40 protein-coding genes and 3 tRNA genes (1 of these 43 running past the window's edge) are annotated in these 45375 nt (G+C 61.3%); 15 read left to right on the top strand and 28 right to left on the bottom strand.

Annotated elements, in window-relative coordinates; translation table 11 throughout:
* Positions 1 to 271: 271 nt before the first annotated feature.
* From DA373_RS06045 to DA373_RS06035, 3 genes are all read right to left on the bottom strand, one after another.
* Positions 272 to 979 (bottom strand): glycerophosphoryl diester phosphodiesterase, encoded by a 708-nt coding sequence (locus DA373_RS06045; RefSeq protein WP_198650247.1) that lies wholly within the window; start codon positions 977 to 979, stop codon positions 272 to 274.
* A 1-nt stretch (position 980) separates the two neighbouring features.
* Positions 981 to 1313 carry a DMT family transporter gene (locus DA373_RS06040; protein WP_107851430.1) on the bottom strand — a complete coding sequence of 111 codons (333 nt, stop codon included), beginning with the start codon at positions 1311 to 1313 and terminating at the stop codon, positions 981 to 983.
* A gap of 74 nt (positions 1314 to 1387) precedes the next feature.
* On the bottom strand, positions 1388 to 2290 hold the full coding sequence (locus DA373_RS06035) for a ChaN family lipoprotein (protein WP_107851429.1): 903 nt from the start codon (positions 2288 to 2290) through the stop codon (positions 1388 to 1390).
* Positions 2291 to 2375: 85 nt separating this feature from the next.
* Here DA373_RS06035 and DA373_RS06030 point away from each other — a divergent pair, with 85 nt between their 5' ends.
* Together DA373_RS06030 and DA373_RS06025 are read left to right on the top strand one after the other, a co-directional pair.
* Entirely contained in the window at positions 2376 to 3521 is a 1146-nt protein-coding gene (locus tag DA373_RS06030) for a 3-phenylpropionate MFS transporter (protein ID WP_107851428.1), read from the top strand.
* Positions 3518 to 6991: a hybrid sensor histidine kinase/response regulator gene (locus tag DA373_RS06025; RefSeq protein WP_107851427.1), complete on the top strand. Its 3474-nt coding sequence runs from the start codon at positions 3518 to 3520 to the stop codon at positions 6989 to 6991. The genes DA373_RS06030 and DA373_RS06025 overlap by 4 nt, the downstream gene beginning before the upstream one ends.
* A 165-nt stretch (positions 6992 to 7156) precedes the next feature.
* On the opposite strand, the gene DA373_RS06020 is transcribed toward DA373_RS06025, so the two are convergent.
* A complete protein-coding gene (locus tag DA373_RS06020) occupies positions 7157 to 7795 on the bottom strand; it encodes a response regulator transcription factor (protein WP_107851426.1) in 639 nt (212 codons plus the stop codon).
* A 130-nt stretch (positions 7796 to 7925) separates the two neighbouring features.
* On the opposite strand from DA373_RS06020, the gene DA373_RS06015 reads away from it, so the two are divergent.
* The 4 genes from DA373_RS06015 (at position 7926) to DA373_RS06000 (ending at position 11472) form a co-directional block, all read left to right on the top strand.
* On the top strand, positions 7926 to 9239 hold the full coding sequence (locus DA373_RS06015; RefSeq protein ID WP_107851425.1) for an MFS transporter: 1314 nt from the start codon (positions 7926 to 7928) through the stop codon (positions 9237 to 9239).
* A gap of 11 nt (positions 9240 to 9250) precedes the next feature.
* On the top strand, positions 9251 to 9955 hold the full coding sequence (locus tag DA373_RS06010) for a DUF3108 domain-containing protein (protein WP_107851424.1): 705 nt from the start codon (positions 9251 to 9253) through the stop codon (positions 9953 to 9955).
* A gap of 18 nt (positions 9956 to 9973) precedes the next feature.
* A complete protein-coding gene (locus DA373_RS06005; protein ID WP_107851423.1) occupies positions 9974 to 10600 on the top strand; it encodes an energy-coupling factor ABC transporter permease in 627 nt (208 codons plus the stop codon).
* Positions 10601 to 10743: 143 nt separating this feature from the next.
* Entirely contained in the window at positions 10744 to 11472 is a 729-nt protein-coding gene (locus DA373_RS06000; RefSeq protein ID WP_107851422.1) for a DsbA family protein, read from the top strand.
* A 243-nt stretch (positions 11473 to 11715) separates the two neighbouring features.
* Here DA373_RS06000 and ycaO read toward each other — a convergent pair whose 3' ends face one another.
* The 3 genes from ycaO to DA373_RS05985 form a co-directional block, all read right to left on the bottom strand.
* Positions 11716 to 13473 (bottom strand): 30S ribosomal protein S12 methylthiotransferase accessory factor YcaO, encoded by a 1758-nt coding sequence (ycaO, locus tag DA373_RS05995; protein WP_198650246.1) that lies wholly within the window; start codon positions 13471 to 13473, stop codon positions 11716 to 11718.
* Positions 13474 to 13740: 267 nt separating this feature from the next.
* On the bottom strand, positions 13741 to 14844 hold the full coding sequence (asd, locus tag DA373_RS05990) for an aspartate-semialdehyde dehydrogenase (RefSeq protein WP_107851437.1): 1104 nt from the start codon (positions 14842 to 14844) through the stop codon (positions 13741 to 13743).
* A 124-nt stretch (positions 14845 to 14968) separates the two neighbouring features.
* Positions 14969 to 15880, bottom strand: coding sequence for a lysine exporter LysO family protein (locus tag DA373_RS05985; RefSeq protein WP_107851420.1), 912 nt, complete (start codon positions 15878 to 15880; stop codon positions 14969 to 14971).
* Positions 15881 to 16274: 394 nt separating this feature from the next.
* Between DA373_RS05985 and DA373_RS05980 the strand changes: the two genes are divergently transcribed.
* From DA373_RS05980 to DA373_RS05965, 4 genes are all read left to right on the top strand, one after another.
* A complete protein-coding gene (locus DA373_RS05980; RefSeq protein ID WP_107851419.1) occupies positions 16275 to 17045 on the top strand; it encodes an ABC transporter ATP-binding protein in 771 nt (256 codons plus the stop codon).
* 30 nt (positions 17046 to 17075) lie between these two features.
* The gene (locus tag DA373_RS05975; RefSeq protein ID WP_107851418.1) at positions 17076 to 17852 is read left to right on the top strand and encodes an ABC transporter substrate-binding protein; all 777 of its coding nucleotides are present in this window, start codon (positions 17076 to 17078) and stop codon (positions 17850 to 17852) included.
* 311 nt (positions 17853 to 18163) lie between these two features.
* Complete coding sequence (locus tag DA373_RS05970; protein WP_107851417.1) at positions 18164 to 18904, top strand: ABC transporter permease; 741 nt, start codon at positions 18164 to 18166, stop codon at positions 18902 to 18904.
* A 3-nt stretch (positions 18905 to 18907) separates the two neighbouring features.
* Positions 18908 to 19600 (top strand): ABC transporter permease, encoded by a 693-nt coding sequence (locus tag DA373_RS05965; protein ID WP_107851416.1) that lies wholly within the window; start codon positions 18908 to 18910, stop codon positions 19598 to 19600.
* Positions 19601 to 19730: 130 nt separating this feature from the next.
* On the opposite strand, the gene xthA is transcribed toward DA373_RS05965, so the two are convergent.
* Both xthA and DA373_RS05955 read right to left on the bottom strand, forming a co-directional pair.
* The gene (gene xthA, locus DA373_RS05960) at positions 19731 to 20540 is read right to left on the bottom strand and encodes an exodeoxyribonuclease III (protein ID WP_107851415.1); all 810 of its coding nucleotides are present in this window, start codon (positions 20538 to 20540) and stop codon (positions 19731 to 19733) included.
* 47 nt (positions 20541 to 20587) lie between these two features.
* Positions 20588 to 21358 (bottom strand): SDR family oxidoreductase, encoded by a 771-nt coding sequence (locus DA373_RS05955; protein WP_107851414.1) that lies wholly within the window; start codon positions 21356 to 21358, stop codon positions 20588 to 20590.
* 195 nt (positions 21359 to 21553) lie between these two features.
* Between DA373_RS05955 and DA373_RS05950 the strand changes: the two genes are divergently transcribed.
* Together DA373_RS05950 and DA373_RS05945 are read left to right on the top strand one after the other, a co-directional pair.
* A complete protein-coding gene (locus DA373_RS05950) occupies positions 21554 to 22582 on the top strand; it encodes an efflux RND transporter periplasmic adaptor subunit (RefSeq protein ID WP_107851413.1) in 1029 nt (342 codons plus the stop codon).
* Positions 22569 to 25658: an efflux RND transporter permease subunit gene (locus DA373_RS05945; protein WP_107851412.1), complete on the top strand. Its 3090-nt coding sequence runs from the start codon at positions 22569 to 22571 to the stop codon at positions 25656 to 25658. Before DA373_RS05950 ends, DA373_RS05945 begins: the two co-directional genes overlap by 14 nt.
* Before the next feature lie 158 nt (positions 25659 to 25816).
* Here DA373_RS05945 and DA373_RS05940 read toward each other — a convergent pair whose 3' ends face one another.
* From DA373_RS05940 to DA373_RS05885, 12 genes are all read right to left on the bottom strand, one after another.
* Positions 25817 to 26290 carry a hypothetical protein gene (locus DA373_RS05940; protein WP_107851411.1) on the bottom strand — a complete coding sequence of 158 codons (474 nt, stop codon included), beginning with the start codon at positions 26288 to 26290 and terminating at the stop codon, positions 25817 to 25819.
* Between the two features lie 117 nt (positions 26291 to 26407).
* Positions 26408 to 26492, bottom strand: a tRNA-Tyr gene (locus DA373_RS05935).
* A 54-nt stretch (positions 26493 to 26546) separates the two neighbouring features.
* A tRNA-Tyr gene (locus DA373_RS05930) sits at positions 26547 to 26631 on the bottom strand.
* A gap of 124 nt (positions 26632 to 26755) precedes the next feature.
* A complete protein-coding gene (locus DA373_RS05925; RefSeq protein WP_107851410.1) occupies positions 26756 to 27841 on the bottom strand; it encodes a ketoacyl-ACP synthase III in 1086 nt (361 codons plus the stop codon).
* Positions 27842 to 27907: 66 nt separating this feature from the next.
* Positions 27908 to 28285 (bottom strand): thiol-disulfide oxidoreductase DCC family protein, encoded by a 378-nt coding sequence (locus DA373_RS05920; RefSeq protein ID WP_107851409.1) that lies wholly within the window; start codon positions 28283 to 28285, stop codon positions 27908 to 27910.
* Positions 28286 to 28337: 52 nt separating this feature from the next.
* A complete protein-coding gene (locus DA373_RS05915) occupies positions 28338 to 29813 on the bottom strand; it encodes a carboxypeptidase M32 (RefSeq protein ID WP_107851408.1) in 1476 nt (491 codons plus the stop codon).
* 23 nt (positions 29814 to 29836) lie between these two features.
* Positions 29837 to 30430: a DNA endonuclease SmrA gene (gene smrA / locus DA373_RS05910; protein ID WP_107851407.1), complete on the bottom strand. Its 594-nt coding sequence runs from the start codon at positions 30428 to 30430 to the stop codon at positions 29837 to 29839.
* 113 nt (positions 30431 to 30543) lie between these two features.
* Positions 30544 to 30693 (bottom strand): DUF3149 domain-containing protein, encoded by a 150-nt coding sequence (locus DA373_RS05905; RefSeq protein ID WP_107851406.1) that lies wholly within the window; start codon positions 30691 to 30693, stop codon positions 30544 to 30546.
* 70 nt (positions 30694 to 30763) lie between these two features.
* The gene (locus tag DA373_RS05900; RefSeq protein WP_107851405.1) at positions 30764 to 31615 is read right to left on the bottom strand and encodes a TraB/GumN family protein; all 852 of its coding nucleotides are present in this window, start codon (positions 31613 to 31615) and stop codon (positions 30764 to 30766) included.
* 54 nt (positions 31616 to 31669) lie between these two features.
* On the bottom strand, positions 31670 to 32500 hold the full coding sequence (locus tag DA373_RS05895; RefSeq protein WP_107851404.1) for an SDR family oxidoreductase: 831 nt from the start codon (positions 32498 to 32500) through the stop codon (positions 31670 to 31672).
* 63 nt (positions 32501 to 32563) lie between these two features.
* Positions 32564 to 32638: transfer RNA gene (locus tag DA373_RS05890), tRNA-Arg, on the bottom strand.
* Positions 32639 to 32716: 78 nt separating this feature from the next.
* Positions 32717 to 35017, bottom strand: a complete 2301-nt coding sequence (locus DA373_RS05885; RefSeq protein WP_198650245.1) for an arginine/lysine/ornithine decarboxylase — start codon at positions 35015 to 35017, stop codon at positions 32717 to 32719.
* A 160-nt stretch (positions 35018 to 35177) separates the two neighbouring features.
* Between DA373_RS05885 and DA373_RS05880 the strand changes: the two genes are divergently transcribed.
* Positions 35178 to 35777, top strand: coding sequence for a transglycosylase SLT domain-containing protein (locus tag DA373_RS05880; protein WP_107851402.1), 600 nt, complete (start codon positions 35178 to 35180; stop codon positions 35775 to 35777).
* Positions 35778 to 35905: 128 nt separating this feature from the next.
* On the opposite strand, the gene DA373_RS05875 is transcribed toward DA373_RS05880, so the two are convergent.
* From DA373_RS05875 to cysK, 6 genes are all read right to left on the bottom strand, one after another.
* The gene (locus tag DA373_RS05875; protein ID WP_107851401.1) at positions 35906 to 37261 is read right to left on the bottom strand and encodes a D-serine ammonia-lyase; all 1356 of its coding nucleotides are present in this window, start codon (positions 37259 to 37261) and stop codon (positions 35906 to 35908) included.
* A 103-nt stretch (positions 37262 to 37364) separates the two neighbouring features.
* On the bottom strand, positions 37365 to 38699 hold the full coding sequence (locus DA373_RS05870; protein WP_107851400.1) for an alanine/glycine:cation symporter family protein: 1335 nt from the start codon (positions 38697 to 38699) through the stop codon (positions 37365 to 37367).
* Positions 38700 to 38806: 107 nt separating this feature from the next.
* Positions 38807 to 40798: a tRNA(Met) cytidine acetyltransferase TmcA gene (locus tag DA373_RS05865; protein WP_107851399.1), complete on the bottom strand. Its 1992-nt coding sequence runs from the start codon at positions 40796 to 40798 to the stop codon at positions 38807 to 38809.
* Entirely contained in the window at positions 40791 to 41069 is a 279-nt protein-coding gene (locus DA373_RS05860) for an HlyU family transcriptional regulator (RefSeq protein WP_107851398.1), read from the bottom strand. Before DA373_RS05860 ends, DA373_RS05865 begins: the two co-directional genes overlap by 8 nt.
* A 4-nt stretch (positions 41070 to 41073) precedes the next feature.
* On the bottom strand, positions 41074 to 41583 hold the full coding sequence (crr, locus tag DA373_RS05855; RefSeq protein WP_107851397.1) for a PTS glucose transporter subunit IIA: 510 nt from the start codon (positions 41581 to 41583) through the stop codon (positions 41074 to 41076).
* A 128-nt stretch (positions 41584 to 41711) separates the two neighbouring features.
* The gene (gene cysK, locus DA373_RS05850; protein ID WP_107851396.1) at positions 41712 to 42680 is read right to left on the bottom strand and encodes a cysteine synthase A; all 969 of its coding nucleotides are present in this window, start codon (positions 42678 to 42680) and stop codon (positions 41712 to 41714) included.
* A gap of 298 nt (positions 42681 to 42978) precedes the next feature.
* Between cysK and DA373_RS05845 the strand changes: the two genes are divergently transcribed.
* Positions 42979 to 44475 (top strand): L,D-transpeptidase family protein, encoded by a 1497-nt coding sequence (locus DA373_RS05845; protein WP_107851395.1) that lies wholly within the window; start codon positions 42979 to 42981, stop codon positions 44473 to 44475.
* A 143-nt stretch (positions 44476 to 44618) separates the two neighbouring features.
* Entirely contained in the window at positions 44619 to 45164 is a 546-nt protein-coding gene (locus DA373_RS05840; protein WP_107851394.1) for a DUF882 domain-containing protein, read from the top strand.
* Here DA373_RS05840 and cysZ read toward each other — a convergent pair.
* Positions 45131 to 45375, bottom strand: the end of a protein-coding gene (gene cysZ, locus DA373_RS05835) for a sulfate transporter CysZ (RefSeq protein ID WP_107851393.1). Its footprint extends 517 nt past the window's final position; 245 of the gene's 762 nt are visible here — the last part of the coding sequence; the start codon falls outside the window, past its right edge; it ends in the stop codon at positions 45131 to 45133. The genes DA373_RS05840 and cysZ overlap by 34 nt on opposite strands.

The following is a 45375-nucleotide window of genomic DNA, read 5'->3' as shown; positions in this document are numbered from 1 at the left end:
TGCCATTAGATCATAGTGATAGGGCATTTGAGAAGAACGTTAGGTGGAAAAGGTTGGCCGTAGCGCACTACGGCCAACCTTTTATTTGCAAGTTATGTCAAGAAAAACTTGTGACCAAGAGACAGGCTGGCAGTTTGTAGCGGGTAGGTCGGGACGAGTCCCAACATTCCGGCAGGCGGCGAAAATATTGTGAATTCGCTACGCTTATCGCCAACCTGGCCTGTTCCCTGTTCCCTGTTCCCTGTTCCCTGTTCCCTGTTCCCTGTTCCCCTTACTGTTTATACCCTCGCGGATCATCGGTAAAAATCATATCCACGCCCCAGTCTGCCAGGGTGTGCATGCGGGCCACCTCGTTCACGGTATAGCAGTGCAGCAAAAAACCGGCGGCTTTGATTGCTTTAGCCTGAGACTGAGTCAGATATTTATGGTTGCAGTGCAGGGCGATGCAGCCGAGTTGCAGCAACCGGGTGTGCCAGTCGTGAGGCAGGCGCTCCACCAGTAGGCCGCGGGCAATGGCGGGCGTCAGTTGCTGCATGTGGGCCAGGCAGGCCGGCTTGAAGCTGGACAATAACAGGCTTTCTGGCGGCAGAGGTGTGATCACCTCGCTTACCCGCCGGCACAGCCGGCCGGCATTATCGCCGGGGTGGATTTTCAGCTCGATATTTACGCATATGCCAAGCGCGGCGGCGAGCCCCAGATATTCCGCCAGCCGGGGAATGGGCTCGCCGGCAAACTCGGGGCCAAACCAGCCGCCGGCATCCAGCCGGGCCAGTTCCGGCCATTCCAGCTCCCGCACCCGGCCCCGGCCATTGCTGCAGCGGTTGACGGTTTTGTCGTGGATCACCACCACTTCGTCGTCGCGGCTGAGCTGCACATCTATCTCTACCCATGTCAGCCCGAGTGCGTGGGCGGCGCGCAGCCCGGCATGAGTGTTTTCCGGGGCCAGGGCGGCCACGCCACGGTGTCCGCAAAGCTTCATCTTAATGTCCGCCGCTGTTGGACCATAACTGAATGATAGCGACGCCGGCGATGATCAGCCCCATGCCGAGCAGGGCCGGAAGATCCGGGATCTGGCGGTAGAACACTATCGCCAGCAAGGTCACCAGCACGATGCCGGCGCCGGACCAGATGGCATAGGCCACGCCCACAGGAACGGTTTTTACCACCAGCCCCAGCAGCCAGAAGGCCAGACCGTAGCCCGTGACCACCAGCAGAGAGGGCGCCGGGCGGGTAAAACCGGCCGAGGCCTTGAGTGCCGAGGTGGCGACCACTTCGGCGGCAATGGCCAGGATCAGCAGCAGGTACGCGTTCATTCATTTGACTCGTTACGGTTGAAACAGAAAAACATCACTGTGCCCGAAAGCGACGCCGGACGAAAGCACGGCTTTCAGCACTCCGGTTCGCTCATCTCTATGGCGGGCAAGGGCTCGTCGTGCAGCCGGGCATCGGGCAGGGCCTGCACATTCAGTCTCCACAAGGGTGACGGGGGCGTGTCCTCACCGGGCAGCACCGGGTAAATCAGGGTGATGTTCAGTTTCGGATTGCGCAAGGCCAGACGCTGGGCCGTACCCAGACCCTCGGCAATATGAAAGCGGCCCACGGTGAGCATTACCCGGTGGCTCGGATGTTGTTGCAGATAACGTTCAATGCTTTCGGCCATGGTATCGTCCCAGCTGGTCTGGGCGGCAAACTGGTTTTCGGTGGGGGCCTGACCGTGAAAGCGGGTGGCCATAAAGCGGGCCTTGTAGGCGTCGTTATTCAGGGTCAGCCGCTCGGCCACCCAGGCACGGTGGCTGGCGGGCAGCCGGGTCAGGTAGTCCGGCCCCTGGCTGCCCACACAGCGCACGATGCGCCGGGGAGCGTTGGCGGCAATCACTTCAATGCCGGCGGTTTTGGCCAGCTCCACCAGAGGGCGGTAGTCGCTGCGGTAACGGGGCCAGGCACCGGCCCGCTTGATAAAGGCATCCTCACCGAGCTTTCCCGCCAGATAGTCGTCAACGGCCTGCTGTTTGTCCCGGCTGAACTGCTCCATGGCCAGGGCCAGCGGCCGGGGTTGTGTCAGCAGGGCGGCCAGCAGTCCGGCCTGAAAATGGTGCACGCCGACATGACCGTGCAGCTCGCCCACCATGATCACATCGGCGTTTTCCAGTTGTGCCGAAGCCTGGAGTGGCGTCAGTGTCTGGCCACTGTCGTTCTGCAGGGTAAAGTCATACAGGGTGGCGGGCGGGTCGGCCCGGGCCTGGCAGCCGGCCAGCATCGTCGCGAACAACAACAGTAAAATCAGGCGCATGCTTCACCTTTGACGCAAATGGATAACAGCAATTCATCGCTAAAGTGATTATGATAACCGGCATCATCCTTAAACCGTAATGAACATGACGCCCGCACGCTGGCTTTCATTGTTTTTTGCCGTCTATTTTTTCGGCTTTGGCACCTTTTTGCCGTTCTGGTCGCTGTGGCTTCAGGGCGCCGGCGCCGAGGCGGAATTTATCGGCCTGTTGCTGGGACTGGGCATGGCGGCCCGTTGTGTCGGCAATCTGGGCATTATGAGCCGGGTGCGGAGCGCCGGGCACCTGTTGCCGGCCATCCGCTGGCTCGGGCTGCTCAGCCTGCTGGTGTTCGGCGCCTTTTACGGCTGGCAGACCAGCCTGGGCCTGCTGGTGCTGACCCTGCTGGCCAATCTGGTTTATTCCTCGCTGATCCCGGCGGGAGAGGCCCTGGCCAGCCGTTATATCGTGCAGGTGCAGCTGGATTACGGCAGGGCGCGGCTGTGGGGCTCGGCGGCCTTTATTGTGGCCAGTCTGCTGGTGGGGCAGCTGAGTGCCCGGCTGGGCAGCCAGTGGATTCTGCACACCATGGTCTTGTCGCTGGTGTTGTTGCTGCTGTTGTCCCTGCTTCCGGTGGTACCGGGCCCGGCGGAGCCGGCAGCAGGACAGCGGGGAGATTCGGTGTGGCAGGCGCTGTGCCGGCCCGGCATGGGCCGCTTTTTGCTGGTCACTTCGCTGTTGCAGGGCAGCCACGCCTTTTATTACGGTTTCAGCTCTCTTTACTGGCAGCAGCAGGGCTATGATGCCGGCACCATCGGTTATCTGTGGGGGCTGGGAGTGCTGGCGGAGATCCTGGTGTTTATGTTTTACAAGCGATGGCTGGGGCACCTGACGGCCAGGCCCTTGCTGATGGCCGGCATGATCTGCGCTCTGTGCCGCTGGCTGTTGCTCGGCGCCACCACAGAGCCGGGCTGGCTGATACTGGCCCAGGTGCTGCACGCCGGCAGTTTCGGGTTTACTCATCTGGGCGCGGTGCGTTATATCAGCAGTGAGCTGGACGGCCGGGCGGTGTTTGGTGGCCAGGCCCTGTATGCGGCGGTGTCGTCCGGCCTGGCCCCGGGCCTGTTGCTGATGGCATCGGGGCTGCTTTACCCTTGGCTGCAGGGGCAAACCTTCTGGCTGATGGCGCTGGCGGTGCTGCCGGTGGCCTGGCTGCTGACCAGCCCTCTGCAGCGGCAGCAGGTCAGCGCATGATGCAGGGCTGGACCGTTATCAATATTGCCCTGGTTTATCTGGGCATTTTGTTCCTGCTGGCCTGGCTGGGGGATCGTCCGCGCATGGGCCATCTGGTGCGCCGGCTGCGCCCTCTGCTGTACAGCCTGTCGCTGGCGGTGTACTGCACCTCCTGGAGCTTTTTTGGCACGGTAGGGCAGGCCAGCACCGACGGCTGGACCTTTTTCACCATTTACCTCGGCCCCATTATCATGTTCACCCTGGGTGGGCGCTTTATTGCCCGGCTGATCGAGGTGGCCAAACGCGAGCACATTACCTCCATTGCCGACTTTATTGCCGCCCGTTACGGCAAGTCCCAGCGGCTGGCGGTGTTTATTACCCTGATCGCCATTGTCGGCGTCCTGCCCTATATCGCACTGCAGCTCAAGGCCATTGTGATGGGGCTGAACCTGATGGCGCCGGAGGTGGTGGCCGGCGCCGGCCGGGATGCGGGGGAAGTGGCGCTGATGGTGACCCTGCTGTTCACCCTGTTTATTCTGCTGTTCGGCACCCGTCATATCGACGCCACCGAGCATCAGCGCGGGGTGATCCTGGCCATTGCCGCCGAGTCGGTGGTCAAGCTGGTGGCCTTTATTGTGGTGGGGGGCTTTGCGCTCTGGCTGGTGCTGGCCTTTCCCAACCAGCAGCGGGTGATGATCACCGAAGACTTTATTGCTTCTCTGAGTGTGGTCAGCGGCGGCCATCTGCTCGATATCGGTGTGTATACCCTGCTGTCGATGAGTGCCATTATCTGTCTGCCGCGCCAGTTTCATGTGGCCGTGGTGGAGCATCACAGTCCGGCGGATTTGCGCTGGGCCCGGCGCATTTTTCCGGTATATCTGCTGCTGTTCGGGCTGCTGGTGCTGCCGCTGGCGCTGGCGGGCCAGCAGTGGCTGTCGGCGGACACTTCTCCCGATACCTATGTGATCAGCCTGCCCCTGAATCTGGGTCACCCCAATCTGGCCATGCTGGCCTTTATCGGCGGGGCCTCGGCCGCCACCGGCATGATGATTATCTCCACCATCGCGCTGGCGATCATGATCAGCAACGATCTGGTGCTGCCCATGATATTGCGCCGGCGCCAGCTGCAGGGGGTCGGTTTTGAAGACGTGGCCCAGCTGCTGCTCAATGTGCGCCGTACCGCCATTGTGGTGATCATGGCGTCTGCCTGGCTGGTGTTTTTATGGCTGGGGGACATCAGCACCCTGTCGCGTATCGGCTACCTCAGCTTTGCCGCCATCGCCCAGTTTGCACCGCCCCTGGTGCTGGGGCTGCTGTGGCGTGGTGGCAACCGGCGCGGTGCCTACTGGGGGCTGAGCCTGGGCATGCTGATGTGGCTGCTTAACCTGATGGCGGAAACCGGGCTCTTTGCCGGGGACGCCAGCACCAACGTGGTGCTCTGGCTGCTGACGCCACCGGCCCTGGGCTGGCTGGCCGAGATGAGCCCGGTGACCTGGGGCATTCTGCTCAGCCTGGGGTGCAACCTGGCGGGTTACCTGCTGGGCTCCTGGCTGTCGGTGCCCTCGGTCAGTGAGCGCTTTCAGGCCGCGGCCTTTGTGGGCCGCCAGCACAAGGACGACGGCGACGTGTACCGGGCCAAGGTGACGGTACGGGAGCTGGAGCAGCTGGCGGCGCGCTTTGTGGGCGAGCCCAGAGTGCGGCGGGCCTTTGCCCGCTATGCCAGTGAACAGGGCACCCTGGAAGGCAGCATGCAGGCGCCGGCCAGCCTGATCCGCCATACCGAGCGGGTGCTGGCGGGGGTGTTTGGTACCTCGTCGGCGCGGCTGGTGCTGGCGTCGGCGGTGCAGGGGCGCTCCATGGAGCTGGACGAGCTGGCCACCATAGTGGACGAAGCCGGCGATGTGTTCCGTTTTAACCGGGGCCTGCTGCAGGGCGCCATCGAGCACATCAGCCTGGGGATTTCGGTGGTGGACAAGGAGCTGCGGCTGGTGGCCTGGAACCGGCGCTATCTGGAGCTGTTCCACTATCCTCCCGGGCTGATCCGCGTGGGCCGGCCCATTGCCGACATTATTCGTCACAATGCCGGGCAGGGCCTGTGTGGCCCCGGCAACGTCGAGCAGCATGTGACCCGCAGAGTGGCCTATATGAAGGCGGGCAGCCGCCATGTGTCGTCCCGCACCCGCCCCGACGGCCGGGTGATCGAAATGCAGGGCAATCCCATGCCCGGCGGCGGCTTTGTGATGACCTTCAACGATATCACCACCTTTCGCCAGGCCGAGCAGGTGCTGAAGGACGCCAATGTCATGCTGGAACAGCGGGTGGCGGAGCGTACGCACGAGCTGTCGGCGGTGAACGAACAGCTGCTGGCGGCCAACCGTCAGGCGGAGCTGGCCAATGCTTCAAAAAGCCGGTTTCTGGCGGCGGTCAGCCACGATCTGATGCAGCCGCTGAACGCCGCCAGGCTGTTCGCCTCGTCCTGGCTGGAAACCTCCGGCGATGACGAAAGCCGGCGGCTGGCCGGGCATATCGACCGCTCGCTGACGGCGGCAGAAGAGCTGATCGGGGATCTGCTCGACATGTCCCGGCTGGAGTCGGGAAAACTCACCGCCAGGCCACAGGATTTTGCCATCAAGGAGCTGTTCGATACCCTGAAGGCCGAGTTCAGCGTACTGGCCGAACAGCAGGGCGGTGAGTTTAGCGTGGTCAGCAGCCGGCTGGGAGTGCACAGCGATCCCCGCCTGTTGCGGCGCATATTGCAGAATTTTCTCACCAATGCCCTGCGCTACAGCCCAGGTGGCCATATTGTGCTGGGTCTGCGCCGTGCCGGTGAAGGCGTGCGTATTGAGGTGTGGGACAACGGCCCCGGTATTCCCGCCGACAAGCTGGATGTGATTTTTGACGAGTTCACCCGGCTGGAGCCGGGGCAGCGCCACCAGCAGGGGCTGGGACTGGGGCTGGCCATCGCTCAGGGACTGGCGGGCATTCTGGAACACCGGCTGGGCGTGCGTTCGGTCGAGGGCCGGGGCTCTGTGTTCAGCGTGACCCTGCCGCGTTCGCGTCAGTTGCCGGGGATGATGGTGCCGGCTCCCGCGGCGGTGGCCGGGGGAGGCAACCGGCTGGCGGGCCTCAGAATACTCTGTATCGATAATGAAGCCGATATTCTGACCGCCATGGACAGCCTGCTGGGTTGCTGGGGCTGCAAGGTGCGGCTTGCCGGCAGCGGCGACGAAGCCAGAAGCCTGTGCCGGGAGGGGTTTGAACCCCAGGTGATACTGTCGGACTACCATCTGGACGATGATGAAACCGGGGTGTCGGTGATCAATATGCTGCGGCTGGAGTTTGGCCATATGCCGGCGGTGGTGATCAGCGCCGATCGCCAGCCCGAACTGCAGCAGCTGCTGCAGCTGCTGGATCTCGGTTACCTCAGCAAGCCGGTCAAGCCGCTCAAGTTAAGGGCGCTGCTGCAGCATCTGGTGAAAAGCGGGGAATAGGGCGGGATTAGGGACTGGGGAATAGGGATTGGTATGTAGCTGCCGCTTTAGCTGGCAGAGCCTGTGCAACAGGCTTTGAATGTCTCGTTGTCTGCGAGCTTGCGCCGGCTAAAGCGGCGCCTACATGACGCCGATCCCCAAGTCCCGAGTTCCCATTCCCGCCGTTCAGAACTCCCCGCCTTCCAGCTGCGACAGGGCGATCACCGCCTGGGTACGGTTTTTCACTCCCAGCTTGCGGAAAATGGCGGTGACATGGGCCTTGATGGTGGCTTCCGACACCTCCAGCTCATAGGCAATCTGCTTGTTGAGCTTGCCTTCCGACAGCATGGTGAGCACCTTGAACTGCTGGGGGGTCAGGCTCGACAACCGCTCGGCCATGTCGTCTTCGGGCGCATCGTCCAGGCTGATGTCTTCCGGAAACCAGCCATCCCCTTCCAGCACGGTATTGAGGGCGCTGACCAGGGTAGCCATGGGCGCCGACTTGGGAATAAAGCCTACTGCGCCCAGGCGCATGGCCTGCTGCACCACCGCCGGCTCTTCACTGGCGGACACTACCACCACCGGCAGCGCCGGGTACAGGGCGCGCAGCCGGGTCAGGCCGGAAAAGCCGCTGGCGCCGGGCATTTTCAGATCCAGCAACAGCAGGTCGACTTCGTCCGTTTCCGACAACAGTTGCATCAAATTGTCGATACTGTCTACTTCCTGCAAACGGGCACCTTGCACCGCCAGCTGAACGGCCTGATGCAGGGCATTGCGAAACAGGGGGTGGTCATCGGCAATAATAATGCTGTAAGCCGCGTCCATGGTGCGATCCTTGTGTCGGGGAAAGTATTCAATGGAAACTGATTCCATGATTAATTGTATGATAGGGGTTTGCAGCACGGCTGAGAACTCTCCGGCCCCATTTTCGTGATCCAACAAAACGAGCTGAAGGATGTTTGGCAATGAATCCCAGAAAAGGCATGGCCTGATGGCGGGCCTGCTGAACCACGACGAAGACGCCCGCGTCTGCAAGGACATTCCCGATGAGGCCTGCCGGCAGGTGGCCGGCAACCGGCGCTGGCTTATTCTGGCACAACTGGCCACGGCGCTGGCCGAATTGATGGTGAATGCCAAAACCGTATTGCCCTGGCTGCTTCAGGCGGTGGGGGCTCCGGTGTGGCTGATTGGCTGGCTGGTGCCGATACGGGAAAGCGGCTCCATGTTACCCCAGTTGTTTCTGGGCGCCCGGGTGCGGCAAATGCCGCTGCGCAAGGGCGCCTGGCTGTGGGGGGCCGGATTGCAGGCCATTTGTCTGGTGCTGATGGCACTGGCGGCATTGCTTGGCTCGGGCTGGTTCGCCGGCGTGTTGCTGCTGATATTGCTGGCGCTGATGAGCCTGTCCCGCGGGCTGTGCTCCATTGCCGCCAAGGACGTGCTCGGCAAGACCATTCCCAAAAACGAGCGGGGCAGGGTAACCGGCACCGGCGCCAGTCTGGCGGGCGGAGTGGGCCTGCTGTTTGGCCTGTTGCTGAGCGTGCTGGGCGACCTGCCGCTGTGGGGCTATGTGTGTATTCTGCTGGCGGCGGCGCTGGTGTGGATGCTGGGCATGCTCTGTTACCGGCACATTCAGGAATATCCCGGCGCCACCGAGGGGGGAGTGAATGGCTGGCGCCATGCCCTTGACAGCCTGAAGCTGGTGCGGAGCGATGCCGCCTTTAGGCGCTTTCTGCTGGTGCGGACCCTGCTGATGTCCACCGCCCTGGTAACGCCATACTATGTGTTGCTTGCCCGGGAATATAATGGCGGCCTGCAGGTGCTGGGTGGTCTGGTGATCGCTCAGGGGCTGGCGCAGTTTGCCAGCAGCTGGGTCTGGGGCCGGCTGGCGGATGTGTCGTCCCGGCGCGTGATGCAGCTGGCCGGTGTGATTGCCGCCCTGCTGGGGCTGGTGGTATGGCTGCATCTGGGCATGGGGGGCACGGCGCCGGCGGGCTATTTTGCCGTGGTGATTTTTATTCTCAGTCTGGCCCACGCCGGTGTTCGGGTAGGACGCAAGACGTTTCTGGTGGATCTGGCCGGGGGGGACAAGCGCACCGACTATGTGGCGGTGAGCAATACCCTGATGGGAATTCTGTTGCTGGTGGCGGGAGCGCTGAGCATGCTGCTGGCGCTGTTGTCGGGGCTGGCGGTGATCTTGGTGTTTTCTGTGCTGACCCTTCTTGGTGTATGGTTGGCACAGGGCCTGCCTGACGCTCAGGCCAACTCATAAGAGGAACAAACATGTTGCAAAAATGCCTGCTGGCGCTTGCCGGCCTGATGATGGCAACGTCTGCCGCTGCGCGGGATATCGAGCAGCTGCGCGCCGAGTTTTCGGTCATACTCAACGGCGATCCCACCCGGGGGGTGAATACCCTGACCATTGACCGCAACCGGGATCGGTATCATGTGCATTTCTCCCTGCGGCACTGGTTGCTGGATGTGGATCAAAAGGCCAGTTTTGCCTGGCAGGACTGCACCGCCCGTCCCGACACCTTCAGTTACAAGGCCAAGACCCTGGGGATCACCCGGGAAGAGCGGCTGGTGTTTGATCAGGGCACCGACATGGTGCTGTATCAGGACAAGGACGGCGACAAGCTGCTGTCGGCGGAAGGTGGGGTGTTTGATCCGGTCAGCTTCTTTTTTGAGGCCCGCTGTGACCTGATGGCCGGCAAGCAGGGTTTTGACTACAGGGTGATCCGCGATGGTGAAATCAAGGACACCCCGTTCAAGGTGGTGGGAACCGAGGCGCTGCGTACCGGTATCGGTACCCTGGATACCCTGATCGTGGAGCGGGACCGGGGCGACAGCAAGCGCAAGACCCGCTTCTGGGTGGCGCCGGAGCTCGACTACCTGCTGGTGCAGATAAGCCACGAGGAAAACCGTCAGCTGGCGGTAACCGCCACCCTCAGCAAAATGACGTATCAACTGGCTCAGGTCAGTCACTAGGGCGCCGGGAATAGTGTCATGATGTGGATTCTGGGCGCTCTGGTGGTGACGCTGGCGGCCTGGCGACTGGACTGGCGTGCCCTGCTGGCAGACAAGCGCCGCCAGCACCTGTGTTTTGGCGCAGCCATGGCGCTGGTGCCGCTGTGGATGCTGCAGGCGGGCATTCGCGACGGCCTGGAGGTGCATTTTATCGGCCTGACCACCCTGGCGCTGATGCTGGGCTGGCGCATGAGCCAGCTGATGGCGCTGCTGCCACTGTTGCTGGTTACCGCCTTTGGCATTGAAACCTGGCCGGACTTTGCGGTGAATCTGGTGCTGGGGGTGATCCTGCCCATTGCGGTCAGCTATTTTGTGTTTCTGCTGACATACAGCTACCTGTACCGGCACCTGTTTGTGTATATCTTCGTGGCCGGTTTTTTCAATGCGGCCCTGACCATGGCCGTCAAGAGCCTGGCCATGGCCGGCTATATGGTGTGGGCAGGTGAGTACAGCTGGCAGGTGGTGCAGAACGATTATCTCAGCATATTGCCGTTGCTGTTGTTCCCCGAGGCGCTGCTCAATGGCATGGCCATCACCCTGCTGGTGGTGTTCCGGCCCCAGTGGGTGTGCACCTTTTATGACAGGGATTACCTGATCAACAAATAACGGGGAGCTTCTGGTGGCCTGCCGTTTCCGGTGGGTGTGTCTTTTTTATGACAGGGACTATCTGCTCAACAAGTAACATGGCTTCTGGTGACCGGTGGGCTCTGGTAGGCTGTGCTGACTCATTGCGTACAAGCGAGAACAACATGAAACATCGTGCACTGAAAATTCTGGTTCCCATGCTGGCCATGGGGCTGGCGGCCCCGGCCATGGCCGAGATGAGCCGGGAAGAGTTCCAGCAACGGGTGCGGGAAGCCCTGATGGCCGAGCCGGAGATGCTGCGGGACGCCATTGTCAAGCTGGAAGAAAACGATCGCCTGGCCCAGCAGGCAGAGTTTGCCAAACAGCTCAAGGAGCAGTCGGCCCAGCTGTTTGACAACAAGACCGACGGCATTATGGGCAACCCCAATGGCAAGATTGAGATGGTGTATTTCACCGACTACAACTGCCCTTACTGCCACCGGCTGAATCAGACGCTGGTCAAGATCATCAAGGACGAGCCCGAGCTCAAGATAATAGTGAAGGACATTGGCATTCTGGGCCCGGACTCGGTGCAGGCGGCACGGCTGGCGCTGGCAGCGGCCCAGGATGCCCCCAAACAGTATGAAGAGCTGCACCAGGCACTGATGAGCCAGAAGCGGGTGCAGGCGGCAGCCCTGGCCACCATTGCCGGCAAGGCCGGGCTTGATGCCAGGGAGCTGCAGGCCAGGGCCGACAGCAACGAAATTGCCGACAAGCTGAACCAGAACCTGACCCTGTTCCGGGCCCTGGGCCTTAACGGCACCCCGGCGCTGGTGTTCCCCGACGGCACCCTGGTACCCGGCGCCATCGACGAAGCGGGTCTGAAGGATATTCTGAAAAAGCAGAAATCCTGATTAAGAGCAGGGATTAGGGAATGGGGATTGGGGACTGGAACCGTCTCCCATTTGTCAGATAGCAAAAGACCCGGGCCAAGGCCCGGGTCTTTGTTTTACTGAAGCGAGAGCTTAGGGTTGCCGCTTCGCGTCAATATGCGGGCAGGCTGCCCGCGCTCCAAGGGTGGCACGATTCGGTGGAGTGCAGGCTGCCAGCCTGCATTAGCACCGAAGGTGCTCCAGAGTGGGCAGCCTTAATTCCGCTTACTTCCAGCTGGCGGCGCGCTTGGCTTTTTGCAGCTTTTCGTAGGTGGCCAGCAGCGCCTGATGAGCGGCGAAGTCCTGCAGGCTTTCGTCGGCGGCGGTCAGGCCGTTGAAGCGGGCGCTGCCGTCAATCTGGGCCCAGGCCTCGGCCACCGTTTCCTCGCCAAACATGCGGTCAAAGGCGGCGCGGTACCGGGCCGGCTCGCGATCGTCGGACAGATGCAGCTCCAGCGAGGCCTTCAGGCAGCGGTAATAACGGGCACGTGCTTCGGTAAACACCGAGGCATTAAAGCTCAGGGTCCAGTCGGCGTAGTCGAGGGCGGTTTCCAGCTCGCCGGCGGCCAGGGCCAGCATGCACTTGAGCTCGCCCACCCGCAGGGTATGCCAGGCTGTGCCCTTGTTGGGCGCGATGCCGATCAGCTCGCGTACCCGGGTAAAGTCGTCCAGACCTTCCTCTTCCAGCCGGTCGTACAGGACCATCAGCTGCTCGCCGTCGGCGTCGCTGCCCGGCAGGCTCAGCAGGGTGGCGCGCAGGCCGGCGCCCATGTTGTTGTTGGCCAGCTCCAGATCTTCCACCGGGTAGATGTCGGACATGCCGGGCACCAGAATGCGGCAGGCATACACGCCCAGGTGTTCGTAGTCGGCGATGTACACCGGCTGCTCCAGCTCGTTGAAGATGGCCATCAGGTGGTTGAACTCTTCTTCCGAGCTGCCGCTGAAGTCCCAGTCGGCAAAGTCGTAATCGGCTTGATCCTGGAACAGATCCCAGCTGATCAGACCGGAAGAGTCGATAAAGTGGGTTTCCAGGTTGTGGTGGTCGGCCACTTCGTCGTCGTCAAAGGACGGCGGCACAAATACGTCCAGATCCTTCAGGCTGCGGCCCTGCAGCAGCTCGGTCACGGTGCGCTCCAGCGCCACCGCAAAGCGGGGGTGGGCGCCGAAGGAAGCGAAACAGGTGCTGTTGGCCGGGTTGAACAACACCACGCAGATCACCGGGTAACGGCCGCCGAGCGACGCATCATAGACAAAGATCGGGAAGCCTTCCGCTTCCAGGGCGGCGATGGACTCCTGAATATGCGGATAGCGGGCCATCACCTCGTCGGGAATCGCCGGCAGGCTGATGCGCTCACTGATGATGCGGTTCTTGATGGAGCGCTCAAACACCTCCGACAAGCCCTGAGTGCGGGCCTCGGTTTTGGTGTTGCCGGCGCTCATGCCGTTGGACACATACAGGTTGCCAACGATATTCATGGGAATATAAACGGTTTCATTGTCACCCTGGCGCTCAAAGGGCAGGGCGCAGATGCCGCGCTCTTCGTTGCCGGACTGCAGATCGATGAGCATGCCGGCGGTCAGCGCCTGCTCGGGATCGTAAAAACCGCGCGTATAGTCATCCAGCAGGCCGGCGGGCAGGCGGTTGTCGGCGGGAATGGGGAACCACTTTTCATTGGGGTAATGCACAAAATCGCCCTCGGCGATATCGCGGCCCAGATAGAAGTCGGCAAAGAAATAGTTGGTGGCCAGACGCTCAAAATATTCGCCCAGGGCCGAGGCCAGTGCCGCTTTTTTGGTGGCGCCCTTGCCGTTGGTAAAGCACAGCGGGCAGTCCTTGTCGCGAATATGCACCGACCACACATGAGGCACCGGATTCAGCCAGGATGCTTCCTCAATATTGAAGCCCAGGGCCTTCAGTTTGTCCTGAAAACGGCTGATGGAGTCTTCTAGGGCGGCGTCCTTGCTGGGAATAAAGGTTTTCATGAGTACCTCGGGCATGATCGGCAAAAAAGGGGGCCGATCCTAACCCGGGGCGATAATTTGAACAAGTACAAAGGCGAGGCCGGGAAGCCGTTGTAGGCGCCACTTTAGTTGGCGCAAACTCTCAGAGGGCCATGCATTCAAAGCCTGTTTCACAGGCTCTGCCGGCTAAAGCGGCAGCTACCAGACACCGTTGCTTCGCTCTGGGGTGAATTGCCACCAACAAAAACGCCCGCACGGGGCGGGCGTTATCAGTGCGGTAGCCGATGCTTACGGCAGCAGGTGCAGCATGCGGCGCAGGGGCTCGGCGGCGCCCCACAGCAGCTGGTCGCCCACGGTAAAGGCAGACAGGTACTCGGGGCCCATGTTCAGCTTGCGCAGGCGGCCTACCGGTACGCTCAGGGTGCCGGTGACGGCGGCCGGGGTCAGCTCGTCCATGGACTGCTGGCGATCGTTGGGAATCACCTTCACCCAGTCGTTGTGACTGGCCAGCAGCTTTTCGATCTCGGGAATGGAGATGTCTTTCTTCAGCTTGATGGTGAAAGACTGGCTGTGGCAGCGCAGGGCGCCGATGCGCACGCACAGGCCGTCTACCGGAATGGCGGCGGCGGTCTGCAGGATCTTGTTGGTCTCTGCCTGACCCTTCCATTCTTCACGGCTCTGGCCGTTTTCCAGCTGGGAGTCGATCCAGGGGATCAGGCTGCCGGCCAGGGGTACACCGAAGTTGTCTACCGGCAGGTCGCCGCTGCGGGTTTTCTCGGTAACCTTGCGCTCCAGCTCCAGAATGGCAGAAGAGGGATCGGCCAGCTCGTCGGCCACTTCGTCACGCAGCATGCCCATCTGGGTGACCAGCTCGCGCATATGGCGGGCACCGCCACCGGAGGCGGCCTGATAGGTGGACACCGCCACCCACTCCACCAGATCCTGTTCAAACAGACCACCCAGGGCCATCAGCATCAGGCTCACGGTACAGTTGCCGCCCACAAAGGTTTTGGTGCCCTTGGCCAGGGCGTCCTGGATCTGCTTGCCGTTTACCGGATCCAGCACGATCAGGGCCTCGTCGTCCATGCGCAGGGCAGAGGCGGCGTCAATCCAGTAACCGTTCCAGCCGGCGGCGCGCAGCCTGGGATAAACTTCCTTGGTGTAGTCGCCGCCCTGGCAGGTCAGTACCACGTCCAGTGCCTTCAGCGCTTCGATGTCAAAGGCGTCCTGCAGGGTGCCGGCGTCTTTACCGAAGTCGGGGGCAGGCTGACCGGCCTGGGAGGTGGTGAAGAAGACAGGATCGATACGGGCGAAATCACCTTCTTCCACCATGCGGCTCATCAGAACGGAGCCGACCATACCGCGCCAGCCGACCAGACCTACTTTTTTCATCATTCAGTGTCCTTTCTTTGAAAGAGAATCAAAACCTGCTATCCACCATACTGATTGCGCGCAAAGGTGCAAGGGGAAAGCATAACATGCTGGTTGTTTTTTGAGCCTTGTCATCGCTCCGGGATCAGCCGGCGGTAAATGACAGAAAACCAAGGATCAGCACAGGGCCCGCCAGGCTCAGTACAAAGCCCGAGACAATGGCCACCGGCACGATGGCCACGCCACCGGAGCGCTGCAGCACCGGCAGGGTAAAGTCCATGGAGGTGGCGCCGCCATAGCCGATGGCGCAGGACGGATGCCGGCGCATCAGCGCCGGTATGATCAGAATGGCGATCAGCTCCCGGGCCAGATCGTTGAGAAAGGCGGCGCTGCCCATTACCGGGCCGAGGGCGTCGCCAATCAGAATGCCCGACAGCGAATACCAGCCGTTGCCCGAGGCAAAGGCCAGCCCCTGGGTCAGCGGCAGGTCCAGCAGCCAGGCGCCGGCCAGGCCCCCCAGCCAGGAGCTGACCACCACCATCAGGGCAATGGCCAGGCCCCAGCGGTTGAGCAAAATCTGGCGCAGTTTCATGCCGGAGTTGCGCAGCTGAATGCCGATAAGCAGCAACAGCAGCATCAGCGCCCACTCGCTCAGGGTCTCTACCGCGAACCATTCGGGATCAAGAAACTGACCCAGCCCCAGGCCGCCCAGAATCACCAGACACAGCTTGACCGAGTCCAGCAGCAACGCCCATTTACTGATGACGGGGGCGCCGCGTTCTCCTTCCACCCGGCCCCGGCGCAGATCCAGCAGCCAGAGTCCGGCCAGGTTGCAGGCCGTGATGCAGGCCAGAAAAACACCGCAGAGAGTAAAAATAGTGCCCAGGTGAGTACTAAGATTATCCACAAAGGCCAGGCTGATGCCCATCAGGAACAGGATCAGGTACACCATGCGCGCCACCGCCAGGTTGATAAAGTGCACCAGCGACTGGGAGCGACAGGGAACGCAATAGCCGAGGGCCAGGGGCAGTAATACGATGAGCATGCCGGAGTACATGAGAATAATCTTCCAATTGATTTGTCAGCGCAATTTTTGACCATAATTGTCAATTGGAACAGCATACGTGAGCAATTCGTTAAAAAAAAGCCGGCGGACCGGCTTTTATCAGTAACGGCTTGATTTGCTATGCAGTTCATTCGGCCGGGGGCATTTAACCACCGGCTGTTGTGCAGAACAGGGTGACATTTTATTCTGGTTTGGTGCATAATTTTATACTGTTCAGTGGTTTTTTTTAGTATAAAAAACCGACAAGGCTGGAGATTTATGGCTGATCGTGTTGTTATTGAGCGATTCAAGTGATAACTTTTGCCGCAAAGGTTAACGGCTTGTTAACCGGAACAGGCAATCAGGACAGGGTCCGCAGAGCGGCCCGCAACAAAAGGTCTAACGGATGAGCAAACCCGCCCTCGAAGTCACGGGCCTGCACAAGCGCTATGGCTCGCTGGAAGTACTTAAAGGCATTGATCTCACCGCCGACAAGGGAGACGTGATCTCCATTATCGGCTCGTCCGGCTCCGGCAAATCCACCTTTCTGCGCTGCATCAACCTGCTGGAAACCCCGTCCGCGGGCGAAGTCAGGCTTCATGGCGAGCTGATAGAAATGCGCACCAACAACCGCGCCGGCGAACGCGAACCGGCGAACATGCGCCAGGTGGAGCGCATTCGCTCGCGTCTGGCGATGGTGTTCCAGAGCTTTAATCTCTGGTCGCACATGACCATTCTGCAGAACATCATCGAAGTGCCGGTGCATGTATTGGGCGTTCCCAAAAAGGAAGCCATCGAAAAGGGTGAGGCCCTGCTCAAGCGGGTAGGCCTCTATGAGCGCCGGGACTATTACCCGGGCCATCTGTCCGGCGGTCAGCAGCAACGTGCCGCCATTGCCCGGGCACTGGCGGTGGAGCCGGAGGTGATGCTGTTTGACGAGCCCACCTCGGCGCTGGATCCGGAACTGGTGGGGGAAGTACTGGGCGTGATGCGCAGCCTGGCGGAAGAAGGCCGTACCATGCTGGTGGTGACCCACGAAATGAGCTTTGCCCGGGATGTATCGAACAAGCTGATGTTTCTGCATCAGGGCGTGGTGGAAGAGCAGGGCAATCCCAAAGAGGTGTTTGCCAACCCTTCCTCCGAGCGGTTCCGGCAATTTATTTCTTCGGTTTACTGAATCAAGGTGAATAACACAAGGAGCAAGTCCATGAAAAAAGTATGGGTTGCGGGCGCCATCATGGCGGCCCTGGCGGCGGGCGCCGTGCAGGCAAAGGAATGGAAAACCGTGCGGTTCGGCATTGAAGGCGCCTATCCGCCGTTTTCCTGGACCGATGAAAACGGCGAGCTGCAGGGCTTTGACGTGGACATGGCCAATGCCCTGTGTGAGCAGATGCAGGTGAAATGCCAGCTGGTGGCGCAGGACTGGGACGGCATTATTCCCGCCCTGCTGGCGCGCAAGTATGACGCCATTATTGCCGCCATGTCGATTACCGAAGAGCGCAAGCGCACCGTCGACTTTACCGGCAAATATGCCCTGGTGCCCAACAAGTTTGTGGCGCCGAAAGGCGCCGAGTTTGAGCTCAGCAAGGAAGGCCTGGCGGGCAAGAAGGTGGGGGTGCAGATCGCCACCACCCACGACAAATATCTTACCGACAACTTTGGCGACGACGTTAACCTGGTGCGCTACGGCAACGCCGATGAGGCTTATCTGGATCTCAAGGCCGGCCGGGTGGACTATGTCTTCCTCGACGCCACCGCCATTGAGGAAGGTCTGCTCAACAAGGAAGGCGGTGATGCCTTTGAATTTGTGGGCCCCTCGGTGACCGATGAACGCTGGTTCGGCGAAGGCTTTGGCATTGCGGTGCGCAAGCAGGACAAGGATCTGAAGGAAAAGCTGAATCAGGCCATTCTGGATTTGCGTGAAAACGGCAAGTACCAGGAAGTAAACAGCAAGTACTTCGATTACGACGTTTACGGCGAGTAATCGGCGCTGGCTGGCTGTGCACTCCTGTACCGGCCAAAAACCAGATTCGAGCGCAGGCTCGCCGCAGGTAAATGCCACTCAATGTGTCAACCCGCTGCGAACATACTTAATGTTCGGTCGGGCCGAAACATTTCGTCACGGCGAGCAAGCTCGCCCCACTGGGGGCTCCGCTGCGCTTCTGACCGCCATGGATGGCGGGAATGCCGAACATGCAGGAGCAATTTTCGGCCCTGGCGCAGAGGTCCTGCTTATCGAACCCTGGTTTTTGCCCTCCTACGGTGTGGAGCTGGCCGGCATAACAGGAAGTGGTTATGTTCGATTTAAAAGGTTATGAAGGCGCCCTGCTGGAAGGCGCCTGGGTCACCCTGCAGGTGGCCTTGTTGTCACTGCTGCTGGCGGTGACCCTGGGGTTGCTGGGGGCGCTGGCCAAGCTGTCGCCGGTGCGTCCGGCGCGCTGGCTGGCGACCTTCTACACCACAGTGATTCGGGGAATTCCCGATCTGGTGCTGATGATGCTGATCTTCTTCGGCGGTCAGGTGCTGCTGAATAATTCCCTTTACGGTCTGAATGAAACCCTTAACGAGTGGATTGGCGGTGGCGATCCCAATCACGAGTGGACCAGCTATCTGCCCGACTACATAGAGATTAGTCCCTATATTGCCGGCATTGTCACCATCGGCTTTATTTTTGGCGCCTATATGGCGGAAACCTTTCGCGGCGCCATTCTGTCGGTGGACAAGGGCGAGCTGGAAGCGGCCCGGGCCTATGGTATGCCTCCCTGGCTGGTGTTTCGCCGGGTGCTGTTTCCGCAGATGATGCGTCATGCCCTGCCGGGCCTGGGCAACAACTGGCTGGTGCTGCTCAAGACCACGGCGCTGGTGTCGATCATCGGCCTCGATGACATGGTGCGCAAGGCCTCGCTGGCGGCGGGCGCCACTCAGCTGCCCTTTACCTTTTACATGGCGGTGGCGCTGATCTTTCTGCTATTCACTACCCTGTCCACCTCCATGCTGCGCTGGGCCGAGCGCCATTACGCCATTCCGGGAAGGTAAGCCATGGACTTTTCAATCATTCTCAACGAGTGGCCGGTGTACTGGCAGGGCCTTTATACCACCGTCTGGCTGGTATTTCTGGCGCTGGTGCTGGGGCTGCTGATCGCGGTGCCCATGGGCATTATGCGCAACAGTGGCAACTGGCTGCTGAAGGGGCCGGCCTGGGCCTATATTTACTTCTTTCGCGGCACGCCGCTGCTGGTGCAGCTGTTTCTGATCTATTACGGCGCCGGTCAGTGGCAGTGGCTGAAGGACTCGGCGGCCTGGGAGTGGTTCAGCCAGGCCTGGTTCTGCGCCGTGCTGGCCTTTACCCTGAACACCAGTGCCTACACCGCCGAGATTATTCGCGGCGCCATCAATGCCATGCCCAAAGGGGAAATAGAAGCCGCCTATGCCTTTGGCATGAGCCGGCTGACCACCCTGCGGCGCATTATTCTGCCCAACTCCTTTCGCCGGGCGCTGCCTGCCTACAGCAACGAGGTGATCTTTATGCTGCACGGTTCGGCGGTGGCGGGGGTGATCACCATAGTGGACCTCACCGGGGCGGCCCGTATCGTCAACTCCCGCTACTACTCCCCCTTTGAGGCGTTTCTGGCGGCGGGCCTGATTTATATGTGCCTGACCTTCCTGCTGGTCTGGGGCTTTCGCCGGCTGGAAAACCGCTGGTTCCGGCACCTGCGGCCGCGCAAGGCCTGACCCGGGGAATGGGGAATGGGGAATAGGGAGCAGGGAATGGTAGGCCCGAATTTATTCGGGCAAGCCATACATACCGTAACGCTATTGCCCCAATAAATTGGGGCCTACAGCCCCGAGCTTAAAGACGCTCTTAATCCTTGAAACTGGCCCAGATGGGGGCGTGATCCGAGGGCTTTTCGATGCCGCGCAACTCATAGTCGATGCCGGTGTCGGTTAACTGCTCCAGCAAGGGCTGAGTGGCCAGGATCAGATCGATGCGCAGGCCGCGGTTGTCGTTAAAACCCTTGCTGCGGTAGTCGAACCAGGAATAGGTCTCGGCGTTGTCCGGGTTCTGCTTGCGCCAGGTATCACTCAGGCCCCAGCTCAGCAGCCGCTCCATCCATTCCCGCTCTTCCGGCAGAAACGAGCACTTGCCGTCCCGCAGCCAGCGTTTGCGGTTGGGCTCGCCGATACCGATGTCCGAATCGGTGTGGGAAATATTCATGTCTCCGATCACCACCAGCGCCTCGTCGGGCTGGTGATGCTCATTCAGGTAATGCTGCAGATCCTGATAAAAGCGCTCCTTGGCCGGAAACTTGGTTTCATGCTTGCGGTTTTCCCCCTGGGGAAAATAGCCGTTCAGTACGGTCAAGGGGCTGCCGTCGGGGCGGATAAAGCGGCCGATGATCATGCGCCGCTGGGCCTCTTCATCGTCGGTGGGAAAACCCTTCACAATGGCCTGGGCCGGCTCCTTGCTCAGCAGGGCCACGCCGTAATGGGCCTTCTGGCCGTGAAAATAGACGTGGTAGCCCATGGTCTGCACCGCTTCCAGCGGAAAGGCCTCGTCGTGCACCTTGGTTTCCTGCAGGCCGATAATGTCGGGGTTGTGCTTGTCGATCAGTGCCCGCAGCTGGTGCAGGCGGGCGCGCAGGCCGTTGATATTGAAGGAAATGACTTTCATAGCGGGATGAGGTTGAAAAATTTGGCCTCATGCTAGCAGAAAGCGCTTCAATCGGCAGCCGGGTTGTCGGAGAGAGCGTCCCGGTAGATCATGCGTTTGCTCATGCCGCCATCCACAATAAACTCCTGGCCGGTAATAAAGGCGCTCTCACTTGAGAGCAGAAAGCGCGCCATGGCCGCCACGTCTTCCGCTTTACCCACCCGGCCGGCCGGGTGCTGGGCATGATCTTCCGGCCCCGGTGCCGGGGAGTCACCCGGTTGCAGGGCAGAGACATCAATCCAGCCCGGACTGATAATATTGACCCTCACCCGTGGCCCCAGGCTCACTGCCAGAGCGTGAGTCAGCGCCACCAGCCCCCCCTTGGACGCGGCGTAGGCTTCGCTGTCGGCTTCCGACTGGTGTGCCCGGGTGGAGCCGATATTGACGATGGCGCCGCCGGCTTTCAGCAGGGGAGACAAATGTTTGCAGATCAGCATGGGACCGGTGAGGTTGACCGCCAGCACCCGTTGCCAGTGGCTTAAGGACAGTTTGTCGATGGACTCGTGAAATGGCTGGCTGATGGCGGCATTGTTGATAATGCCGTTCAGCCGGCCGCACTGCCGCTCCACCAGCCGGGCCAGGCTCAGCACCGAAGGCTCGTCGGTCACATCCAGGTGCACCAGTTGCAGGCCCGGGATATTGGCATCGTCCAGCCGGGCCAGTGCTTCCTTGTCGATATCCACTCCCAGCACCTGATAGTCGTGCTCGAGAAAATAACGGGTCATGGCCAGACCCAGGCCCCGGGCCGCCCCGGTAATCACGATAGTGCCATTCTTCATGCCGACTCCCCGCATGCCTTATTGTCTCAATAAGCGTAGCGGGATTTTGCTTCATCGCTGCCGGTCTGATGGGGTTGCCACATTTTGTAACAATTTTGCCGGACACAGACATAGTCTGGCGTTATCAAACAGGTACACTGATGGCAGCCTCATCAAACAGGTACACTGATGGCAGCCTCAGCCAAGGAAAAGTGCATGAAAAACAAATATTCCCCGCTGGTTCTGCTGGCCTGTCTGTTGCTGCCCGAATCTGGCCATGCCCAGGCTCAGGTCAGGCAGGGCCCGGTGGTCCGTGCGGTGACGGTTACCGAGCAACAACTGCCGGCCACCCTGCAGCTGGTGGGCACCCTCAAGGCCAACCAGCGGGTGGCCATTGCTCCTCAGATCAGCGCCCGGGTCACGCAAGTGCACTTTGTGCCGGGCCAGCAGGTGGAAAAAGGGCAGTTGCTGCTCAGTCTGGATGACAGGGCGGCCCTGGCCGCCGTGAACGAGGCCAGGGCCGCCCTGCGGGATGCCAGGCGCATTCTGGCTAATTTTCAGGCTCTGTTTAAGCGCAAGGCCGTTACCCAGACCGAGCTGGAAGGCCAGCAGGCGGCGGTGGCCATGGCCGAGGCCAGACTGCAGGCGGCACAGGTTCAGGCGGACTACCTCAGGCTGACGGCGCCCTTTGCCGGCGTGATGGGGTTGAGCGATGTGGCGCCGGGCAGCCTGCTCGGCGCCAATGACCAGGTGGCCGAGCTTTATGACACAAGCCGGCTCAAGCTGGATCTGGCGGTACCGGAAAAACACTTTCTCAAGCTGAGCGTGGGGGACATGCTGCAGGCCACCACGGATGCCCATGGTGAGCGGCCCTTCACCGGCCGGCTGGCCGTGATAGCGCCGGCGGTGGATGCCGACACCCTCACCGCCCGGGTACGGCTGGAGTTCGACAACCGCGACGGCGCCCTGGTGCCGGGCATGCTGATGCGGGTGCAGCTGACCCTGGACGAGGGCGCCAGTCTGGCGGTGCCGGCCAGTAGTCTGCTTTATGCGGGTAATCAGCGTTATGTGTATGTGGTGGACGACACCGGCAAGGTCAGCCGGCGCAGTGTGACCGTGGGCCGAAACCTGGGCGACTGGGTTCAGGTGAAAGCAGGACTGGCCGCTGGCGAGCGGGTGGTGCATGAGGGCGTGGTCAAGCTGCGTGACGGCATTCAGGCAGAGGTGATTGATGCGGCTCTCTGATATTGCCATTGCCCGGCCGGTGCTGGCCACCGTGCTCAGCCTGATGCTGTGCGTATTTGGCCTGATTTCCTTTTTTGAGCTGCCGCTGCGGGAAATGCCCGATACCACCTCACCCATAGTGACCGTGCGTACCGACTACACCGGCGCCAGCGCCAGTGTGATGGAAAGCCAGGTGACCAGGCGGCTCGAAGACGAGCTATCGGGGATCAGTGGCGTTAAATTTATCAGCTCCAGCACCAGTGACGGCAGCTCGCGCATTACCGTGGAGTTCGAGCCCGAGCGGGATCTGGACAATGCCGCCAGCGATGTGCGTGAAGCGGTCTCCAGAGCGTCGCGTCAGTTGCCTGACGACGCCGATGCCCCCGTGGTGACCAAGGACACCGGCCGCAACGACGTGATCCTGTGGGTGACCCTGAGGTCCACCGGCCTGTCGGCGCTGGAGCTGGGGGATTACGCCGAAAATGTGCTGGCGGATCGTTTCAGCCTGCTCGACGGGGTCAGCTCGGTATGGGTGGGGGGGCGCAAGGAGCGGGTGATGAATGTGCGCCTGAATACCGCGGCCATGGCGGTGCGCGGGGTGACCGTGGCCGACATTGCCGCCGCTTTGCGCAGTCAGAACGTGGAGCTGCCGGCGGGCATTCTGGAAAACGAACAGCAGAACTTTGCCGCCCGTATTGCCCGGGGTTACAACAGCGCCGCCGACTTTGAAAATCTGGCCATACGCCGTACCGGCACCGGTGAGCGTATCTACCTGCGGGATGTGGCCGAGATTCGGGAAGGGGAAAAACCGGAAGATACCCTGTTTCGTTCCAACGGCCAGAATGTGGTGGGCCTTGGCATTGTCAAACAAACCCAGGCCAATACCCTGGAGGTGATTGAAGGGGTCAAGCGGGCGGTGCTGGCCCAGCAGCCCTTTTTGCCCGACAACACCGAGCTGACCTGGACCTACGACAGCTCGGTGTTTATTGAAAGTGCCATCAATGAGGTCTACCGCACCCTGATGATCACCATGGCGCTGGTGGTGCTGGTGATCTACATCTTTCTGGGCCAGGTGCGCGCTACCCTGATCCCGGCGGTCACGGTGCCGGTATCCCTGGTCAGCGCCTTTGTTGTGGCGCTGGTCATGGGCTTTTCGGTCAATCTCATTACCCTGATGGCGCTGATCATGGCCATCGGCCTGGTGGTGGACGATGCCATTGTGGTGCTGGAAAACATTCATCATCACCTGGAGCGGGGCCGCAGACCCCTGGCGGCGGCCTGGCACGGTACCCGGGAGGTGGGCTTTGCGGTGATCGCCACTACGCTTACGCTGATTTCGGTGTTTCTGCCCATTGTGTTTATGGGGGGCATCATTGGCCGCATCTTTACCGAATTTGCGGTGTTGCTGGCGGCGGCGGTGGGCTTTTCGTCGCTGGTGGCCCTGACCCTGAGCCCGGTGATGAGCAGCAAACTGCTGCAGTCCAGGTCGTCACAGGGCTGGCTGGCGCGACATTTCGATGCGCTGTTTGCCCGTCTTGAGCGGGGTTACCGCCGCCTGCTGGAGCGGGAGCTCAGTCATGGCTGGTGGGCGCCGCTTGCCATGGTGGCCGCGCTGGGGGTGATTGCACTGCTGTTTCGGGACATTCCCCAGAGCCTGACACCCAGAGAAGACAGGGGCGTGGTGTTCGTGATCGTCAAGGGGGCCGAGGGCGCCAGCTTTGAGCGCATGAGCCGGGCCATGGGGGAAGTGGAAAGCCGGCTGATGCCGCTGCGGGAAGCCGGCATTATCACCAGCCTGACGGTACGCACTCCGGGGTTTGGTGGCGGTGTGAACAGCGGCATCATGTTTGCGAGCCTGTCCGGCTGGGACGAGCGCAGCATGCCCGCTGACGCGGTGGCCGGACGTATTCGTCAACTTACCCGGGACGTCACCGAGGTGCTGGTGATCCCCATATTGCCGTCGTCCATTCGTGGTGGTTCCAGCACACCGGTGGAGTTTGTGCTTGGCGGCGCTGATTATGATCAGCTGCTGGACTGGGCCGAGCAACTCAGAGCCCTGGCCCGGGATAATCCGGGGCTGAGTGATCTGGAACTCGACTTTGACCGCACCAAGCCCGAACTGCTGGTGCAGGTAGACCAGCAAAAGGCCGCCCGTCTCGGCATCTCGGTGACCGAGGTGGCCGACAGCCTCAATGTGATGCTCGGCGGACAGGCCATTACCACCTATGCCCGCCAGGGCGAGGAATATGACGTTTTTCTCAAGGGGCGCGAGAGCGACTTCAGCCGGCTGGACGATTTGGCCTCGCTTTATCTGCGCAGCGGCGGGGGCGAGCTGGTCTCCCTCGACAACCTGGTGACCCTTGACGAACAGGGCGCACCGGGCTCACTGAACCACTATAACCGCAAGAAGGCGATCACCCTGAGCGCCAACCTTGAAGGCAGCTACAGCCTGGGCGAGGCGCTGGATTACCTGGACGGCCTGGTGCGCGATAACCTGCCCGATACGGCCACCGTTGACTACAAGGGGGAGTCCCTGGAATACCGTACCAACCAGGGCGATGTGGCCTTTGTGTTCGGACTGGCGCTGGTGGTGGTGTTTCTGATCCTGGCGGCCCAGTTCGAGAGTTTTGTGCATCCCTTTATCGTGCTGCTGACCGTGCCCCTGGGCCTGGTGGGCGGCCTGCTGGGACTCTGGCTGTCCGGTATCAGCCTCAACGCCTACAGTCAGGTGGCCATGGTGATGCTGATAGGCCTGGTCACCAAGAACGGCATTTTGATCGTGGAGTTCGCCAACCAGTTGCGGGACAGAGGGCTGGAGTTTGACCGGGCGCTCACCGAGGCGGCGGTGCGCCGGTTAAGGCCCATTCTGATGACCGCCTTTACCACGGTGGCCGGCGCCGTCCCCTTGATCCTGGCCAGCGGGGCCGGGGCAGAGAGCCGGCAGTCGGTGGGTATGGTGGTGTTTGGTGGCGTGGCCCTGGCCACCCTGCTCACGCTGTTTATCGTGCCGGCCATGTACCGCATGCTGGCCCGCCACACCCGCTCGCCGGAGCATCAGCAACGGCGGCTGGAGACTGAGCTGAACGAGCCCGACTGACGTTTTATACCAATGACATTAAGCAAGTGAGCTGTTTGGCCCTGTTGTAGCTGCCACTTTAGTCGGCAGGGCCTGTGCAACAGGCCTTGAAGACACAGTCGTCTGCAGATTTGCGCCAGCTAAAGCGGCGCCTACAGCTCAGATGGTTGGTATTACCATTACCAGCCGGGCGGTGCCACTACCCGGTAGCCGTGCCGGTAAGGGCGGAAGTAATTGCCGCCATGGTAATAGTAGGACTCTCCACCCAGGTGAAAGCTGACGTAACCGCCGGGCAGCTCCCGGATCAGGCTGCCCAGCGGCAGCACGATGGAAATGCCGGCGCGGGGCCTGTGCTGATGGCGTGGCGGTGCATAATAATGGCGCGGCGCCGAATAATGATAACGCTCAATCACCCGCACCCGGTGTTTGTGGCGATAATGCTTGTGTTTGCGGTGATGGCGAAAGGCCTTGTGGCGGTGCTCGGCGCGATAATGCCGGCGGTGCTCGTGATAGTGGCCGTAAGGCTGGTAATGGGACTGCAGCCGGTGATCGTGCCGGCGATGGTCCCGATCCGCCAGAGCCAGTGAGGGCAGCATCAAGACTGCCAGCAGGGGAAGCAGCCGGACTCCGGAATGAAAACGTGAATATGCCATGACATATCTCCTTTACTGCTCGGCCGCGGCAGGCTGCCGTGGCGCTCGGAGATACTTTAAGTATGGGCCATTCTCGGGACATAAAAAAGCCGGCGCAGTGCGCCGGCTTTTCAAGGATGGTGGAGGGAGCTGGATTCGAACCAGCGAAGGCTGAGCCGTCAGATTTACAGTCTGATCCCTTTGGCCACTCGGGAACCCCTCCACGAGTAAACGTTCAAATTGTGTGGTTCAGCGCCGCAGCGATGTACCGAATAGGTGGTGGAGGGAGCTGGATTCGAACCAGCGAAGGCTGAGCCGTCAGATTTACAGTCTGATCCCTTTGGCCACTCGGGAACCCCTCCACATCAGTGGGGCGCATACTACCAAAACGAACGCCGATGTGAACCCCTGAAAGCAATTAATTTGCCGCAACTGGTGCATTTACACCCAGTTGGGGTTCAATTGCCCAATAATTACACTTTTTTATCACTCATCACGCCGAGCCTGCCGGCAGCCCTCAATGGCCGGTGCCAGCAATTCCAGTGCGCTGTGCTCACAGGCCGGCAGGGTGGCGTTGCTGTGGCTCAGAGGTGTGACCCGCTCACCCCAGCGGATCACCCCGGCGCCCCAGGTCAGGCCGGCACCAAAGGCGGCGGTGAGCAGCAGGGCGCCGGGGCGCACCCGGCCCTGCTCCAGGGCTTCACACAGGGCGATGGGTACGGTGGCCGCCGAGGTGTTGCCGTAGTCGGCAATATTGAGCACCACCCTGTCACGGGGCAGCGCCATTTTTTTGGCCAGGGTCTCAATAATGCGTACATTGGCCTGGTGAGGCAGCAGCAGATCGATATGCTCCGGGCTGACGCCGGCCTGATCCAGCACAAAGGCGGCAGCCTCTCCCATGCCCCGCACCGCCCGCTTGAAGATCTCCTGACCTTCAAAGTTCACTTCAAACAGGCCGTCTACATGGGCAAAGCGGGTGCGGCAGGTGCCCGAGTCGGGGACCGCCAGAATGTCTCTGGCCTCGGCGTCGCAGCCCAGCTTGTCGGCCAGCAGCCCCACAGGCGCGTTGCTGGCTTCCAGCACCACGGCGCCGGCACCATCGCCAAACAGCACGGCGGTGTCGCGCCGGGTCCAGTCCAGATAATGGGTCAGGCGTTCGGCACCGATCACCAGCACCCGGTTCATGCTGCCGGCCCGGATCAGCGCCGAGCCCACGCTCAGGCCATAAATAAAGCCGGTGCAGGCAGCATTGAGGTCAAACACGGCGGCGGCCGGAATGCCCAGATTGCGCTGCACCGCCGACGCGGCGCTGGGCACCAGGCTGTCGGGGCTGGCGGTAGCCAGAATAATGCCGTCAATTTGAGCGGCATCCAGGCCGGCGGCGGCCAGGGCATGGCGGGCGGCGACGGTGGCAAGCTCGGAGGTGTTGACGTGAGAAATGCGCCGGGTGCGAATGCCGGTGCGGCTCTGAATCCAGTCGTCGGAGGTATCGAGGAAGGTGCTGAGGTCGTCATTGCTCAGCACGGCCGGCGGCAGGCACTTGCCCCAGCCGGTGATATTGGCATAACGCATGGCATTCCCGCTTGTTGAGAAAATGTTAATCGATTATGCCCAAGGTCAGGTGAACTGTCACTCGGCTCAGAGCCGTCCTTCCCGCTCCAGCCGGTTGCGCACCCAGTGCCGGTAAAGCCAGGACAAGGCCGGGCGGATCACCGGCAGGCCGATCAGCATGGCCAGCGGCCTCAGGCGCGGCACCCGTTTCATCAGCAGAATATAGGCGTCCAGCTCCGAATAGATCTCGCCTTCGGCGGTTTGCACATGCAGCTCCTGCAAGGCCTGCTGAGGGCTGATGCCCAGGCTGAGCAGCACTTCTTCCCGGCCGGTAATATCAAACCAGCCAACGTCACTGCCTTTTTCTCCGGCCCAGCGTTCGTACCGTTCCCTGTCCCGAATGCAGCTTTCGCAGGAGCCGTCATAAAACACCACCAGCCGGTGGCGTGGTTTTTTTCCATCCAATACATGTCCTCCATGGCCTCATCCTTAAGGCCTGTATTCAGCATAGCCCTGATCAACCGAGGTAGCGCTGTTCCAGGTGACGGCGAAAGGGCGTGGCGCTCAGGGCACAGCCACTGGCCCGGGTCATCAGCGCTTCGGTGGAATGCAGGCTGGCATGACGCCACACCTTTTGCTGCAGCCAGTCAAATACGGCGGGCAGGCTCTCGCCGATAAGCCGGTCAATGGAGCCCAGCTGCTGTTGCATGGCGTCGGCCAGCTGAGCGGCATAGATGGCCCCCAGGGTATAGCTGGGAAAATAGCCAAAGCTGCCGTCGGTCCAGTGAATGTCCTGCAGGCAGCCGTTTTTGTAATCACCTTGAGTATTCAGTCCCAGATATTGCTGCATCAGCTGGTTCCAGCGCTCGGGCAGATGGCGGGCTTCCAGCCGGCCTTCGATCAGATCCCGCTCTATGTCATAGCGCAGCATGATGTGGGCCGGGTAGGTGACCTCGTCGGCGTCCACTCGAATAAGGCCCGGCTGCACCCGGGTATAGAGCCGGGCCAGGTTGTCGGGTGCAAAGGCCGGTTGCTCGCCAAAGTGTTGCGCCAGCAGCGGGGACAGGCGGGCGAGAAAGGCTGGATGACGGGCCAGCTGCATTTCAAAGAACAGGCTCTGGGATTCGTGTACCCCCATGGAGCGGGCCTGGCCCACCGGCAGCCGGCGCCACTGGGCGGGCAGGCCCTGCTCGTAACGGGCATGGCCGGTTTCATGAATAATGCCCATCAGTGCCTGGGCCACGTCATTTTCGTCGTAGCGGGTAGTCAGGCGCACGTCTTCGCTGACGCCGCCGCAAAAGGGATGAACGCTCACATCCAGCCGGCCGTGATTAAAGTCAAAGCCGAGCCAGTTCATCACCTCCAGCCCGAGGGTCTTCTGCGTGTCGGTGGCAAAGGGGCCCTGCAGCGGCAGCAGGGGCTCACCCCGCTGCTTGTCCTGCACCTCGGCAATCAGTCCCGGCAGCCAGTCGCTCAGCTCGCCGAACAGCCCGTCCAGCGTCTGGCTGCGCATGCCCGGCTCGTATTGCTCCAGCAGGCTGTCGTAGCGGGACAGTCCCAATGCATCGGCCCGGGCGCTGGCCGCTTCCCGTGACAGGGCCACCACTTCTTCAAACAGCGGCAGAAAGCCGGCCCAGTCGTTGGCCGGACGCAGACTGCGCCAGGCATGCTCGCAGCGGGAGCCGGCCAGGGAGCGGGCCCGAACCAGATCCGCCGGCAACAGGGTGGCATCGCGCCAGGCCCGGCGCATCTCGGCCAGGCTTTGCTGCTGGTCAGGGGCAAGAGACTCGTTCTCTGCCTGGGCAAACCAGTCGCCCAGACGTTCGTCCTGCAGCTGCCGGTGGCACAGCACCGCCAGGGTGCCGAGGGCCTCGGCCCTGGCCTCGTTGCCACCGGCGGGCATCATGGTAGCCTGATCCCAGCCGCAGATGGCGCCCAGGTGCTGCAGGTGGTGCAGTTGTTCAAAATGCTGTTCCAGTGCGGAATATGACATAAGGGGATCCTTGAAATAAAAGGTCAGCCCTGGCGGCTTTGCAGCCGCTCGCGGGTGTGTTGTTTGGCCTGCTCACTCTTGCGCAGCAAGACATAAAGGCAGCCGCTGCCGCCGTGCTGGCGCAAGGCGCTGTGGCAGGCCAGCACCTCCGGCAGGTGAGGCAGCCAGCCGGACACATAGCTCTTGAGCAGGGCCGGCGGCTGACTGCGCTCGCCCTTGCCATGAACGATGATCACCGAGCGCAGATCCTGGCGCAGGCTGGCGCGAATAAAATTCAGCAGGGCATCCCGGGCGCGCTCCACACTGTGATTGTGCAGATCGAGGCGGGCCTCGCAGGGGTATTTGCCCAGGCGCAGCTTTTTGAATACACCGTCCTGCACGCCGGGCTTTTTGTAGCTGACGATGTCGTCGGGGCGCAGCAGCACCACGCTGTCAAGAGACAGGCCGGGCCCGGCCGCCTCGGCCTCGGTTTCGGCAGCGCGGCGCCGCTCGGCCAGGGCGGCGGGATCCCGCTCGTCGCGGTGTCCGGCGGGCAGGGTGTCCTGCTCAATGGGGGTCAGGCCGTCCAGCTCTCTGAGAAAGGACGACCAGTCGGGCGACCAGTCGGAATGGCTCATAGCGCGGCTCCTTTTATTTGGAATTAGCCGCAGTATAAGCCAGTGAAATGAAAGGGGGAACGACAGAACCCGGGGGAGGAGGAGGTCGGGTCCTGCCGTTGATTAACGCTGTGTCAGTGGCCGGTCTGGTTGGGGTCGGACTTCATCACCTTGTAGACGAAGTAGCCGGCGTAAAAGCTGATAAGCAAAGTGGTGGCGATGATCACCATCATGGACATAAAGCCCACGTCACTGCCAAACATTAAATCGAGCCAGAATGCCATGGGGTGTCTCCTTGTGCGTTCTCCGTTGAACACATCCTAACGAGACCACACCGGCTGATGCTGATCCTGATCAATAAAGCGGCTTGTCCTCATGTTTAACAAGGGTATAGCCGGCCTGTTTCAGCAGGGAAACGAGACCCCGATCACCATAAAGGTGCAGGGCGCCCACCACCATCAGTGCCCGTTGCGGCGCCAGCTGCTCCAGTCGCTGCAGCCACAGGTGATTGCGTCGTGTCAGCAGCTCCTGCTCGATAAACCGGGTCAGGGCCGGGCTTTGCTGTTCCTGCAGCAGTGCCAGCAGGGTTTGTTCATCACCTTTCAGCCAGGCATCAAGCAGATGATTGAGATGCGCCTGCATCTGCTCCAGCTCCTGCAGGATGTGCTCAACAAAGTCCTGTTCCAGGCCGCGTTCATGCAGGGAGGCCAGCAAGCCCATCACCATGGACGGCTGCTCCAGCCCGGCGACCGGCAGGCCTCGCTCCCGGGCCAGCAACCGCAACTGCATATCCACCCCCTGGCGACTGTGAAAGCCAAGCTCGGCGGCCCGGTACTGGGTCAGTTGCAGCGTTGCAAACCAGGGCGGCAGCCGGCGCAGCTGTGACTGGCCGGAACGCGCCACGGCCTGCTCCAGCTTTTCAGCCAGGCGGGGGCCCAGCCGATCCTGCCAGCTGGCGCCGGGCTGCAGCAGGTGGGCAAAGCTGCCGGGATCAATACCGAGGGGATCCACTTCCAGCAACAGCAGCTCGCTGTGTGCCAGCGCGTGCAGCAGAGGGGGCGGCAGGGGGTCGAGACGCTCATCGGCAATATGCACCGAGCCAAACAGCCAAAGCTGCTGGCTGCCCCGGGTGGCCTGCCACAGGGCAGGGGCGGCAAGCAGCTGGCCGCACCACAGCCCCAGTAAAAGATACAGCAATGCTTTCATGTTATTTCGCCGTGTTGAATGTCGTCCTGAGTATGGTTCCTGCCGCCGTCATGTTCAGCCGCCGGCCTTTAACATCAGCCGGTCCAGGGCCCGGTTGCTCAGCAGCCGGCGCAGCCAGCCCAGCATTTTGGTGGGCTGAGTGACCGGATAACGGATTCTGGGGGTGCTGCTGGTCAGGGCGTGCAACAGCGGCGGCAGACAGGCTTCCGGCCCCAGGCTGTAGCGGGAGCTGGGGCCGGGCTTTTCCAGCCGGGCCAGGGTCTGCTCATAACCGGTGCGGTGGCGGCTTTGATCCACCTGAATATGGCGCAGAAAGGCGGCTTTGGCGTTGGCACGAAAACGGGTTTCGATGGGGCCGGGCTCCAGCAGGCTGACGTGAACATGAGTGCCGGCCAGCTCCAGGCGCAGGGTGTCGGTATAGCCTTCCAGAGCAAACTTGGTGGCATTGTAGGCGCCGCGATACTGCATGGCCACCAGTCCCAGCACCGAGCTGTTCTGAATAATACGGCCCTCGCCGGCCTTGAGCATCAGCGGCAGCACCAGCCGGGTCAGGTGATGGGTGCCAAACAGATTGGTATTGAACTGCTCGCGCAGGGCGGCGGTAGGCAGGTCTTCCAGGGCGCCGGGCTGGCCGTAGGCGCCGTTGTTGAACAGACCATAAAGGGTGCCGCCGGTCAGCGACAGGGCCTGCTCCAGCCCCTGCTCTATGCTGGTGTCATCGGCCAGATCCAGCCGGACCGCCGGCAGACCTTCTTCCCTTAACCGCACCACGTCTTCTTCGTGTCGTGCCGAGGCGATAACGTGAAAACCCTGCTGCTGCAGATAATGGGCGGCACTGTGGCCGATGCCGCTGGAGCAACCGGTGATGAGAACGGATCTGGTCATGAATGGCTCCCATTGTGAAGGTGGGGCCAATGTAGCAGAAAAAACGGGCAGATAGCGACGGAATGGCGTCCCCGGCAGGAATCGAACCTGCATCTAACCCTTAGGAGGGGCTTGTTTTATCCATTAAACTACGGGGACGAGCCGGCACAATATTGCAAATTTCCCGTTGAGGCGCAATCTTGTGCCGAGCGTTTGCCGGTTAAGTAACCAGTTTCCTTATTCCGCCACGCAATCCACGAAATAGCGGGTTTCACCCTGCTGCTCTTCCGCCACCAGGCCGTGAATATAGGTTTCAAAGCCGGGGAAGCGCTGGTTAAAGGCGCGGGCAAAACGCAGGTAGCTGATGATGGTGTCGTTGAACACCTCACCGGGGATCAGCAGCGGAATGCCGGGGGGGTAGGGAGCCACCATCACCGCCGTGGTGCGGCCGGCCAGCTCGTCCAGCGGTACCCGCTCAATGTCCTTGTGGGCCATTTTGGCAAAGGCGTCCGCCGGTTTCATGGCCGGTACCAGATCCGACAGGTACATTTCCGTGGTCAGCCGGGCCACGTCGTTTTCCTTGTACACGGCGTGGATTTGGTCGCACAGATCCCGCAGACCCACCCGCTCGTACTGAGGCTGGCTCTGCACGAACTGGGGTAAAATCTTCCACAGCGGCACGTTATTGTCGTAATCGTCCTTGAACTGCTGCAGTTCGGTGACCATGGTGTTCCAGCGGCCCTTGGTGATGCCGATGGTGAACATGATAAAGAAGGAATAAAGCCCGGTTTTTTCGATGACGATGCCATGCTCGGCCAGGTACTTGGTCACCACCACCGCCGGAATGCCCGACTCGGCAAACTGGCCCTTCATGTTCAGACCGGGGGTGAGAATGGTGGCCTTGATCGGGTCGAGCAGGTTAAAGCCGGGCTCGATATCGCCAAAACCGTGCCAGCTGTCTTCCGAGCGCAGCATCCAGGCGTCTCGTTCATCCAGGCCGTGATCGGTAAGATCGTCCGGCCCCCACACCTTGAACCACCAGTCGATGCCGTATTCGTCGTCCACCTTGCGCATGGCCCGGCGAAATTCCAGCGCCTCGGCCAGGGACTCTTCCACCAGCGCGGTGCCGCCCGGCTCTTCCATCATGGCCGCCGCCACGTCACAGGACGCGATAATGGCGTATTGCGGGCTGGTGGAGGTGTGCATCAGGTAGGCTTCGTTGAACACATGGCGGTCGAGCCGGGTCTTTTCGCCGTCCTGGATCAGGATCTGGGATGCCTGGGACAGGCCCGCCAGCAGCTTGTGGGTGGACTGGGTGGCAAACACCATGGAGTCTTCACAGCGGGGCCGGCCTTCGCCAATGGCGTGATAATCGCCATAAAAGTCGTGAAAGGCGGCGTGGGGCAGCCAGGCCTCGTCAAAGTGCAGGGTTTCAATCTCGCCGTCGAGCAGCTCCTTGATCTCCTCCACGTTGTAGAGAATGCCGTCGTAGGTGGACTGGGTAATGGTCAGCACTCTGGGCTTGGCATCGGGGTTTTTGGCCAGAATTTCCCGACAGAAGGGGTTGGCTTCCATTTTCTGGCGAATGCGGGCGGGCTCGAATTCGCTGCGGGGAATGGGGCCGATAATGCCGTAGTGGTTGCGGGTGGGCATCAGGAACACGGGCACGGCACCGGTCATCATGATGGCGTGCAGAATCGACTTGTGGCAGTTGCGGTCCACTACCACGATATCGCCGGGGGCGACCGTGGAGTTCCATACGATCTTGTTGGAGGTGGAGGTGCCGTTGGTCACGAAAAAAAGGTGATCGGCGTTGAAAATGCGGGCGGCATTGCGCTCGGAGGCGGCCACCGGGCCGGTGTGATCCAGCAGCTGTCCCAGCTCGTCCACCGAGTTGCACACGTCGGCACGCAGCATGTTTTCACCAAAAAACTGGTGGAACATGCGTCCCACCGGCGATTTCAGAAAGGCCACGCCGCCGGAGTGCCCCGGACAGTGCCAGGAATAGGAGCCGTCCTGGGCGTAGTGGGTCAGGGCCCGGAAAAACGGCGGCGCCAGGGAGTCGAGGTAGCTTTTGGCTTCACGGATAATATGCCGGGCCACGAAGTCGGGCGTGTCCTCGTGCATGTGAATAAAGCCGTGCAGCTCGCGCAATATGGCGTTGGGAATATGCCGGGCGGTGCGGGTTTCGCCGTAAAGGTAAATGGGAATGTCCGGGTTGCGGTGGCGAATTTGCTCCACAAAGCCGCGCAGCTGCTCCAGCACCGAATGCGCTTCTTCCCGGCTGCCGGCCAGCTCCTCGTCGTCGATGGACAACACAAAACCGGCGGCCCGGCTCTGCTGCTGAGCGAATGAGGTCAGGTCGCCGTAGCTGGTGTAGCCCACCACGTCCATGCCGGCCTTTTCAATGGCCGAGGCCAGCTCGCGAATGCCGGAGCCGCTGGTGTTTTCGGAGCGAAAGTCTTCGTCGATGATAACGATGGGAAAGTAAAAGCGCATTAATGGTCCCTTGTTGCCTGAAGCGAGTGCCAGAATCATAGCCGATCCGCATTCTACTGCCTGACCAAAAGGCTGACAAAAGATAGTTATGCATTTTGGGTGATTAAATAATATTGGGTGAGGGGTGAGGGGTGAGGGGTGTGGAAAAGCAACGGCGTCGCAGGCACTATTTGAGACTGACTTAAAACAGGACACACTTATGCCTGAATCTCTGAAGTTTGCCACTCTGGCCCTGGCGGCGGTGCTGCTGGCCGGCTGCGCCACCGCACCACCCAGGAACCCCGCCAACCTTTGCGCCATTTTTGAGCAATATCCCGACTGGCACGAGGCGGCCGAAGACACCCGGCAAAAATGGGGGGCGCCTGTGCATGTGACCATGGCGATGATGTTTCAGGAAAGCAGCTTTATCCACGATGCCCGGCCGCCCATGCGCTGGTTTCTGTTTATACCCTATGGCCGGGCGTCCAGCGCCTATGGCTATGCTCAGGCCAAGGATGGAACCTGGGCCGACTATCGGCGCGAGACCGGCAGCGGCTGGGCCGACCGGGACGACTTTGATGACGCCATGGACTTTATGGGCTGGTACATGAGCAAGACCAGCTGGCTGAACGGCGTATCGAAGTGGGACGCCTACGGCCAGTACCTCAACTACCACGAAGGCTGGACCGGCTACCGGCGCGGCAGCCACCTGCGCAAACGCTGGCTGCTGGGGGTATCACGCAAGGTGGAAAGCCGCGCCAAGCGCTATGCGGAGCAATACTGGGCGTGTAAAGACGAGCTGAACAGCGGCTGGTTCTGACGACCCCTTCGGGGAGCTGTCAGAGCGTAGGTTGCGAATGAGCGCAGCGAATTCCAACACGCAGGCGGCTGTGAAATGTTGGGATTCGCTCCGCTCATCACAACCTACTCTAACTTACAGCTGACCGCTTACGGCTTACAGCTTGTGTTCAGGTATTTGGCCATTTCCTCTTCGGGCACCATGCCGCCGCCGGTGGCCCAGACCAGATGATGGGCCCGGGCCAGCCGCGCCGGGGTCAGCCCCATGCGCTCCCGGTAGCCCTGTTCCTCACCTTCTACCCGCCAGGGGCCGGGCATGCCGGCCAGGGCCGAGGGCTCGAGATAAATGTTTTCCTGCTTTGCCAGCAGGCTGAGCAGGCTCATCATCTCTTCATCGGGCAGGGTGTAAAAGCCGTCAAGCAGCGGCGCCATCACCCGGCCCACAAAGCCCGACGGCCGGCCTACCGCCAGACCGTCGGCGGCAGTACAGTTGTCGATGCCCAGGTCCTGCACCGAAATGGCGTCGTGCAGGCCGGTATAGACGCCTAGCAGCATGCAGGGCGAATGGGTGGGCTCGGCAAACACGCAGTGCACCGCATCCCCAAAGGCCAGCTTCAGGCCAAAGGCCACACCGCCGGGGCCGCCGCCCACGCCGCAGGGCAGGTAAACAAACAGCGGGTGCTCACGGTCTACCCGAATGCTCTGTTGTTCCAGCTGGGCCTTGAGCCGCAGACCGGCCACGGCGTAACCCAGAAACAGCTGCACCGAGTTCTCGTCATCCACAAAATGGCAGTAGGGATCGTTCAGGGCCTCGGCCCGGCCTTCGGCGACCGCTACCGAGTAGTCGCTCTGATATTCCACCACGGTGACGCCGTGACTGCGCAGCAGGGCTTTTTTCCATTCCCGGGCGTCTGCCGACATGTGCACGCTGACCTTGAAGCCCAGCCTGGCGCTGATAATGCCGATGGACAGCCCCAGGTTGCCGGTGGATCCCACGGCCACGGAATAACGGCCGAAGAAGTTGCGGAATTCGTCGCTGTCGAGCCGGGCGTAATCGTCGGTCAGGTGCAGCAGGCCGGCCTTGAGCGCCAGCTTTTCGGCATGATGCAGCACCTCGTAGATGCCGCCCCGGGCCTTGATGGAGCCCGACACCGGCAGCAGATCGTCGCGCTTCAGCAGCAGGGTGCCGGCAAGCTTGCTGTTCAGGCGCTCATTCAGGGCCTGCTGCATGGCGGGAATGGCCTGCAGCGGTGACTCCAGAATGCCGTTAAGTGCCCGCGTGTCGGGAAACACGGCGCGAAAATACGAGGCAAAGCGGCCCAGGCGGGCGGCGGCATCGGCCACGTCGTCGGCGGTCAGCGCCACGCCGGTCAGCGCCCGCTCCAGTGGCTGGCGCTCCGGATTGAACCAGCTGACCGGCTCCAGCGCCATCAGCGGGTGAAGCAGCGGATGAGTGCGGCTGAGTTCGTTGATGGCGCTTCGGGAGTAATGAGGATGTGAATGCATTGAAACCGTGTCCTGAAAACATGCTGGCGCCAGTATACCAAAACAAACGCCGCGGTTTAGCGCGGCGTTTTATCCCTAATCCCCAGTCCCTAATCCCTGATTTTTATTTCTGCCGGGCAAAATACTCCCTGGTCAGGCGGAACACCACCGGGCTCAGCAGCGCCAGGGCAATCAGGTTGGGAATGGCCATCATGGCGTTCATGGTATCGGCCATCAGCCAGATAAACTCCAGCGACTGGGTGGCGCCAATGGGCAGGGCCAGCACCCAGGCAATGCGGAAGGGCACAATGGCCTTGACCCCAAACAGGAACTGCACACACTTCTCGCCGTAGAAACTCCAGCCCAGAATGGTGGTAAAGGCGAAGATGGCCAGCGCCACCGAGACAATGTATTCACCGCCGGGAATCGCCAGGGAGAAGGCCAGGGTGGTAAGCGAGGCACCGGCTTCACCGCTGGTCCAGCTGCCGGTGACGATAATGGCCAGACCGGTCACCGAGCACACGATAATGGTGTCGATAAAGGTGCCGAGCATGGCGATCAGACCCTGGCGTACCGGGTTGTCGGTCTTGGCGGCGGCGTGGGCAATGGGGGCACTGCCCAGGCCGGCCTCGTTCGAGAATACGCCCCGGGCCACACCAAAGCGGATGGCGGCCCACACCGCGGCGCCGGCAAAGCCACCCTGGGCGGCAATGGGGGTAAAGGCGTGTTCGATGATCAGGCCAAAGGCGGCGGGAATGGCACCGATATTCACGACCAGCACCGCGATGCCGGCGGCAAAGTAGGAGACTGTCATCAGCGGCACCAGCTTGCCCGCCACTTCCGAAATCCAGCGAATACCGCCGATCAGCACCAGACCTACCAGCACCATCAGCACAATGCCGGTCATGGTGTGGGAAATGCCAAAGGACGCATCCAGGGCGTCGGCCACCGAGTTGGCCTGCACGGTATTACCGATGCCAAAGCCGGCAATGCCGCCGAAGATGGCAAAGGCCACCCCCAGCCAGGCCCACTTTGAGCCAAGTCCGTTGCGGATGTAATACATGGGGCCGCCCACATGGTTGCCCAGCTTGTCGGTTTCCCGGTATTTCACCGCGCACACCGCCTCGGCGTATTTGGTGGCCATGCCCACCAGGGCGGTCATCCACATCCAGAACAGGGCGCCGGGGCCGCCAAAGAAGATGGCGGTGGCCACACCGGCGATGTTGCCGGTACCAATGGTGGCCGACAGGGCCGTCATCAGGGCGTTAAAGGGGGAAATTTCCCCGTCGCCGGCTTCGGTCTTGCTGAACAGCAGCTTGAAACCGGTGCCCAGCTTGCGGATGGGCATCAGGCCCAGGCCCAGCTGCAGGTACAGGCCAAGGCCGAGAATACCCACCAGCATGGGCACGCCCCATACCACGCCGTTAATTGAGGTAAGCAGTGAGGTGATCCATTCCATCGGTGTCACTCCTGAATGAAAAAGTAAGAATGCCGTTAGCGGGCAGGTCAGTAACAGCCTAGCCCCATTCGGAGCAATAGCATAATGGCTTTGTGTTTCAACTGGAACTAAAAGAAGGTGCGCATCAGGTGACGCAGTGTAGAGATCACATGCTTTTGTCCGGCGTAGCCCAGTTGCCGGGCCAGCAGGGCCGGTTCGGCGCCGGGCTGCAGGGCCGCCTGCAGCAATGTTTGCTGTGCCGGCGTCAGCGGGCGTGCCGGTCTGTGGCCTGCAACAAAACGGCGCAGGGCCGGCCTGTCTGCGTACAGATCCCGGTGATAAAAGGCAAAGTCATGGGCCCGCTGTTTATCCAGCCGTTCATCTGGCCGGGGCGGCAGTAAAAGGCCTGCCGGTGCCTGGCGACCCTCGCCGGTCAGATCGGCGCTGAACAGCCCTTGCCACAGGGGCAGAATATGCCGGGCCCGGTCTGATGCCGGCCACAGCATCATGGCTGCATGCAGGCCACTGACGCTGTCGGTCGCCTGGCCCATGCGCACCAGTTGAAAGCCGTTGCGTTGCCAGAAGGCCAGCAGCTCGGGGCTGGCCCCAAAGCTGGTGCCGATAAAGTCGGTATTGAGCTGTTGCTTGAGCCAGTCCAGCAACTGCGAGCCCATGCCGGCCTGCTGGCAGTGCGGATGCACCACAATGCGCATGATGCGTGCATAACCAAAGCCGCAGGCCCCGGCCAGGCCACCGTGAAAGGCCAGTGACTGGGGCAGCAGATGCCCCCGTGGCCGGCGTTCGCCGCGCCAGATATCGGTGGCCAGTGTTTTATCCAGCTCGCCTTCCCGCTGCAGCAGGGCGGCCGCCACCGGCACACCTTGCTGAAAGGCCACCGCCAGTGACCCACCGGGGGCGTCCAGCAACTGGCGCAGATCGCTGGGCCGGGTCTGATAGTGGGCCAGGGTGAGCAGGCCAAAGACCTGTTGCAGCAGGGCATCCTCGGCCAGCAGGCGCGGGCGGTCTATCCATTCCAGACGCAACTCGCCCTGGCCGGGGGGAGAAGGCGGATCTGCGTTGAGGGCCAGCAAGCGGAACAACAGCGGCTCCAGCGGATCTGTTTCACTCCAGCGGGCCGGGGTGCCGATATGTACTCTGCGCCAGCCGGGATAAAGCCCGTCCAGAGCGGGCTGAAACTTGAGCGCAAAGCCGAGACCCGTGCCCTCGTAGCCGTGCTCGGTGCTGGCGAACAGGCAGCAGTAATGGCGGGCCAGCGCCAGCAGCATGGGCACCGGCAGGGCGGCGGCCTCATCCACCAGCACCATATCGGCCTCGGGCCGCCCGGCCAGCAGGGCGTCGGGAGCCATAAACTCAAGGGGACGGTCACAATGGGCAAGGGCCTTGGCGGCCGCTCCCGGGCTGGGCGCGGTGAGCAGCACCCGCTTGCCGGCACGCAGCAGCCGGGCCGCCGCCAGCCCCAGCAGACTGGACTTGCCCCGGCCCCGGTCGGCGGTGAGCACCACGGGAGAGCGGCGGCGGGCACCGCGCAGCAACAGCGCCAGGGCATGGCGTTGCTGCGGGTTAAGACAGCCGCGGGTATCGGCACGCAAATGCCATTTTGGGCCGTCACACTCCGGCAGTGGCGGAACATCCCGGCCCTGCTGCCATAGCAGCACGTTCGGATCGGCTCTCAGCAGTGATACCACCCGCGTAATAAACGCGCTGGAGAGACCCTCTGCCTGCTCGGGCAGAGCCACATAGCGGCGCAGATCCGGATCCGCAAAGCCCGGCCAGTCGTGCAGGGAAGGGCACAGCAGCACCAGCATGCCGCCGGCGGACAGGGTGCCTCCCGCGGCACCCAGGGCATCCGGGTGCAGACCGCTGAAGGCATTGAATATCAGATGGGAATATTCCCGCCCCAGGGCGGTGTGAAACTTGCCAGGGGGAACCTGAGGCTGCCCGGCAGGGGCCTCGCCCAGCCAGAGCACGGGGTCGGAAGAAAAGGCGGCGAGCAGGGTGTGGGCCTGAGCGATGGCCCAGTCCTGTTCGCCGCTCAGCACCAGCAGCCGGCGTTCGCCAAGCCGCTGTAATTGCCGGCAAAAGCCGGGCCAGTCAGTCAAACAGGCGCTCACCGTTTTCGTCAATCAGGCGCCGGGCCTTGGTCACCATCAGCTCGGCGGCCTGCTCGGCGCCGGGCAGCAGATCGGCTCTTATCAGCCGGTATTCCCGTTGCTCGCCGTCCTTGTGTTGCACAATACGACCCTGCAGCCGGTACTGACCGCCCTCGGCGCCCGGCTCGGGAATAATGGTAAAGCCCTTGTATTCCACCGGTTCAAAGTGGGCCTGGGCAGGCGCCGGCGAAGCAAACCGTTTTTTGAGCCAGCCAAACATGGCGTTATTTCCTGACCCGCAGGATCACGCTTTCACCCTCGTTGACGATGCCGTCAAGTTTATTCAGCTCCTTGACCTCGTCCATATTGGAGATGACCACAGGGGTGAGGGTGGATTTGGCCTTTTGCTCCAGCAGCGCCAGGTCTACTTCCAGCACGGTATCGCCCTGTTTCACCTGCTGGCCTTCCTGAGCGACACGGGTAAAGCCTTCGCCCTTGAGTTCTACCGTGTCGATGCCGAAATGCACGAACAGCTCAAGACCGGAGTCGGATTCAATGGAAAAGGCGTGGTTGGTTTCAAAAATCTTGCCAATGGTACCGTCACAGGGGGCCACCATTTTGTTGCCGCTGGGCCTGATGGCGATGCCGTCACCCACGATTTTTTCGGCAAACACCACATCCGGCACTTCCTCAAGAGGCACGATCTCACCGGCAATAGGGGCGAACACCTCGATGAGGTTGGCATCGCTGGAATCATCAGACACCATTTTTTTCAGTTTATCGAACAGACCCATCGTCTCAGCTCCTGAAGGATTCAGTTGATGATGATAGCACGGCCTTAAAGCAGGTAAACAGCCGTTGGGAAGGGGGAAAATACCACCATCAAAAAAGGCGCCTTGCGGCGCCTTTCGAGAACTGCGAATTACTGCTGCAGTTCCTGCTCGGTGAAGATGCCCTGGAACAGGGCGGTGCTCAGGTAACGCTCACCGGAGCTGGGCAGAATGACGACGATGTTCTTGTCGGCGAACTCGGGCAGTGCGGCAATGCGGTTGGCGGCCACCACGGCGGCGCCGGAGCTGATGCCGGCCAGAATGCCTTCGTCCTTCATCAGGCGGCGGGCCATGTCGATGGCGTCTTCGCTGCTGATCTGCTCAACCCGGTCAATCAGGGACAGATCAAGGTTGCCGGGAATAAAGCCGGCGCCAATACCCTGAATCTTGTGGGGGCCGGGCTTGATTTCCTCGCCGGCCAGGGCCTGGGTGATTACCGGGGATTCCACCGGCTCAACGGCAACCGTGGTAATGGCCTTGCCCTTGGTGTTCTTGATATAGCGGGACACGCCGGTCAGGGTGCCGCCGGTGCCCACACCGGCCACGAACACGTCCACTTCGCCGTCGGTGTCTTCCCAGATCTCGGGACCTGTGGTCTTTTCGTGGATTTCCGGGTTGGCCGGGTTGTTGAACTGCTGCAGCAGCACGTATTTTTCCGGATGGGATTCTTTCAGCTCCATGGCCTTTTCAATGGCGCCCTTCATGCCCTTGGCGCCGTCGGTCAGCACCAGGTTGGCGCCCAGAGCCTTGAGCAGCTGGCGACGTTCCAGACTCATGGTGTTGGGCATGGTCAGGGTAATGGCATAACCGCGGGACGCCGCCACAAAGGCCAGGGCGATGCCGGTGTTGCCGCTGGTGGGCTCAATCAGTTCCTTGCCGGCGACCAGCTCACCGCGCTTTTCCGCGTCCCAGATCATGTTGGCGCCGATGCGGCATTTTACGCTGAAGCTGGGGTTGCGGCTTTCCACCTTGGCAAACACGCGGCCCTGACTGACCCGGTTCAGCCTGACCAGAGGTGTGCGGCCAATGGTGAGGGAGTTGTCTTCAAAAATCTTGCTCATTGTGGCTGTCCCTGATGTAAATAAACATGAATAAGAAGGAATACAGTGTCAGCTTAATCCTTCCGGCAGGAATTAGAAGTGACGATTTGTTATAACAATATGTTATTAAATGATAAAATCATATTCCTGCTTTTTGCTTTTATTCTTGCCGGGTGAGGGGCTGTGGCCGCGCTCACTTTTTTCTGTTTTTGGTAGCTGTGAGTGTTTTTGAACGGCGCCTTGTCTTAAAGTCATGATAAGGGACGGAATGATCGCCGTGCCCGGTCCTGATCCATAACGGCATACCGGAATCTTGCTGATGAACAAAACCCTTGTCTTAAGCTGGCTGTGCGGCCTGTGTCTGCTCAGCTTTGCCGCTGCCGGCGCTTCCTGGCAGGAAGAGCCTGAGGCTCGCCTGCAGCTGCACCAGCTGGGGCTGGAGCTGGCGCTGGCCGATGTGCACCCGGAGCTGACGGAGCTGTGGCAACGGGCGGTGTCGGCGGATACCGCCTCAGAGGCGGCAGACGATCGTCTCTGGCTGGGGCTGGCTGCCTTCTGGCGTCAGTGGGCGACCCTGGGTTTTGAAGAGCGCCAGTACCTGCGTACCAACACGCTGGCGCTGGTACCCAGCGAAGAGGAGGTCGCGCAGCTGAGTGCGGCCGCTGCCGCCGAGGGCAGCCGGCGGGCGCTGGTCAGGGCGATGGCTCCCGGTTATAACGATTATCATGCTCTCAAAAGCCAGCTGGCCCGGCTGCTGGCCATGGCCGATGAACCCTGGCCCGTCATCAGTGGCGCCATCCTGCGGCCGGGTGATCGAAGCGAAGCGGTATTGCGGCTGCGCCAGCGGCTGCAACGGCTGGGTGATCTGCCCGCCGGCGCCGCGGTTGCCGATCCTGCCCTGTTTGATCAGACGCTGGCCGCCGCAGTGGCCGGCTTTCAGCATCGTCACGGGCTGACGGTGGATGGCGTGGTCGGCCCTCATACTTATACCTGGCTCGACACCTCTCCCCGGCAGCGGGCCCAGCTGTTAATGCGCAGCATGCTGCGCACTCTGATCGGCGACAGCCTGCCGGCGTCCTATTTGCTGGTCAACATTCCCGAATACCGGCTGCGGCTGTACCAGAACCGGGCCATGGTACTGGAAAGCGATGTGATCGTGGGCCGTGACAGCCGCAAAACTCCCATCATGCACAGTGCCATAACCAATGTGGTGGTGAACCCGCCCTGGAACGTACCCCGCTCCATTATCAAAAAAGACATAGTGCCCCGTCTGTACCGGGATCCGGGCTATATCGCCCGCGAGGGATTTGAGGTGATCGACTACCATGGCCGAAGAGTACCCACCGAGCAGTGGCAGTATGTACTTTACATGGAAAACCGCTTCCCGTTTCGTCTGCGGCAAAAGCCCGGCAGCCGCAATGCCCTGGGAGCCTGGAAGTTTCATCTGCCCAATAACGAGGCCATTTACCTGCACGACACGCCCTCCCGTGGCCTGTTTACCCGGGACAGCCGGGCGCTCAGCTCCGGTTGTGTGCGGGTAGAGCAGGCCGAGCAGCTGGCGTTGTGGTTGCTGAGTGCAAACTGGAGCCCGGAGCGCCTTGCTGAACTCAAGTCGAGCCGGCGTACACGCTGGATTCCGGTGAGCGAGCCGCTGCCGGTGTTTATGGTGTACTGGCGAGGCTGGCTGGCAGACGATGGCCTGCCCCGGTTCAGGGATGATATCTACGACTTCGACCAGGGGCTGGCCGATCCTTTCAGGGGGCGCGATCGACAAAATCGAATGAGTCCTAATGATCTGGTATTCATCCCCTTATAACCAATGGTTGTTGATCTGCCGCATCATTCCGGGTTAGCTTTCGCTCACATTTTGTCTTTTGCCGGGCCGGCCAGCGAAGAAAATGCCTCTGTATTTTCTTCACTGCCGACCCGGCTTTGTTTGTGCGTTATAGGGGAGGTTGTATGCTGACACGCCATGTGGATCGTCGTCGTTTTTTGCTGGGAATGGGAGGGCTGAGTGCCGCTGCTCTGGTAGCCAGGCCGGCCGAAGCCAGTTTGTCGGCACCGGTGCGCAAGCTCAGTCTGCATAATCTGCACACCGGAGAAAAGGTCAGCGCCAGCTTCTGGGAAGAAGGCCAGTACATTGACGACGGTCTGGCGTCGTTCAACCGGGTGATGCGTGACTTTCGCAGCAATGAAGTACACGATATCGATCCCAAGCTGTTCGATCAGCTGTTTTTGCTGCAGCACCGTCTGGGCAAGCAGGGCGAAATTCAGATTATCTCCGGCTACCGCTCACCGGCTACCAACGCCATGCTGCGCCGCACCAGCTCGGGCGTGGCGAAAAAAAGCTACCACATGAAAGGTCAGGCCATCGATCTGCGCATGCCCGGCGTGGAGCTGTCACAGCTGCGCCAGGCCGCCCGCAAGCTGGCGGTGGGTGGCGTGGGCTATTATCCCAGCTCCAATTTCGTTCACCTCGACACCGGTCCGGTGCGCAGCTGGTAAAAGTGGTCCACCCACAGGGCGGTGGCACCGCACACCGCCACCGGCATCACCAGCAAATTGACAAAGGGCAGGCTTGAACACAGAGTCACGCTGGCGCCAAACCCCCAGGTGAGCCGGCGTTTGCTGCCCAGCTCCCGCTGCATCAGGTCAAAGTCGATCTTGTGATTGTCGAACGGATAATCGCAATACTGAATGGCCATCATCCAGGCAC

It is taken from the genome of Oceanimonas marisflavi (assembly GCF_003049725.1).
GTDB lineage: Bacteria > Pseudomonadota > Gammaproteobacteria > Enterobacterales > Aeromonadaceae > Oceanimonas > Oceanimonas marisflavi.
The sequence above is the reverse complement of the archived record's forward strand: the minus strand, read 5'-3'. Positions and strand labels throughout refer to the sequence as shown.

Excerpts from the sequence above, each read along its gene's own strand:
- DA373_RS06045 (WP_198650247.1), bottom strand. The coding sequence starts at position 979 with ATGAAGCTTTGCGGACACCGTGGCGTGGCCGCCCTGGCCCCGGAAAAC.
- DA373_RS06040 (WP_107851430.1), bottom strand. The coding sequence starts at position 1,313 with ATGAACGCGTACCTGCTGCTGATCCTGGCCATTGCCGCCGAAGTGGTC.
- DA373_RS06035 (WP_107851429.1), bottom strand. The coding sequence starts at position 2,290 with ATGCGCCTGATTTTACTGTTGTTGTTCGCGACGATGCTGGCCGGCTGC.
- DA373_RS06030 (WP_107851428.1), top strand. The coding sequence starts at position 2,376 with ATGACGCCCGCACGCTGGCTTTCATTGTTTTTTGCCGTCTATTTTTTC.
- DA373_RS06025 (WP_107851427.1), top strand. The coding sequence starts at position 3,518 with ATGATGCAGGGCTGGACCGTTATCAATATTGCCCTGGTTTATCTGGGC.
- DA373_RS06020 (WP_107851426.1), bottom strand. The coding sequence starts at position 7,795 with ATGGACGCGGCTTACAGCATTATTATTGCCGATGACCACCCCCTGTTT.
- DA373_RS06015 (WP_107851425.1), top strand. The coding sequence starts at position 7,926 with ATGTTTGGCAATGAATCCCAGAAAAGGCATGGCCTGATGGCGGGCCTG.
- DA373_RS06010 (WP_107851424.1), top strand. The coding sequence starts at position 9,251 with ATGTTGCAAAAATGCCTGCTGGCGCTTGCCGGCCTGATGATGGCAACG.
- DA373_RS06005 (WP_107851423.1), top strand. The coding sequence starts at position 9,974 with ATGATGTGGATTCTGGGCGCTCTGGTGGTGACGCTGGCGGCCTGGCGA.
- DA373_RS06000 (WP_107851422.1), top strand. The coding sequence starts at position 10,744 with ATGAAACATCGTGCACTGAAAATTCTGGTTCCCATGCTGGCCATGGGG.
- ycaO (WP_198650246.1), bottom strand. The coding sequence starts at position 13,473 with ATGAAAACCTTTATTCCCAGCAAGGACGCCGCCCTAGAAGACTCCATC.
- asd (WP_107851437.1), bottom strand. The coding sequence starts at position 14,844 with ATGAAAAAAGTAGGTCTGGTCGGCTGGCGCGGTATGGTCGGCTCCGTT.
- DA373_RS05985 (WP_107851420.1), bottom strand. The coding sequence starts at position 15,880 with ATGTACTCCGGCATGCTCATCGTATTACTGCCCCTGGCCCTCGGCTAT.
- DA373_RS05980 (WP_107851419.1), top strand. The coding sequence starts at position 16,275 with ATGAGCAAACCCGCCCTCGAAGTCACGGGCCTGCACAAGCGCTATGGC.
- DA373_RS05975 (WP_107851418.1), top strand. The coding sequence starts at position 17,076 with ATGAAAAAAGTATGGGTTGCGGGCGCCATCATGGCGGCCCTGGCGGCG.
- DA373_RS05970 (WP_107851417.1), top strand. The coding sequence starts at position 18,164 with ATGTTCGATTTAAAAGGTTATGAAGGCGCCCTGCTGGAAGGCGCCTGG.
- DA373_RS05965 (WP_107851416.1), top strand. The coding sequence starts at position 18,908 with ATGGACTTTTCAATCATTCTCAACGAGTGGCCGGTGTACTGGCAGGGC.
- xthA (WP_107851415.1), bottom strand. The coding sequence starts at position 20,540 with ATGAAAGTCATTTCCTTCAATATCAACGGCCTGCGCGCCCGCCTGCAC.
- DA373_RS05955 (WP_107851414.1), bottom strand. The coding sequence starts at position 21,358 with ATGAAGAATGGCACTATCGTGATTACCGGGGCGGCCCGGGGCCTGGGT.
- DA373_RS05950 (WP_107851413.1), top strand. The coding sequence starts at position 21,554 with ATGAAAAACAAATATTCCCCGCTGGTTCTGCTGGCCTGTCTGTTGCTG.
- DA373_RS05945 (WP_107851412.1), top strand. The coding sequence starts at position 22,569 with ATGCGGCTCTCTGATATTGCCATTGCCCGGCCGGTGCTGGCCACCGTG.
- DA373_RS05940 (WP_107851411.1), bottom strand. The coding sequence starts at position 26,290 with ATGGCATATTCACGTTTTCATTCCGGAGTCCGGCTGCTTCCCCTGCTG.
- DA373_RS05925 (WP_107851410.1), bottom strand. The coding sequence starts at position 27,841 with ATGCGTTATGCCAATATCACCGGCTGGGGCAAGTGCCTGCCGCCGGCC.
- DA373_RS05915 (WP_107851408.1), bottom strand. The coding sequence starts at position 29,813 with ATGTCATATTCCGCACTGGAACAGCATTTTGAACAACTGCACCACCTG.
- smrA (WP_107851407.1), bottom strand. The coding sequence starts at position 30,430 with ATGAGCCATTCCGACTGGTCGCCCGACTGGTCGTCCTTTCTCAGAGAG.
- DA373_RS05905 (WP_107851406.1), bottom strand. The coding sequence starts at position 30,693 with ATGGCATTCTGGCTCGATTTAATGTTTGGCAGTGACGTGGGCTTTATG.
- DA373_RS05900 (WP_107851405.1), bottom strand. The coding sequence starts at position 31,615 with ATGAAAGCATTGCTGTATCTTTTACTGGGGCTGTGGTGCGGCCAGCTG.
- DA373_RS05895 (WP_107851404.1), bottom strand. The coding sequence starts at position 32,500 with ATGACCAGATCCGTTCTCATCACCGGTTGCTCCAGCGGCATCGGCCAC.
- DA373_RS05885 (WP_198650245.1), bottom strand. The coding sequence starts at position 35,017 with ATGATTCTGGCACTCGCTTCAGGCAACAAGGGACCATTAATGCGCTTT.
- DA373_RS05880 (WP_107851402.1), top strand. The coding sequence starts at position 35,178 with ATGCCTGAATCTCTGAAGTTTGCCACTCTGGCCCTGGCGGCGGTGCTG.
- DA373_RS05875 (WP_107851401.1), bottom strand. The coding sequence starts at position 37,261 with ATGCATTCACATCCTCATTACTCCCGAAGCGCCATCAACGAACTCAGC.
- DA373_RS05870 (WP_107851400.1), bottom strand. The coding sequence starts at position 38,699 with ATGGAATGGATCACCTCACTGCTTACCTCAATTAACGGCGTGGTATGG.
- DA373_RS05860 (WP_107851398.1), bottom strand. The coding sequence starts at position 41,069 with ATGTTTGGCTGGCTCAAAAAACGGTTTGCTTCGCCGGCGCCTGCCCAG.
- crr (WP_107851397.1), bottom strand. The coding sequence starts at position 41,583 with ATGGGTCTGTTCGATAAACTGAAAAAAATGGTGTCTGATGATTCCAGC.
- cysK (WP_107851396.1), bottom strand. The coding sequence starts at position 42,680 with ATGAGCAAGATTTTTGAAGACAACTCCCTCACCATTGGCCGCACACCT.
- DA373_RS05845 (WP_107851395.1), top strand. The coding sequence starts at position 42,979 with ATGAACAAAACCCTTGTCTTAAGCTGGCTGTGCGGCCTGTGTCTGCTC.
- DA373_RS05840 (WP_107851394.1), top strand. The coding sequence starts at position 44,619 with ATGCTGACACGCCATGTGGATCGTCGTCGTTTTTTGCTGGGAATGGGA.